Annotated in this window: 43 protein-coding genes and 1 tRNA gene (2 of these 44 cut by a window edge); 23 read left to right on the forward strand and 21 right to left on the reverse strand. The window is 42.4% G+C overall.

Going from position 1 to position 57,671, the window contains the following annotated elements; translation table 11 throughout:
• From glgX to JI65_RS00465, 3 genes are all read right to left on the reverse strand, one after another.
• Positions 1-1,935, reverse strand: partial view of a glycogen debranching protein GlgX gene (glgX, locus tag JI65_RS00455; protein ID WP_191013390.1) — the 5' portion only. It extends 177 nt beyond the left edge of the window; the window shows 1,935 of its 2,112 coding nt (coding positions 1-1,935); the start codon lies at positions 1,933-1,935; its stop codon lies off the left edge, out of view.
• Between the two features lie 543 nt (positions 1,936-2,478).
• The gene (locus tag JI65_RS00460) at positions 2,479-4,608 is read right to left on the reverse strand and encodes a CHASE2 domain-containing protein (protein ID WP_191013391.1); all 2,130 of its coding nucleotides are present in this window, start codon (positions 4,606-4,608) and stop codon (positions 2,479-2,481) included.
• 79 nt (positions 4,609-4,687) lie between these two features.
• Positions 4,688-5,131, reverse strand: a complete 444-nt coding sequence (locus JI65_RS00465) for a hypothetical protein (protein WP_191013392.1) — start codon at positions 5,129-5,131, stop codon at positions 4,688-4,690.
• Positions 5,132-5,289: 158 nt separating this feature from the next.
• Here JI65_RS00465 and JI65_RS00470 point away from each other — a divergent pair, with 158 nt between their 5' ends.
• From JI65_RS00470 to JI65_RS00510, 9 genes are all read left to right on the forward strand, one after another.
• The gene (locus JI65_RS00470) at positions 5,290-6,963 is read left to right on the forward strand and encodes a putative bifunctional diguanylate cyclase/phosphodiesterase (RefSeq protein ID WP_191013393.1); all 1,674 of its coding nucleotides are present in this window, start codon (positions 5,290-5,292) and stop codon (positions 6,961-6,963) included.
• Positions 6,963-7,847 (forward strand): GNAT family N-acetyltransferase, encoded by an 885-nt coding sequence (locus JI65_RS00475; protein WP_191013394.1) that lies wholly within the window; start codon positions 6,963-6,965, stop codon positions 7,845-7,847. Before JI65_RS00470 ends, JI65_RS00475 begins: the two co-directional genes overlap by 1 nt.
• Entirely contained in the window at positions 7,804-8,781 is a 978-nt protein-coding gene (locus tag JI65_RS00480; protein ID WP_197971887.1) for a DUF1848 family protein, read from the forward strand. Before JI65_RS00475 ends, JI65_RS00480 begins: the two co-directional genes overlap by 44 nt.
• Positions 8,782-8,967: 186 nt before the next feature.
• Complete coding sequence (locus JI65_RS00485; RefSeq protein WP_191013395.1) at positions 8,968-11,121, forward strand: methyl-accepting chemotaxis protein; 2,154 nt, start codon at positions 8,968-8,970, stop codon at positions 11,119-11,121.
• Positions 11,122-12,390: 1,269 nt separating this feature from the next.
• The gene (locus tag JI65_RS00490) at positions 12,391-14,070 is read left to right on the forward strand and encodes a Na/Pi cotransporter family protein (protein ID WP_191013396.1); all 1,680 of its coding nucleotides are present in this window, start codon (positions 12,391-12,393) and stop codon (positions 14,068-14,070) included.
• A gap of 207 nt (positions 14,071-14,277) precedes the next feature.
• Positions 14,278-14,646, forward strand: a complete 369-nt coding sequence (locus JI65_RS00495; RefSeq protein ID WP_191013397.1) for a metal-dependent transcriptional regulator — start codon at positions 14,278-14,280, stop codon at positions 14,644-14,646.
• 119 nt (positions 14,647-14,765) lie between these two features.
• The gene (locus tag JI65_RS00500; RefSeq protein ID WP_191013398.1) at positions 14,766-16,490 is read left to right on the forward strand and encodes an HD domain-containing phosphohydrolase; all 1,725 of its coding nucleotides are present in this window, start codon (positions 14,766-14,768) and stop codon (positions 16,488-16,490) included.
• Between the two features lie 82 nt (positions 16,491-16,572).
• Complete coding sequence (locus JI65_RS00505) at positions 16,573-17,001, forward strand: ATP-dependent metallopeptidase FtsH/Yme1/Tma family protein (protein WP_191013399.1); 429 nt, start codon at positions 16,573-16,575, stop codon at positions 16,999-17,001.
• The gene (locus JI65_RS00510) at positions 16,934-17,707 is read left to right on the forward strand and encodes an ATP-binding protein (protein WP_191013400.1); all 774 of its coding nucleotides are present in this window, start codon (positions 16,934-16,936) and stop codon (positions 17,705-17,707) included. The genes JI65_RS00505 and JI65_RS00510 overlap by 68 nt, the downstream gene beginning before the upstream one ends.
• A 73-nt stretch (positions 17,708-17,780) precedes the next feature.
• Here JI65_RS00510 and JI65_RS00515 read toward each other — a convergent pair whose 3' ends face one another.
• Both JI65_RS00515 and JI65_RS00520 read right to left on the reverse strand, forming a co-directional pair.
• Positions 17,781-19,388 (reverse strand): NAD(P)/FAD-dependent oxidoreductase, encoded by a 1,608-nt coding sequence (locus JI65_RS00515; protein ID WP_191013401.1) that lies wholly within the window; start codon positions 19,386-19,388, stop codon positions 17,781-17,783.
• Between the two features lie 437 nt (positions 19,389-19,825).
• The gene (locus JI65_RS00520) at positions 19,826-21,865 is read right to left on the reverse strand and encodes a methyl-accepting chemotaxis protein (protein WP_191013402.1); all 2,040 of its coding nucleotides are present in this window, start codon (positions 21,863-21,865) and stop codon (positions 19,826-19,828) included.
• 356 nt (positions 21,866-22,221) lie between these two features.
• Between JI65_RS00520 and JI65_RS00525 the strand changes: the two genes are divergently transcribed.
• Both JI65_RS00525 and JI65_RS00530 read left to right on the forward strand, forming a co-directional pair.
• Positions 22,222-22,953: an IMP cyclohydrolase gene (locus JI65_RS00525; RefSeq protein WP_191013403.1), complete on the forward strand. Its 732-nt coding sequence runs from the start codon at positions 22,222-22,224 to the stop codon at positions 22,951-22,953.
• 98 nt (positions 22,954-23,051) lie between these two features.
• The gene (locus JI65_RS00530) at positions 23,052-24,785 is read left to right on the forward strand and encodes a B12-binding domain-containing radical SAM protein (protein WP_191013404.1); all 1,734 of its coding nucleotides are present in this window, start codon (positions 23,052-23,054) and stop codon (positions 24,783-24,785) included.
• Between the two features lie 43 nt (positions 24,786-24,828).
• Here JI65_RS00530 and JI65_RS00535 read toward each other — a convergent pair whose 3' ends face one another.
• From JI65_RS00535 to JI65_RS00560, 6 genes are all read right to left on the reverse strand, one after another.
• Positions 24,829-25,179 (reverse strand): hypothetical protein, encoded by a 351-nt coding sequence (locus JI65_RS00535; RefSeq protein WP_191013405.1) that lies wholly within the window; start codon positions 25,177-25,179, stop codon positions 24,829-24,831.
• 28 nt (positions 25,180-25,207) lie between these two features.
• Complete coding sequence (locus tag JI65_RS00540) at positions 25,208-26,053, reverse strand: hypothetical protein (RefSeq protein WP_191013406.1); 846 nt, start codon at positions 26,051-26,053, stop codon at positions 25,208-25,210.
• Between the two features lie 161 nt (positions 26,054-26,214).
• Positions 26,215-26,784, reverse strand: coding sequence for a hypothetical protein (locus JI65_RS00545; protein ID WP_191013407.1), 570 nt, complete (start codon positions 26,782-26,784; stop codon positions 26,215-26,217).
• 224 nt (positions 26,785-27,008) lie between these two features.
• Complete coding sequence (locus JI65_RS00550) at positions 27,009-27,653, reverse strand: hypothetical protein (protein ID WP_191013408.1); 645 nt, start codon at positions 27,651-27,653, stop codon at positions 27,009-27,011.
• A 345-nt stretch (positions 27,654-27,998) separates the two neighbouring features.
• Positions 27,999-28,223, reverse strand: a complete 225-nt coding sequence (locus tag JI65_RS00555) for a hypothetical protein (protein ID WP_191013409.1) — start codon at positions 28,221-28,223, stop codon at positions 27,999-28,001.
• Positions 28,224-28,348: 125 nt separating this feature from the next.
• Positions 28,349-29,275 (reverse strand): helix-turn-helix domain-containing protein, encoded by a 927-nt coding sequence (locus JI65_RS00560; protein WP_191013410.1) that lies wholly within the window; start codon positions 29,273-29,275, stop codon positions 28,349-28,351.
• A gap of 631 nt (positions 29,276-29,906) precedes the next feature.
• Between JI65_RS00560 and JI65_RS00565 the strand changes: the two genes are divergently transcribed.
• The 6 genes from JI65_RS00565 to JI65_RS00590 all read left to right on the forward strand — a co-directional run bounded on the left by JI65_RS00565 (position 29,907) and on the right by JI65_RS00590 (position 36,076).
• Complete coding sequence (locus JI65_RS00565; protein WP_191013411.1) at positions 29,907-30,827, forward strand: helix-turn-helix domain-containing protein; 921 nt, start codon at positions 29,907-29,909, stop codon at positions 30,825-30,827.
• 67 nt (positions 30,828-30,894) lie between these two features.
• The gene (locus JI65_RS00570; RefSeq protein WP_191013412.1) at positions 30,895-31,428 is read left to right on the forward strand and encodes an NUDIX hydrolase; all 534 of its coding nucleotides are present in this window, start codon (positions 30,895-30,897) and stop codon (positions 31,426-31,428) included.
• A 25-nt stretch (positions 31,429-31,453) separates the two neighbouring features.
• Entirely contained in the window at positions 31,454-31,990 is a 537-nt protein-coding gene (locus JI65_RS00575) for a hypothetical protein (RefSeq protein ID WP_191013413.1), read from the forward strand.
• Positions 31,991-32,059: 69 nt separating this feature from the next.
• On the forward strand, positions 32,060-32,980 hold the full coding sequence (era, locus tag JI65_RS00580) for a GTPase Era (RefSeq protein ID WP_191013454.1): 921 nt from the start codon (positions 32,060-32,062) through the stop codon (positions 32,978-32,980).
• Positions 32,980-33,888, forward strand: a complete 909-nt coding sequence (locus JI65_RS00585) for a LysR substrate-binding domain-containing protein (RefSeq protein ID WP_191013414.1) — start codon at positions 32,980-32,982, stop codon at positions 33,886-33,888. The genes era and JI65_RS00585 overlap by 1 nt, the downstream gene beginning before the upstream one ends.
• Positions 33,889-35,320: 1,432 nt before the next feature.
• Entirely contained in the window at positions 35,321-36,076 is a 756-nt protein-coding gene (locus JI65_RS00590) for an Rpn family recombination-promoting nuclease/putative transposase (RefSeq protein ID WP_191013415.1), read from the forward strand.
• Between the two features lie 207 nt (positions 36,077-36,283).
• On the opposite strand, the gene JI65_RS00595 is transcribed toward JI65_RS00590, so the two are convergent.
• Complete coding sequence (locus JI65_RS00595) at positions 36,284-39,085, reverse strand: coiled-coil domain-containing protein (protein WP_191013416.1); 2,802 nt, start codon at positions 39,083-39,085, stop codon at positions 36,284-36,286.
• A gap of 781 nt (positions 39,086-39,866) precedes the next feature.
• Between JI65_RS00595 and JI65_RS00600 the strand changes: the two genes are divergently transcribed.
• Complete coding sequence (locus JI65_RS00600; protein ID WP_191013417.1) at positions 39,867-41,483, forward strand: SH3 domain-containing protein; 1,617 nt, start codon at positions 39,867-39,869, stop codon at positions 41,481-41,483.
• A gap of 268 nt (positions 41,484-41,751) precedes the next feature.
• On the forward strand, positions 41,752-43,353 hold the full coding sequence (locus JI65_RS00605) for an ATP-binding cassette domain-containing protein (protein ID WP_191013418.1): 1,602 nt from the start codon (positions 41,752-41,754) through the stop codon (positions 43,351-43,353).
• Between the two features lie 141 nt (positions 43,354-43,494).
• Here JI65_RS00605 and JI65_RS00610 read toward each other — a convergent pair whose 3' ends face one another.
• Both JI65_RS00610 and JI65_RS00615 read right to left on the reverse strand, forming a co-directional pair.
• A complete protein-coding gene (locus tag JI65_RS00610; RefSeq protein ID WP_191013419.1) occupies positions 43,495-44,487 on the reverse strand; it encodes a hypothetical protein in 993 nt (330 codons plus the stop codon).
• 201 nt (positions 44,488-44,688) lie between these two features.
• Positions 44,689-44,760: transfer RNA gene (locus JI65_RS00615), tRNA-Cys, on the reverse strand.
• Between the two features lie 97 nt (positions 44,761-44,857).
• On the opposite strand from JI65_RS00615, the gene JI65_RS00620 reads away from it, so the two are divergent.
• A complete protein-coding gene (locus JI65_RS00620; RefSeq protein WP_191013420.1) occupies positions 44,858-46,564 on the forward strand; it encodes a glycoside hydrolase family 3 protein in 1,707 nt (568 codons plus the stop codon).
• Positions 46,565-46,841: 277 nt separating this feature from the next.
• Here JI65_RS00620 and JI65_RS00625 read toward each other — a convergent pair whose 3' ends face one another.
• The 4 genes from JI65_RS00625 to trxA all read right to left on the reverse strand — a co-directional run bounded on the left by JI65_RS00625 (position 46,842) and on the right by trxA (position 51,745).
• Complete coding sequence (locus JI65_RS00625) at positions 46,842-47,531, reverse strand: tRNA-uridine aminocarboxypropyltransferase (RefSeq protein ID WP_191013421.1); 690 nt, start codon at positions 47,529-47,531, stop codon at positions 46,842-46,844.
• Positions 47,532-47,584: 53 nt separating this feature from the next.
• Positions 47,585-50,617 (reverse strand): pectate lyase, encoded by a 3,033-nt coding sequence (locus JI65_RS00630; protein ID WP_191013422.1) that lies wholly within the window; start codon positions 50,615-50,617, stop codon positions 47,585-47,587.
• A gap of 116 nt (positions 50,618-50,733) precedes the next feature.
• The gene (locus tag JI65_RS00635) at positions 50,734-51,243 is read right to left on the reverse strand and encodes a PPC domain-containing protein (protein WP_191013423.1); all 510 of its coding nucleotides are present in this window, start codon (positions 51,241-51,243) and stop codon (positions 50,734-50,736) included.
• A 187-nt stretch (positions 51,244-51,430) separates the two neighbouring features.
• Positions 51,431-51,745, reverse strand: a complete 315-nt coding sequence (gene trxA, locus JI65_RS00640) for a thioredoxin (RefSeq protein WP_191013424.1) — start codon at positions 51,743-51,745, stop codon at positions 51,431-51,433.
• Between the two features lie 229 nt (positions 51,746-51,974).
• Between trxA and JI65_RS00645 the strand changes: the two genes are divergently transcribed.
• From JI65_RS00645 to JI65_RS00655, 3 genes are read left to right on the forward strand one after another with little or no spacing between them, the layout of a single operon-like run.
• Positions 51,975-52,970: an ABC transporter substrate-binding protein gene (locus JI65_RS00645; protein ID WP_191013455.1), complete on the forward strand. Its 996-nt coding sequence runs from the start codon at positions 51,975-51,977 to the stop codon at positions 52,968-52,970.
• On the forward strand, positions 52,971-54,620 hold the full coding sequence (locus tag JI65_RS00650; protein WP_191013425.1) for an ABC transporter permease: 1,650 nt from the start codon (positions 52,971-52,973) through the stop codon (positions 54,618-54,620). It begins immediately after the preceding gene.
• Positions 54,593-55,576: an ABC transporter ATP-binding protein gene (locus JI65_RS00655; RefSeq protein WP_191013426.1), complete on the forward strand. Its 984-nt coding sequence runs from the start codon at positions 54,593-54,595 to the stop codon at positions 55,574-55,576. Before JI65_RS00650 ends, JI65_RS00655 begins: the two co-directional genes overlap by 28 nt.
• Here the strand turns inward: JI65_RS00655 and JI65_RS00660 are convergent.
• The 3 genes from JI65_RS00660 to JI65_RS00670 form a co-directional block, all read right to left on the reverse strand.
• Entirely contained in the window at positions 55,573-55,974 is a 402-nt protein-coding gene (locus JI65_RS00660; RefSeq protein WP_191013427.1) for a flavodoxin domain-containing protein, read from the reverse strand. The two genes, JI65_RS00655 and JI65_RS00660, sit on opposite strands and share 4 nt — an antisense overlap.
• Positions 55,962-56,537, reverse strand: a complete 576-nt coding sequence (locus tag JI65_RS00665; RefSeq protein ID WP_191013428.1) for a DUF3793 family protein — start codon at positions 56,535-56,537, stop codon at positions 55,962-55,964. Before JI65_RS00665 ends, JI65_RS00660 begins: the two co-directional genes overlap by 13 nt.
• Positions 56,538-56,889: 352 nt before the next feature.
• Positions 56,890-57,671, reverse strand: partial view of a hypothetical protein gene (locus JI65_RS00670; RefSeq protein WP_191013429.1) — the 3' portion only. It continues 118 nt past the right edge of the window; 782 of the gene's 900 nt are visible here — the last part of the coding sequence; its start codon lies beyond the right edge, outside the window — the gene reads right to left on this strand; its stop codon occupies positions 56,890-56,892.

Raw genomic sequence — 57,671 nt, forward strand, 5'->3', positions numbered from 1 at the left:
AACGTCCATATTGAAGGCGATGTAAAAATCATTGTCTTCCGGGGAAATGCCTTTTGACTTGCCGCCGAGACGTAACGCAAGAAAACGATTCATATTCTTCCAATCCGGAATCGTTCCGTCAAAATCGAACCAGGAAATGTCCGGCGGATTATTGTATTGGGACGTTGCCGCTCCGCCAAAAAATCTGTTTCGCTGGAAGACTGGATGCCTTGTTCGCATTGCGATTAATTTTTTTACGAAGTCCAGCGTAGTCGCGTTATTTTTTACGTCGTCCCAGTTGAACCAAGAAATCTCGTTGTCCTGGCAATAGGCGTTGTTGTTTCCGCCCTGAGTCCTTCGAACTTCGTCGCCGGCCACGAACATGGGAGTTCCCTGCGAAATAAAAAGCGTCGTAAAGAAATTTTTTATTTGGCGAGAACGTGTTCTGTCGATTTTTGGGTTCAGGACTGGTCCTTCAAAACCGTAGTTGTAGCTCAGATTGTTGTCGCTTCCGTCCCGGTTGCATTCGCCGTTCTGCTCGTTGTGCTTGTAATTGTACGTTACGAGGTCGTTCAGCGTAAAACCGTCGTGTGCAGTTATAAAGTTGATTGAATTTGAAGGATTTCGTCCGCTGATTGCAAAAAGGTCGCTGGAACCTGCGATTCGCGTTGCCGCTTCCGTCGTGGATTTTTCGTCGCCGCGCAGGAATTTTCGGATTCCGTCGCGGTAGTGGTCGTTCCATTCGCACCAGCGGTTGTTCATTCCGCCGGGAAATCCGCCAACTTGATATGCTCCGTCGCAATCCCACGGTTCGGCAATTATTTTTGTATTTCTTAGAACTGAATCCTCTGAGATTCGCGAGGTGAGAGGACAGTCCGCCATTAAAAAGCCTTTTTCGTCGCGGGTAAGAACTGAGGCAAGGTCAAAGCGGAATCCGTCAACGTGCATTTCGAGAACCCAGTAGCGGAGACAGCTGATGATAAAATCTGCCACCACAGGATGATTGCAGTTGACTGCGTTTCCGCAACCAGAGTAGTTCATGTAGTATTCTTTTTGGTCGTGAACGAGATGATAGAAAATCGAGTTGTCGAGTCCCCTGAAACACATGGTAATTCCGTGTTCGTTGCCTTCGGCGGTGTGGTTAAAAACCACGTCGAGGATAACTTCGATTCCTGCGTTGTGGAAGGCTTTTACCATGTCTTTAAATTCGCGCACCGCTCCGCCAGGGGTTTTGTCGTAGGCGAACGAGGCTTTTGGGGCGAAGAATCCGATTGTGGAATATCCCCAGTAATTTTTTAGCCGCGAGCCTGTCATCGGGTTTACATTTGAATTTTCGTATTCGTCGAATTCAAAAATCGGCAGAAGTTCTACCGCAGTGATTCCCAACGATTGCAGGTATGGAATTTTTTCGGTCGCACCGAGATAAGTTCCCGGATGCTCAACTCCAGAGGTTGGGGAAGCCGTAAAGCCTTTGAGGTGCATTTCGTAAATTATTGATTTTTGAAGTGAAATCTCAAGCGGTTTGTCGTCGCCCCAGTCGTATTCTTCATCATCAACAACTACGCATTTTGGGTATTTCGCAAGATTCTGCGTCTTTTCTGCCGTTAGATATTTAAAAACAGAGCCTTTTGAAAAAGCCTTTGCTTTTGGGTCAAAGAGATACTGTTTTTTGTCGAAGCGATGGCCTTTTTTGGGGTCAAAAGGACCGTCTGCCCGGTATAAATAAAGTGCGCCGGGTTTTAGCCCTTCCACGTAAACGTGCCATAAATCCCCGGTTCGATTGATGTTTGGGTCGAGTTCAATGGTTTTGTATGGTTGGCCTGATTCCTCTGTTTCAAAAAGTTCCAGATAAACTTTTGTGGCGTGGCGACTGAACACAGAAAAATAAACACCGCGCGCAGTGATTTGAGTTCCATTATCTAACGGTTTTCCAGGTAAAATTCGAATCGAATCCATAAAGAATATTTTAACATGGGAAATAGGGAAACGCTACAAGTTTTCTTTGAGAATAAAAGTTGACTTGTGCGTTTCCCGCGAGTTTTGCTAGAGCAAAACTCGCGCTCTGGTGGGCGGGCTTGCAGGTGTTCGCAAAACGCGGCGGCAAGGAAAGCCGCGTTTTGTGAGGTGAGGTTTTATTGCTCGCGCGATGCTCGCAATTATGGGAAGCGATGCAAGTTGACTCGCGCTTTTGTGGGCGGGCTTTCAGGTGTTTTTAATTGCCGTCATGCCGAATTTAGTTCGGTATCTACATTAGCAGGCTATACGAGCCCCCGAAATAAGTTCGGGGTGACATTTGATGCAAGCAACAAAAACTAGCTTGCTGGTAAGGCGTATTATAGTGAAGCGCTAGTTTTTCTTTTGAAAAACTAGCGAGGTTCGACAACCAAAAAAAACAGTCTTGTTGGTAAGCCCTGTTATAGTGAAGCACAAGTTTTCTTTAGAAAACTTGTGAGGAGCGGCAAAACTAAACTTTTAGACTTAAGCAAAACTCCTCCGCTCCTATTTCTCCGTCGCTTTCCAAACTCCGTCCCAGGCTTCTGGCGGATTTTGTATTAGCGATTCGCACTTTGCAATATATTTTGCAGCGGCAGGGTCTTTGTCTTTTGTACTGGCAAAAATCTTTGCGGCTTCATCGAACTTTCCGCTTACGAATTGCTCGTAACCTTTTGCAAACACTTCAAAATCATCTTTTCGACCGTTGAATTCTTCGGATTGCATTGGCTCAAAAATTTCTACGCCTTCTTTTTTACCAACAACGGCGATTTTTGAAATCTTTCTGAACGCAAGCTGGCATCCGTTGTTTACAGCGCTTTCCATCGTTGCTTTTGAGCACATCGTGTACGTTCCGAACATTTTATTAGTGCCTTCAAGGCGGGAAGCCAAGTTTACGGTGTCGCCGAGCATCGTGTAGTCAAAACGGCTTCTTGAACCAAAGTTTCCTACAACCGCACGGCCTGTGTTCAAACCGATTCGCTGGAACATTGGCTTTGCGCGGTCTTTGCCGACTTCGCGTGCCTGAATTCCCAAAAGTTCTTCCTGCATGTCGGCGAGTTTTTTCTGGCAGGCGAGAGCTGCTTCAAGTGCGCGCTTTGCGTGGTCTTTCTGCCCCAAAGGTGCGTTCCAGAACGCAATAATCGCATCACCTTCGTATTTGTCGATTGTTCCGCCGGAAGCAAGAATAATGTCGGTCATTGCACTCAAATATGTGTTGAGCAAGTCTCGGAGCGTAGTTGGGCTTAACTGTTCAGAAATAGAAGTGAATCCCTGAACGTCTGAAAAATATGCCGTAATTTCGCGCTCTTCACCGCCAAGCTGGAGCGCGTCCGGATTTTCAATAAGAATGTCGATAACTGCAGGACTCAAATACTGTTTGAATGCAGCTTTTACGTATCTTCCTTTTTTTCCGTCAGTTACATAATTCTTTATGATTGAAACCGAGAATGCAAGGAAGATTGCCGCTACTGGCACAGAAACCGGGAGAATCGCACCCTTGATGAACACTGCAAATGCGAGCGCAATGTAGAGGGCACTAATAAATACGAAAATTGCGATTCGACCGACGAAAGTGCTCACTTTTGTGTGACCTGCAGTTTCTCCCAAGCAGATTCCGATGATGGTCATAAGAACGATGATTGCGATTGTTGACCAAGTTGGAATGTCGTAAATGAAGTTCCGCTGAAGAATCGTGTCCATTTGCGAAAGATGAACTCCGACTCCCGCGTAGCTTGACGAAATTGGCGTTGCGACAATATCAAAAAGTCCTGCCGCATAAACGCCAACAAAAATGTGTCCTGCGTCAAACTGCTCCGGCTCCAGCAAGTCTTCGCCAGCATTGTATTCTGTTCCGTCGGCTTCAGCCTTTTCGATTGCAAATTCGCTTCTCAAAATCGTTTCTGCGTTGTACGGATGATAGTCATCAATACTCGTCATAAACCTAACGTACATTCCGCCATCTTTTGATTTTGGAATTGACTGAATGTCGATTTTCTCCTCTGGATTTTCGACGTTAGGATTGTAAATCGGCGAATTTGGATCTGAATCGTAAATTTCATCAGAAATCAAAAGGCTCGCAATCGAAAGCGAAGGTTCTTTTAACGACGAAGTTGAATAGAATCTTTCTTGGCGGGCTGTCCCGTCCGAATCCAAAAGACTCTGAACGTTTCCGATTATTCTTGCTGAATTTTTTATTGAAGGAATCGGAAGAACCGCGTCGTCTGAATCATGCTTTTCGTAAAAAACAGTGTGAACCGCACGATTGTAATTTTTGCAGGATTCGGCAAATTTTTCGTCATCTTCGTTACCGTAAAGTGAAGGTTCCGTAAAGACCAAATCGAATGCGACTGAAGCTGCGTTTCCGCGGTTAAAAAAGTCTATGATTTTTCCGTAGGCTTCTCGCGGCCACGGCCAACTCCAGCCGAGTTCTTCTTTTGCCCAGTTAAGGCTTTCTTGGTCGATGATTACGAGTGAAATATCGTCCGAGGCTGTGAACAAAGGCGCGGTGGCTTTTATGCGACCGTCGTAGGCTTTGTTTTCGCTCCAAGTGAAAAATCCTGTGAATTGGAAGATACAAGCGAGTGCAAAAACGCAAATGCCTATAATTCCGCTTTGAACAACATGTTTTTTCTTCATAAAAACTCCGTTCATTTTTAAAGATGAATTTAATTTTATCACGTCTAACTTATGGAATCAATTTTGATTTCCGGGGCGCTTAGCGCGGTAGCGTGCCAACTATGTAAAGCTCGTAATAATCGTTCTTGGTTTTTGTGTCGTAATAATGAACCCAAAAGGAGCCGACTTTTTGCAAGCCTGAAATCGTTGTGTCCGTAAGTGTGACCGAAGCGGATTCAGTTCCGTTTGAGACGGTTGTTGTCTGGCCGGCAAGTTTATCGGCTACGGCGGCGCGCAGAATCGCGTTTTCGGAATTCTTCATGTTTTGCAGGTTCGAAGTTTTTGAAGTTACCGTGATAATCTGGTATTTTTTCATGTCGATTTTTAGAATTGAAGCGACTTTTTTTGGTTTGTCAAATTTCTTTACCCATTTTGGTATTTTTACGCCGACTTCTTTGTCTTGCCACTCAACCGTTTTTTGGCGGGCCACTGCAGCCGTTGTGATTGCAAGAATTAAAGTCAGGATTGCGATTAATTTTTTCATTCAAATTTCCTCCATATTCTTAATTATATCTTATAAATATAAATTCACTAACCTTTTATATTAATTAAACAATCCTATGCTATACTGAAAAAATGAAAGTCTTGTGAGATTTTTAAAAATTGTTTTTATCTGCGAAAATTAGGAGAATCCATTTTTTTATGGAAGAGTTTACCGAAAGTAAAATCAGCGAGTCCGTGTGGCGAAAAATGCTTATTTTGATTTTTGTGATTGCAAGTTGTATGCAGCCGTTGGTGCCTCTTTTGGGCGGAGTCCCTGAAAAAGAATTGATAGAGGCTTCAAAAATTCAGGCAACTGCCATAATCGGATTTGCTTTGGGGCTTTTTCAGCTTCTTGTTTCTGTTCAAATTGTGCTTGCGGAGCAAAAAAAAGGATTTTATTATTCCGTTTTCCTTAACGCTCTGAATATTATTGCGATTTGCATCTCGTTTTTTGTGCATGGCCAGATTCTTGCCCTGCCAGGAATTCCGCTTGCAGTCGTTTCTATAATTTTGGCATCCGTTTTAAAAAATCAGTTTACGTTCATTGCAAAAAAAAGCAACGAAATCGACAATCTTTCAAAAAAAGATGCCGTTACCGGTTTGCCTAATCGTGGCGAAATGCTCAACAAAATCCAAAAACTTACTGAATCCAAGACGGCATTTACCGCCGCCATTTTTGACATTGACAATTTTAAGCTCGTAAATGATTCTTACGGCCATTCCGTTGGCGATATGTTCATTTTGGAAAACGTGCGAAAAATCAGGGATTTTATAGGCAAATCATCAAAAAATCTTCTCGGAAGGCTTGGCGGCGATGAATTCATGCTGATTATGCAGGAATGCGAGAATCCTCTTGAAGCTGAGTTGTATGTGCGGGACATTTGCGAGATTATAAAGAATCCGTTCTTTTTTAGGCGGCACGAAATCCGAATGACGGCGAGCGTTGGAATCATTCAGTATCCGAAGGACTCTGACTCGTCTTCGTTGCTTTTTCAACGGTTGGACATGGCTTTGCACCGTGCAAAATCTTTGGGAAAAGACAGAATCGTATTTTTTGACGAAGAAATGCAGCTGGCTCTTGAGCGAAAGGCGAACATTGAGCAACGGCTCCGGGACTCTATTGCCAAGAACGAGGTTTACATTGAGTATCAGCCTCAGTACAAAGTTCCGGAGAAAAATCTGCGGGGCTTTGAAGTGCTTGCCCGCTGGCGTTCTCCGGCTTTGGGCGAGGTTTCGCCGCTGGATTTTATTCCGCTTGCCGAAGAAAGCGGATTTATTGTTTCGCTCGGAAACTGGATTTTAAAAGAGGCTTGTACTCAGTACATGCGGCTTTGTTCGGTTTACGACGTGCCTCCGATTCTTTCTGTGAACGTGTCCGTCATTCAGCTCCGCGACCCGGATTTTATTCAGAATGTGAACGAAATTCTAAAAAGCACCGGAATGCTCTGCCAGTATCTTGAATTTGAGATTACCGAAAGCGTGTGCATTCAGTCGCCTGAATTTACGAAGGGCATTCTTAACGAGCTTAAGAATATGGGAATCAGAATCGCGCTCGATGATTTTGGCACGGGATATTCGAGCCTGAATTATCTTCGAATGTTGCCGTTTGACGTTGTTAAGATTGACAAGTCGTTTATTGACACAATCAAGAATACCCCGGATGAGCGAAATATCGTAACTTCAATAATCGACATGGCCCATCAGCTGGATTTGGAAGTGATTGCCGAAGGAATTGAGAGAACTTCTCAGTTTGAATATCTCGTAAAAAACAAGTGCGATTATATTCAGGGCAATCTTCTTGGCCGTCCGTTGCCTGTTTACGCGCTTATATAATGGAAGATTTTAAGGTGATTTTTGTGGGCAAAAATCCTGACGCTTCGGTTTTGGATTTTGTGCTCGCTTACGAAAAGTATTGTGTTTCGCTTGCCGAACGGATTTTGCACCACGATGCAGACATTTTTTGCATTCTTGACGGCAAGAACCGCCTTACGGGGGTTTTTTCGTATTCGTCGGGAGGGCAAATCCTGCATTGTTTGCCGACCATTTTTTTGGCGGGGCAGGGCGACGATGAAGGTGGTGCGCAGAAACTTTTTTCATCTCTAAAAAATCATTTTGAAAAATTCAATCTCAAAAAACTTTTTAGCGTGATTGGCGAAGCAAAGTCCACGGATTTTGTTTTAAAAGCGATTTTTTCGGCTGTAAAAAAACTTCCCCTGAGTATTACGAATTTTTTGTTGATGGAATATTTGGAAGATTTTCAAAAAAAAGAAATTCAAAAAAATGATGATGAAAATTTGCAGATTTTCCGCTGCTCACCTCAGATGCTGCAAACTTTGCTACCCATGCAAGAAGCTTACGAGCGGGAAGAAGTGCTTGCCGCCGGTCAGGAATATAATGAATTTTTGAGTTCTTTTATGCTAAAACGTGCGCTTCGTTTGCAAAATGTTTACGTGCTTGCGTCCGGGAAAGTTATCGTTTCCAAGGCGACTTTTAATGCGGTTTCGAACAGCTTTGCCCAGCTCGGCGGAATGTACACGGCTCCCCGGTTCCGGCGGAACGGTTACGCTTCAAGGCTCGTTAATTTTCTTGTGGCGCAAAAAAAACTTGAAGGCAAAAAAGTTGTGCTTTTCGTAAAGAATTCAAATTCGATTGCGAGAAGTCTTTACGAAAATTGTGGTTTTACCCCTTTTTCTGGATTCAAAATCTGCTATTATTGATTTTATGTTGTTGTTTGCATCCGGCAGGACCGACATTCCGGCTTTTTACTCAAAATGGTTCGTTAACCGCGTGCGTGCGGGCTTTGTGGACGTGCGAAATCCGTATTACGGCGAGCAGGTTACGCGCTACAAGCTTGACCCGTCGGTTGTGGATTGTCTTGTGTTCTGCACGAAAAATCCGGCTCCGATTCTTCCGTACATTGACGAGCTTAAAAAGTTCGGGCTGTATTTTTTTGTGACGGTTACGCCTTACTCAAAGGAGATTGAGCCGAACGTTCCCGAAAAATCCAGCGTGATAGATTCTGTGCTTGAGCTTTCAGAAAAGGTCGGAAAGAATTCTGTTTGTTGGCGTTACGACCCGATTTTTGTGGACGGCGAGAATTATACGGTTTCGAATCACATAAAATATTTTAGGCAGATGGCGGCCCGGCTCAATTCTGCGACAGACCGTTGCATAATCAGTTTTGTGGATTTGTATTCAAAAACAAAAAAGAATTTTCCTGACTTAAAAGAAGTTTCCGAGAATGACCAGATTTTTATTGCCCAATCTTTTTCCCGGATTGCCGGCGAATACGGAATGACAATCGAATCTTGCGCCGAAAAGCTTGACCTTTCGCCTTTTGGGGTGGAGAAGGGCTGCTGCGTCGGAAAAGAGCAGATTGAGAAAGCGACGGGAATAAGGCTTTTAAAAACTGGAAAGCAGAATCTTCGCCAGCACTGCCTGTGCCTTCCAACGCGGGATATTGGCTACTACAACAGCTGTCCGCATTTGTGCAAATATTGCTATGCGAATTACGACGCCAAAATCGTAGAAAAAAATTATTCACTTCACGACGATGAATCTCCGTTTTTGATTGGAAATTCCCGCCCCGACGACGTAATAAATTTTGCTTCGCAGGAATCGTGGGAAGATAAACAGCTGCTTTTGTTTTAGTGCCCGGACAGATTCGAATGAACGCGGATTCAAATTTTTCGATTGAAGTAGCAACTGAAAAACATCTGAAAACAGACTGAATATTTTAAAAAACTCCCTTTAAAATATCTTTACTTAAAAAGAAAAATTAAACTATACTCTTAAAAATTTCTTAAACTGTTTTTGCTAAGAGGAGTATTTTTTTTAATGAAGACAAGAAAACGAATGTCTATTTCGAGCAAATTTGCACTGAATGTTTCAGTTATTATTATCGTGCTTATTGCTATCTCTCAAATTGTAGTTGGTGTGTCGTTTGAAAAAAAAGCAATGAATGATTTTTACACATCGGCTAAGAATGTACTTGAAGATTTTTCGAATTCTATTTCAATCTTTTTTACGGCTAAAGAAGCTGAATTAGGTGTTTTTGCAGAAACTGCGGAAGTAAAAGCTGCCGATGATTCCATTCATTCTTACATTTCTGAAAGCGGAACCGTGCAGATTATGGGCTACGAGAAAAGTGATGTTGAGGAAGATATTAGAAAACTTGCAAAAGTTTTTGCGTCACACGACACTGATATTTCTGAAATCTATCTTGGCACAAAATGGGGCGGTTACGCGACGAACCTTGATGGTACGATGAACGGTGGCTATGACCCTCGTGTTCGTCCGTGGTACTTGGAAGCGAATAAAGGCAGTGGCAATTCCGTTATTACAAGTGCATTTGAGAGCACGACAGGTTCCGTTGTTGTCGGAATTGCAAAAAGTGCCTATGACGATAATCTTGATTTTATTGGCAATGTGGCGATGGAAATTACGCTGGATGACATTACGCAAATCCTTAAAAAACTTGATTTTGGCGAACTCTCATTCGTAATGATGGTTCAGTCTGATGGAATTATCCTGGCGGACACTGCGCATAATAACATCTTTAAAAATGTGGGCGAATTAGGAATTACTGAACTTGCGAATTTTATAAATTCAGATGCTTCTGACGGTGTGATTATGCTTGCGGGGCGAACGTATTTTACAAAGTCTATTACGAACCCAAAAACAGGCTACGAAATTGTTGTTTGCAGTCCTAAGGCTACGGTCAACGCATCGTTCCATGACACTATGATGCGTTCTTTTATAATTTGCGTTATTTTGGGAATCTTCTTTGCGCTTTCTACGGCATTTGTTTCCCGTTCAAAACTCCGGCCGTTAAAAATTATCGGTTATGAAATTAGCGAGAACGCAAAGGAAATTGCAGATGGTTGCGGAAATTTGACAAAACGACTTTCTGTTAATTCAAAAAGCGAAATTGGCGATGTTGCGGCCAGCTTTAACTTGTATTCAGAAAAACTCCAGCAGATTATTGGCAGCATGAAGCATTCAAAATTGTCTTTGGGCGAGGCCGGAACTAGACTCGGCAATACGACCGCAGATGCTATGGCTGCAATCGGTCAGATAAATACTGGCATAAAAAATCTTGATGGCAATTTGACAAGTCAGAGCGTTTGTGTTACTCAGACTTCTGCCAGCGTTGATAATATTTTAAACAGTATTCAGGCCCTTGAAAAAATGGTTGGCGAACAGACTGAGTGTGTTGAAGGAGCTAGCAGTGCGGTTGAGGAAATGGTTGGAAATATTAATGAAGTAAACCGTTCTGTTGATAAGATGGCTTCGTCATTTGCGCAGCTTGCCGTTGATGCGGAAGAGGGAGCAAAAACCCAAGAGGCACTTCAGGGAAAAATTAGCGAAATTGAAAACCAAAGCAAACTTTTGAGCGAGGCTAATACTGTAATTGCTTCGATTGCGGAACAGACCAATCTTCTTGCCATGAATGCGGCAATTGAGGCTGCCCACGCAGGCGAGGCCGGAAAAGGATTTGCCGTTGTTGCGGATGAAATCAGAAAACTTTCCGAAACTTCAAGTTCACAGTCTGCAACGATTGGAGTTCAGCTTTCGGAAATCCAGCACGCGATTGATTCCGTTGTTGAGGCGACTCAAAAAGGTGTAGAAGGATATGCATCACTTGCAAACGAAGTCCGAAGGACAGATACTCTCGTTCATCAGATAAAGGCCGCTATGCAAGAGCAGAGCGAAGGTTCTTCTTTGATTACGGATGCATTGTCAAGGATGAATGAAAGTTCTCGTCAGGTTCAGTCTGCGTCAAAAGCAATGAGCGAAAACAGCCAGACCATAATCGAGGATGTAAGAACTCTAAAATCCGAAACGAATACAATAAAGCAGAGCATGGACGAAATGGGCGTGAGCGCGACAAAGATAAACGACGCTGGTTCAGACCTGTCTGACATAGCGGGCATAATGCAGCAGTCAATCATGGAAATCGGCTCACAAGTTGACCAATTCACGGTATAGAGCTCTGCCCAAAAACTTTGGTCATCCTGATGCTGAATCAAGTTCAGCATGACGTAAAACATTTTTCCGCGATTGCGAGCGATGCGCGAGCAATAAAACTGCCCCTCCAAGTTGTCGCCGTGCTTGTCGCTGCAACTTGGAAACCCGTGTAAACTGCCTCCACCAAAGCACCAGTTTTGCACTGCAAAACTGGTGGGAAACGCACAAGGTTAACTTTTATTTTAAAAGTTTGCTTGCAGCGTTTCCGAAAACGCACAAAGCTAACCTGCATTCCCCAAATTGCGAGCTTGGGGCGAGCAATAAGACTGCACCTAACAATCGCAGCATTGCTTGTCGCTGCGATTGTTAAGCCCGTGCAAAGTGCCTCCACCAAAGCACCAGTTTTGCATTGCAAAAGTGGTGGGAAACGCACAAGGTCAACTTAATTCTAAAAGTGCGCTTGTAGCGTTTCCGTAAATTGACGAAGGGTGAAGGGTGTTGTATATTAGAGAAACGAGGACGTTGCGAATGAGCGACCGTCTCCGTTTAGGTTAAACAAATAGCCCGTCCGAAGTTGGTGGCTTATGGAACGGGCTTATTTTTGCTCAGATTCTTATTTTAGTAGAAAAGAGAGCAGTGCTATAACAATATCGATAATCGCGATGGCAAGCATCACTTTTTCGTAATTCGTCATAGACGCCTCCTTCATTCGTGAAAAATCGGAGGCAGACCGTCATAATTCACAACGTTCTCGATGGTATTTATACTATAGAATTTGTTTGATTGTCACAATATAGATTTTTTTTGGTACCTTGATTTAATCGAATTCCCAATCTCTTGCAAGTCCAACCCGCTCAAAGCCCACCTTTACTCTCAAAGATTGCGAGCGATGCGCGAGCAATAAAACTGCCCCTCCAAGTTGTCGCCGTGCTTGTCGCTGCAACTTGGAAACCCGTGTAAACTGCCTCCACCAAAGCACCTGTTTTGCACTGACAAAAGTGGTGGGAAACGCACAATGTTAACTTTTATTTTAAAAGTTTGCTTGCAGCGTTTCCGAAAACGCACAAAGCCCACCTTTACTCTCAAAGATTGCGAGCGATGCGCGAGCAATAAAACTGCCCCTCCAAGTTGTCGTCGTGCTTGTCGCGGCAACTTGGAAACCCGTGTAAACTGCCTCCACCAAAGCACGAGTTTTCCTTTGGAAAACTCGTGGGAAACGCACAAAGTCAACCTTTATTTAAAAAGTGCGCTTGTAGCGTTTCCATTTTTTACTTTATAATTTCTTCATCTATGGTGCTAAAAATATTAAGTTTTGCGGGTAGTTTGTGTTTCGTCCTTTATGGAATGAAACTTATGAGTGATGGAATCCAGAAGAGTGCTGGACAGAGATTAAAATCCGCGCTTTCTTTTATGACCGGAAACCGTGTTACCGGACTTTTGACGGGGTGCATTCTTACGATGATTATTCAGTCGTCTGGCGCGACCACCGTTATGCTTGTTGGATTTGTAAATGCCGGGCTTGTTACGATTGAGCAGACTGTTGGTGTTATTTTTGGTGCGAATATTGGAACGACCGTTACCGCTTGGATTGTCGCACTTGTCGGATTCGATTTTGACCTAAAATTGTTTGCCATTCCGATTTTTGGACTTGGATATGTTCTGACTCTCCTAAAACGCCTCAAAAAAGAAGGGCTTGGAATCGCAATCATGGGATTCGGGCTTCTCTTTATCGGTTTGGGTTGGCTTTCTTCAACTTTTAAAGATCCTGTTACGGGTGAAACGCTTCCGGATCTTATTGATGCCGTAAAAGCTATTGAAAACTTCGGCGGATTCAGTATTGCCCTTGCAGTCGTTGTGGGCGTAATTTTTACAGGCATGATTCATTCTTCATCTGCGATGACGGCAATCGTAATCACAATTGCGGCTGCGGAACCGAGCTTCTGGAAAATCGGTGCGGCACTCGTAATCGGCTCTACGATGGGCTCCACGATTGATTCAATTATGGCCGCTATGGGCGGAAAACCGGACGCAAAACGTACCGCGCTCATTCATGTTATGTTCAACTGTTCTGCATCCGTGCTTGCGCTGATTTTTTTCAATCCTTTTCTGCGTCTTATAGAATTTATAATTCCCGGCGACATCAACGCAAAAAATATCAGCTATCACATCGCGCTTTTGAACACGACATTCAAAGTCCTTGCAACGATAATTTTTATTCCTTTTGTAAAGCAGATTGCTTCAATTACGCGAAAAATCATCAAAGACAAAAATGATTTTGACAAAGCCTATCATTTTGACTTTAACGAAAAAACCGCTCTCGATATGCCGGAAACTTGCGTGATTCAGGCTCAGAAAGAAATTGCTGATTTTGCGGACATTCTTGTTCAGATGTTTGACCAGCTGCAAATCGGGCTTGGAAAGATGGACAAAAAATTCATTGAAGAAGACTACAAGTCCCTCGAATACTTGGAAAATTACACCGACCAGATGCATTTCCAGCTCACGCACTATCTTATCCGCTGCTCAAGCCTTAACATAAGCGAAGAATCAAAAATGAACGTTTCGCTCATGCTGCAAATTTCGGAGGAACTTGAAAGCATGGCGGACGGATGTCTTTCGATTGCCACGCAGATAAAAAAGGCCGTTATAAAAGAAATGGTTTTCCGCCAAGAAGATTTGGAGCGGCTTTTGCCATATTTTGAACTTTCTCGCCAACTTTTGCAGTTCATTTACAAAAATATTTCTAAAATCCAGAGACTTTCAAAAGATGAATTTGAATTTGCGGCTGAACTTGAAGCACAGATTGATGCCGAACGCAAATCTCTCAAAAAATTGGCCCGTAAGCGACTCGAAAGCGGAGCGGACGTAAAGGCAGAACTTTTGTATCTTGATATGGTTCGTCAGATTGAAAAACTCGGTGACCGCTGCTTTGATATGGCTGATGAATTAGGAAAAGTTTCAAATCTTTAAAAAAGTGTGATATAATCTTAAAAGGTAGTTTAAAAGTTTTACTTTTGGCTTTTTGACTTATTCGGGAAACTAGAAAAATTCTGTCATTGCCGTGCTCGCACGGCAATCTTTCAATAAAACAGTGTTTAAGATTATCGGGGCGCCTGATAATGACAAGCTTTGTAGAAACTCGAAATTGAACCTTATAATCTATTTTGGGGGCATGACATGTACGAATCGGGTGAAGATTACCTTGAAGCGATTTTAAGACTGCAGCTTGAGAACGGCTTTGTAAGGTCTGTTGATGTGGCTCATAAGCTTGCTGTTTCTCGTCCAAGTGTAAGCCGAGCTATGAGTCTTCTCGAAAAAGACGGCTACATTGAATTTTCAATGGGCAACATGATAAAACTTACCGAAAAAGGTCAGGAAAAAGCGGAAGACATTTATGGTCGTCATCGCTTGCTCACAGCCTTTTTGCAAAAAATTACGGGAGTGCCCGAAGATCAGGCGGAAGAAAATGCTTGTCGCGTAGAGCACGACATTGATTCAGATGTTGTCGCTGGAATCAAAAAATGGATGGAAAATAATCCAGAATAAATCAAGGCGTCGCATGAAGATGCCTGTGATTTTTAAGCCTAGAAAATAGCGGACTTAAAATATCGCATTTTCATAGTTGGCTCAAAAAACTCAACTTTTTGAGTCTCAATTAATAAAGTATGAAGAAAAATTCTGCCGTGGAAATTGAATCTGAAAAATATAAAGTTTATGAATATGCGGGAAGACGAAGTTTAGGCTTTTTTCTTCTCGCCCAATTTTTTATAATCTCGTTTTTGGTTGCGGCCATTTCTTACACTTTTTATTCTTTTTATAAAATTGCAAAAGACGATATTTCGTTGATTGGTGAAACTTCGTTGATGCAAGTGGCCGAAAAACTTGACGGATTCCTTTCATGTCAGGAAGAAATTCTTGAAATCACTGCGCGAAACATAAATTATATGCTCGAAAACGGGGATTCTTATACGCGTGTTAAGAATTATTTTTTGAGCGAAACAAAAAAGTTTGCGGAAAAGCCAGAATCAGGAATCATAAGCGTTTACGGTCTTGTTGGCGGAAGATATTTTTCGGGGCGCAACTGGATTCCTCAGAAAAATTTTGACCCGACAAAGCGAGCATGGTTTAAGGCTGCCGTTAAGGCGCAGGGAAAGGTTGCGCTTGTAAGTCCGTATGTTGACGCTGTTTCTGGAAAAGTTATTTTTTCTGTTTCCCAACTTCTTCCAGACAGAAAAAGCGTCGTTGCAATCGACATAAAAATGGACGAACTCCAAAGATTCGCTTACGAGATTCATTCGTCAAATGATTCGGAAGGCTTTATAATGTCGTCGGAAGGGCTTATCGTGGCTCATTCGAGTCCTTCTGAAAACGGAAAAAATTATCTGTTTGACAAAATGACTGCCGAAAATCTTTGGCGGCGGAATATTGCAAAAGCTATCAGCTCTCAAGATCATTTTTCTGCTAATCTAAAATATGATTTTGGAAAAATCGCAGTCTTTTCAGAGACCGTAGATTCCCGCTGGAAAATTTGTATGATTTCCAGGGAGAGCAAACTTTTTTCAAGTTTCAAAAAGAATCTTTACTTGAATTTCTTTATTTCATTCTGTATTTTTGTTTTGATTTTGTATTTTTGTGCGCTTGCTTATTCAAACAAATACAAATCCGTAAATATTTCAGAAACGCTTCGCCGCTACAAAACCGCTCTTGAGGCCAAAATAAAAAAACAGGCTGCTGATTTAAAAACTCAGGCGCAAAATCAGCTTGTGATGCAAGATACTGTAATTGAAGGCATGGCATCGCTAATCGAGTACCGTGACGTTAACACCGGAAAGCACGTTCAGAATACGAAATTTTACTCAAAATTGCTTGCCGAGCACATTTTGGAACTAGGTTTGCACAAAGGCGAAATCGACAAAAATTACATTTGGATGATGGGAAATGCCGCTGCCCTGCACGATGTGGGCAAAATCGGTATTACGGACAGAATTTTGAACAAGTCCGGAAAACTTGACGATTACGAGTACGAGGTGATGAAAACTCACACTCTTATGGGCGGTGGTATAATTCGAAATATTTTTGGACGAGGAATTGATCCAAAGATTATGAAGATGAGCAGCGAGGTTGCCCAATATCATCACGAACGCTGGGACGGAAAGGGCTACCCGCTTGGCTTGAAAGGCGAGGATATTCCGCTTTGCGCACGAATTGTGGCAATTGCCGACGTTTTTGACGCGCTTGTTTCGCCGCGGGTCTATAAAAAAGCGATGTCTTACGAAGAATCCTTTGCAATAATTCAAAAAGATTCCGGCACGCATTTTGACCCGGAACTTGTAAAGCTTTTTATGGATTTAAAACCAAAAATCATTGCGTATCTAGCGAAAAATCAGTGAGATTTTGAGTCTCCACAGAGCCTCTGCATTTATAAACTTGTAAATGTGAAAATCTGTGAATCTCCCTTTTGTAGGAATAAAAATGAAAGTCAGAAAAATTGTTTTTTTTAGCTTAATTTTGTGCGCGGGCGCGTTTATTTTTTTTAATTTCTTTTATGATTCAAATCTGCAAGAAAGCACTTACAGTTACCGTGAATTTTATGAGATGGTCAGAGAAAATAAGATTGAATCTGCTGTTTTGACCGACGACAAAATCGAATTCACGCTTCGCGAAAGCCAGAGCCCCGGCGAAAAATTTTTTGTGGAAAATCCGGCTTCCCCAACTTTGAATGAATATTTGCTTTTGCACGACGTAAAAGTGAGCGTTGAAAAATCAATTGACCAAATCATTTCGCTCATTCTTGATTCAATTTTTTATTTAATTTTCTTCGGCACGATTTTTTTTGTGTTCAAAAAAATTTATTTCTCCGAACACGTTCAAAGTCGTTCGAAAAACTGGCGTAAAATTTGATGATGTGATTGGCATGGAAAACTTAAAAAATTACATGTGCCAGGTTATGACGATTATGAAAAATCCCCGCGAATACGCGAAAAAGGGCGTTCGAATGCCTAAAGGCGTGATTCTTGAGGGCGCGCCAGGAAACGGAAAGACGCTTTTTGCCCGCGCCGTTGCCGGTGAAGCGAACGTGAATTTTATTGCCGCCAAAGCGACTGATTTTGAGAGCATGTTCATGGCGATTGGCCCGATGAAAGTTAAGCTTTTGTTTAAAAAAGCCCGTCGCCGCGCGCCTTGCATTGTATTTATTGACGAATTTGACGGAATCGGAACTAAGCGGAACTACAGCGGTTCTGCAATTGAAACCGAGAACACGCGAATAGTAACGGCGTTGCTGAACGAACTTGACGGCTTTGAGACCAATTCGGGAATCCTTGTGCTCGCGGCTACAAATTCCCTTGCCGCGTTGGACGAAGCTCTTGTGCGTCCTGGCCGTTTTGATGCGCACGTTAGCGTTCCGTACCCGAATCTTGAAAGCCGCATAAAATTGTGCGAAATGTATTTGCGCGGAAAAAATTATGATGTTTCTGTGACTGCCGAAAAACTTGCCCGCCATTTTGACGGGGCAAGCTGTGCAAAAATCGAGTCTGCCCTGAACGAGGCAGTGCTTGCCGCCGAATTGCATGGCAGAACTCAATTTTCGCTTGATGATGTAAAATAGCCCCGTTGGCGCTAAGTTTGCGGTGGCTGAGCTTAGTCGAAACCACCTTCAGCCATGATTGACATTCGGCAATCTATTTTAATTTGTGCGAAATTGCATTTGCGACACGCTCTCCGTCGATTGCGGAAGACCCGATTCCGCCGGAGTAACCGCTGCCTTCGCCGGCTGGGTAAAGGTTTGCGATTCCTTCGCATTCCAAAGTTTCCTTGCTGCGTAAAATTCGCACCGGAGTGCTCGTTCGGGTTTCGGTTGCGATTAAAAGTGCGTCGTCTGCTACAAAACCGTGCATGTTCTTGTCAAAATCTCTGAAGCCCTTTTGAAGCCGTTCTGAAATTTCTTTTGGAAGCCATTCGTCAAGTCTGCTCGTAACGAGTCCTGGTTTGTAGCTTGAAGGCGGAAGTTCTTTTGATTCGCGGTGAGCCAAAAAATCGGTGAGCTTTTGTGCAGGTGCTTTTTGACCGTCGCTATGCTTGAAAGTTTCTTCTTCGAGCCAGGTTCGCCAATAAAGACCGGCCAGTGCTTTGCATCCGTCTTTTTCGGCTTGCAGTACAAATTCTTCTGGCGTGTCTTCTGGGCGGCGCTCAACGACGATTGCCGCGTTGCTCCACTGACTGTTTCGGCCGGAGCTGGACATTCCGTTGATTACGATTTGATTTTTTGCGGTCGCGCACGGAACTACATGTCCGCCTGGGCACATGCAGAAACTGTAAACGCCGCGCCCGTCTTCCTGGGCTGTGAGTCTGTATTCCGCAGCTTGCGGCATCAATTTTCCGTGGAACTGAATAAAATCAATCAACTCGCGAGGATGTTCAACCCGTACACCCACGGCAAATGTTTTAGCTTCAAGAGAATCCGGGTTGATTTTTGAAATCATCTTGTAAACGTCTGTTGCAGAATGACCCGTTGCAAGAATTACAGCGTCGCCAAAAAGTTCGCTTTCTTCGCCGCTCGTTACGTTCTTTAGCTTTACGCCGGTAACGGTGAGCTTTCCATCTTTTTTTTCTGTGAGCAGATTCGTGCACTGTGTGTCAAAGAAAAATTCACCGCCAAGCGAAATGATTTTTTTTCGCATTCCACTGATGATTTCCGGGAGTTTGTCCGTTCCGATGTGAGGATGGGCATCTGTAAGAATTCTTTCTGTTGCGCCGAACTCAACGAAAATTCTGTAGATTTTTCCGATGTCGCCGCGTTTGTTGCTTCGTGTGTATAGTTTTCCGTCGCTGAAAGTTCCGGCTCCACCTTCGCCAAAGCAGTAATTTGAATTTTCGTTCAAAATTCCTTCGTTTCGGATTGCGTCAATGTCGTTTTTTCGTTCTTCAGCCGGAGTTCCCCGTTCAATAACGATTGGCTTGATTCCGTCTTCGAGCAATCTGAATGCGGCGTAAAGTCCTGCAGGCCCTGAACCGATGATGATGACTTTGTGCTTTCCGTCCGCTGTTTTCCAGACCGGGAGAGTTTCTCCGTCTCCGTTAGGCTCTTCGCCGATGTATATTTTGTATCTGAGAATTAACTTTATTTGTCCGTGCCGCGCGTCAATAGATTTTTTTTCAAAAACCGAAATAATATCCTTTGGATTTGCCGCGATATTTTTCTTTTCGAGGGCTTTTAAAATCTGTTCGTTAATAACCTTTTGATTTTTTTCGTCGTTTGGCTTTATTGTTATAGAAAGTTCTGTTGTCATATTAAATGTGATTATAGTTCCCTGTAAAAAATACGACAATAGGGAAACGCACAAGTCAACCTAAATCCTCAAAGCCAACTTGCAGCGTTTCCGTAAACGCACAAGTCAACCTAAATCCTCAAAGTCAACTTGCAGCGTTTCCGTAAACTCACGAGCCAACCTGAATTTTAAGAGTTCGCATGGTCTGGCAGAAGAGTGTAGTCCAGTTTTTGTCACCTCGAGCGTAGTCGAGAGGTCTGCATCAACAGACAACAGATTTCTCCACTTCCTTCGGTCGGTCGAAATGACAAGGGAAATATCCACCTTGCATTCTTTGTCGCGGTGATTTTGAAACCCTTGTAAAGTGACCCACCAAAGCGCGAGTTTTGCTTCGTCAAAACTCGCGGGAAACGCACAAGTCAACCCGAAGTCTCAAAGCCAACTTGCAGCGTTTCCCTTTATACTTTAAATAAATCAATCTGTGAACCGATTTGTTCGATTGACTTCTGCATCGTCTCCGAAATGGTTGTAAGCGTTTTTCCGTTCGATTCAATTTGCTGTGCGCCAAAACTCATGCGGCCAATATTAGATTTCATCGCATCGGTGGCTTCTTGCAAATTATTTACCTCGTTCAAAATGGACTGATTGTCGGCAGACATGTTTGAAGACGACGTTCGAACCTGACTCGTACTTTCGTGCATCATCGAAAGCGCCTGTGTAATTTGCCGGCTGCCTTGTTCGCTTTCTTCCATTGCGCTGCGGATTTGCTGAACGATGGAATCTGTCTGCTGAATTTTTTCGCTCACAAAACCGAATGCATTTTTTGCCTCAGAACTTGCCGAAACGACGTTTTCGATTGATTTTTGAATTTTTTGCAGCTCCGAGCCGATTGTTTTGGACTGAGCCGTTGAACTTTCTGAAAGCGCTCGAATTTCGTCCGCAACCACGCTGAATCCCATTCCGGCGGCTCCGGCGTGGGCAGCTTCGATTGACGCATTCATCGCGAGCAGGTTTGTTTCGCTGGCAATTTTACTGATTGTCTTGTTCGCGTTCAAAAGCATAAGACTCTGCTCTTCAATCAGGTTTATCTGCGTGTTGACCGCATTTTGCTTTTCGATTCCGCTCCGCGTGAATTCTTCGAGCTGAGAAAAAGCCGTTACCATCATTTCTGTGCTCTTCGAAACCGAATTGATGTTTTCGAGCATCTGTTCGATTGCCGCACTTGCCTGATTGATTCCGCTTGCCTGATTTTCTATGAGCTTGTTCAGATTCTCAATGTTTTTTGCAATTTGTTTTACCGAAGACACTGTTTGCTCAACGCTCTGGCTTTGGTTTTCGATATGCGAAGTTACCATATTTATGTCAGATGAAATTTGGGCGATGGATTTTCCTGTTTCTTCTGTAGTTTTCTGCATTGATTTATCAACTGTCGTCAGTGCAGATTTTGATTCTTTTATCTGGCTGATGATTGTGTGAAGATTGTCTATGAAGGTGTTGAATCCAGAAACTACGCCGCCAATTTCATCTTTTGATTTTATCGAGATTTTTTTTGTTAAATCCGCGTCTCCGCTGGCAATTTCCGAGATTGAGTGTTTTAAGTACAAAAGCGGGTTCAGCTGTTTTGTCATATAAATTGAAGTGAACAAAATCAAAAGCGTAACGATTACAAGACTGCATGCCGCAATGTTCAAGCTGCTCTTCCGTGCCGAAAGAAGAACTTCTTTTTCTGGAATTACGAGTCCGACAGACCAATGAGTGCCGTCGATTGGGGCATAATAAACGTAGTCATACTGATTGTTGCTTTTGTTGAAGATTCTCCTGTAGTCGCTTGAACCGCTGAGCATGTCTTCTGTCATTTCTGTGTAGCCGATTAAGCCAGCTTCTTCGTCGCCAAGTTTGTATTTGTTCTTCATTATTTGGCTTTCGTCCGGGTAGGCGATTGTGGTTCCGTTGCTGTCGATTGCGTAGGCAAAGCCCATTTCGCCAAGGTTTGTGTTTTCGATTTCGTGCTGAATTATATCAACAGGAACCGCGCCAACGAAAATTCCGAACATGATTCCGTTGTTGTCGATTGCAGGCTCGGCAATAGTGAACAAGTATTTTCCAAGCGTTGGAGAGCGGATTGGGTCAGAGATGTAATTTGGTTCACCGCTTTGCATTATTGCACCGTAATAGCTTGTGTCCGTGATGTTTGTGGCCTGGCCGTCGGAGGTGTAGAGAATTCCGTCTATTCCGCAGATTCCGACGTATTCAAAATCAACGCTCATCAAATGCTGATTTTCCATTATGAAGTTACGTATTTTATGAACATCACCGTCCCAAAATACTTCATTTTTTGTAAAAATCCGTAAATCTTTGTAGTAACTGCTGAGCCAATAGCTTAGTGCCGCCGAACCGCGTTCAACGATTGTTTTGCTGAGTTCAGAAAATGAACGTTTGTTGTAATTTCCGATTGAAAAGCTAAGGATTCCGACTAGTAATGTGAAAAAAAAGACCAAAAGAACAAAAATTGAGGTTTCAAGTTTAAAAGGAAGAGAGTGAATTATCTGTCCCCTTTCTTTAAGAACTGCTTTTTTTAGATTTTTTTTTGCTATTTTTTCTCTCTTTTTTGCATTTTTAACTGTCTTTTTTTTCGTTTTTGTCCATAAATCCCACCTGCCCACATATATTTTGTTATATTATCATCGGAAATCTCCAAAAAGTCAAAATAAAACACGTTATATGTCGGTTTTCTTAAAAAAATCTGTACACAAATGTAAAGGTGATTTTTTTTAGCCTACTTATATAACAGAACGCAAAAATTTGTTAAAATCAGACATCGCAAATGTGCGAAAAAAAGTTTTAGAGGAATCTTATGACTGTTAATTCTTTGGAAAAAATTCTTGGTGCAAATGAGTACCCTGGACGCGGAATTGTCGCTGGAAAATCTGAGGACGGAAAATACGCCGTTTCTGCTTATTGGACTATGGGGCGAAGCGCAGGCAGCCGAAACAGAATCTTTGTCGTTGAGCAGGAAAACGGAAGCGAAGTTGTTCGAACGAAGGCCTATGACCCGACTTTGATTGCAGGGGACCCAAGTTTGATTATTTATGCGGCTGTGCGACAGCTTGGTTCTTCAACAATCGTAACGAACGGTGACCAAACCGACACGATTTATGACGGATTAAAAAACGGCCTTACTTTTGAGCAGTCTTTGCGAAGCCGAAAATACGAGCACGACGCACCGAATTTTACTCCAAGAATTTCCTCCCTTCTCACCGTTGAGAACGGAAAATATGATTATGCGATTTCGATTCTAAAAAGCGATTCTGGAAACGGAGACAACTGTCTTCGCTTCACTTACACATACGACAACCCTCAGAATGGCGAAGGACATTTTATTCACACATACAAAGAAAACGGAAATCCTCTGCCGTCGTTTGAGGGAGAGCCTGTAAAAGTTGCCATAAAAGGCGGAATTGAAGAATTTTCGTCAAAAATTTGGAATTCGCTCAACGCCGAAAACAAAGTTTCGCTTTTTGTAAGATTTATAGATTTGCAGACTGGCAAATACGAAGAGAAAATTTTTAATAAGAACGAAGAGTAAAAAACTAAATAAAAAATCTGCACTAGCGGACGACAGTGCAGATTTTTACATTTTTAAGTTTATTTTGCGGAGCTGATAGGAGATTTTTATGAAAACCGATGATAATAAAAAAAATAACTGTAATCTGCACGACCGTTCTCGTAGAAACCTCCCCGCAGGCAATGCCGTTGGGGGCAGCTTGCATTGCGTCCGCAATAAAAAACGACGTGCAGACAAAAAATCTTTTTGAAGTTTTGTTGCAGGATTTTTCCCGCGAAGATGACTATTACATAGAAGCTTTTAAACAAGGCGGTGAAGATTCCTGTGCAAAAATTATTGCAGAAAAACTGGCAAAAAAAAATCCGTTTGCGGTTGCGTTCAGCGTGTATGTTTGGAATCATAAAATTCTTGACAAAGCGGCAGGCGAGCTAAAAAAACTTTGCCCCGACTGCGTTACGATTGCGGGCGGACCGGAAGTTACCGCCGCTCCCCAGAATTTTTCTAATTTTGACTACACGGTTGCCGGTCAGGGGGAAAGTGCTGTGCCCGCACTTTTGGCAGAACTTTGCTCGGAAAACGCCTCGGAAGTGCAAAAAGACGATTTTATTTTTCCGATTCCTGGCGTTTACAAAAAAGGCAATTTTGCGGCAGAAAATTCTTCGTTTTCCGTTTTTAGGGCAGTGCCTTGCAGTCCTGATTCAATTTCCTCGCCATATCTTGACGGAACTTTGGATCCGGCAAAATACGGTGGCGCGCTTTGGGAGCTTGCACGGGGTTGTCCGTTCAAATGCTCATACTGCTACGAAAGCAAGGGCGAAAAAAAAATTGCCTATTTTCCAATGGAGCGGCTTGAAAAAGAAATCGAACTTTTTGCCGAAAAAAAAATCCCGCAGGTTTTCGTTCTGGACCCGACCTACAACGCAAGCAAAGAACGTGCCATAAAAATGCTGAACATTATCCGTAAAAAAGCTCCGGGAATGTTCTTTTATTTTGAGGCGCGCGCGGAATTCATTGACCGGGAACTTGCCCATGCTTTTTCAAAAGTTCCTTGCTGCATTCAGTTTGGGCTTCAAAGTTCCAATCCGGCCGTGCTGAAAAATGTGCACCGAACGCTGGACAAAAAACTTTTTTCAAAAAATATCGGCTTTCTGAACGAAGAAGGCGTAACGTTCGGATTCGATTTGATTTACGGGCTTCCGGGTGATAATTTTAACGGCTTCTGCGATTCAATTGATTTTGCGCTCTCGCTTTACCCGAACAATTTGGAGCTTTTCTGTCTTAGCGTTCTTCCCGGAACGAACTTGCATGACGATGCAAAAAACTTTGGAATGGTCTGGGACAAAAATCCGCCATATCATGTTATAAAAACGCCGTTTTTTGGCGAGGAAGATTTGGCGAAGGCAAAAAAACTTGCCGAGGCTACGAATCTTTTTTACACTCAGGGGCGGGCGGTTCCGTGGTTCAATGCGGTTTTGTATCCTCTGAACGAAAAGCCGTCTGATTTTCTTTGGGATTTTGCTAATTATATAGAAGAAAAAAATCAAATTCCGCTTGGCTCGCTTTCTAGCCAAAAAATCACGGAACTGCAAAAAGAATTCGTTCGCCAAAAATACGAGCGAAAACGGCTTCACAAAATGGTTGCGATTGCCGAGGATTTGATTGTGATGAACGGCGCGCTGGGACTTTGCACGTTCGACGGAACTGAATCTGTGGTAACGACGAACTATCACCCCGATGACGTGATGAGCGAGTACGGCACCGATCTGGAATTCTTCTCAAAAAACGCAGGCAAACAAAAATGCCGCGTAAAGATTTTCGAGAGCAAATACGGTGCCGATTGGAAAACGATTTAATTCTTCAGGGATTGCTTCATTCTTGAAGAATTGAAATTTTGTCTTATTCTCGCTTAATTATAACCGAACCAAAAAGGTCGTCTTCCCCGGTGATTGTAAGAAAGGCTCCTTTAGGAACATTCTTGTTTAGTTTTGCCGTCAGGCGGAAATAAAAAGGATTGTAAGTATACGATTTAACATAATATCCCTTTTGTTCTTTGCCATTTTCGTTAACGTTTACGCTGAGTCTGTAGTTTTCAACGTTTCCTGAAAGATAAACTTGTATTTCGTTATCAGAAACAAATTCTGCGCGTTCAACTTGTGCAGTGTCTCCGCTGGAGCACGCTGAACAAAGGACTGCCAAAAACAAAATTGCAAATAAAATTGAAATTTTCTGCAAAACTGATTTTTTCATTTCTTTACCTCTAAGTTTTTCGATTTTTTTATTTTAAACGTTCTGATGTTTGGTTATGTTCGTCGAGTGCCCACAAATAGCCTATGAACGACTTTATGCATTCTTTTACATCTTCTGACTTTTCTTCTGCAGGCTTAAAAAGTTTGTAGTCATTTACAGAACATTCTGCAAAAAGAATCTTGTTTTCTTTGTCTGTAATCTGAAAAACTTGATTTTTGTCAAAAATTGCCTCACGTTTCTCTACTTTAGCGTTAAAATATCGCCATAAATTTTCTTCTGGCTCATCCTTAAATTTCCCAGTTCCTCTCGGTTTGTATTCATAGTCTCGTGTTACATTAACAAGAAATTCCGTGCCGTTTTTAGAACAGAATGATGCAACTTCAAACGGAATTTTTTCGGAATCTCCGTTAATTCTGTGATTCATGGAAAGTTTTCCTCCGCCTTCTGGAACTGAGTCAAATATGAACGCTTTAATTTTTTCTTTTTTGTTAGATGGAAGAGGTGCATCATAATGACCTGAAATTAGTTGAAATCCTTTATGAGAAGTTCCCAAAACATAGAATTCATAAATAATCGGAACAGACCCGTTGTTTTCTTCGACAGTTCCTTCCCAACGGTATTCATACCCTTCCAAAGATTGGATGCGATCTGAAATCGCATTTTCTCCGCTGAGTATTATTGTGCCTGAGTCATCAGATTTTGTACGCATTCCGCTTATAAAAAAATCATTTTTCTTCAGGTTTGCAGGTTTGTCAACAGAACTTCCGTAAATAAAAGAGCCAAAAGCTCCTCGTTTTTGAGCAAAATAAATATTTCCAGATTCAATTAGTTCGTCGTCAGCGAGTGAAGATTTGTTAAGAATGTTTCCTGTCATGTCAAAATGTATCGTACTGCAACTTGCAAAAAATATTACTGAAGCAAATGTGACCAATGACAATAAACTTTTTCTACGCATATAAAATTCTCCAACACTAAAATAATTTCTAAGTTTTCAAGTTTTTCTTTACAGGGGATAAGCTTGGCAGGTTTTCATTTTTAAACCTTTACGTTCATGCAGTCGAGGGCTGCTTTGTAAAACGAGGCTGTAATGCCTGAAAGCAATTTTATAGTTTCGTCCTCGGCTGAATCGCTGAACTCACCTTTTAGCTTATATTTGTCGAGGATTTTTTTGTCTGTGTAGATTTCGCAGACTCGGTTTGACGACTCACATTCGATTATGAATTTTACGTTCGTTGGATTGTGCATGATGTTTGCACCGCCGAGCCCATCTTTTGTTGCAACGTAAACGAAATACACTTTACCGCCAGTGATGAAATAGCCGAATTCCTCCATTGGAAGCATAGAACGATTGTCGAGAGATTCTTTTAGGTCAAAGCTAACTTCTTTGCACGTAAGATTCTGCATTCCGACTAAAATTCCTTGCTCTGCATTAATACCTTCGTTGCAAATAATTTCAAAAGTCAATGGAATAAGCTCTGAGTTAAGCTGAATTGTACCGTTCCACTCGTAAATATTACTCTCTCTGTTAAAAAATAAATCAAAAAGTGCGAGTTTCCATGAATGAATTCCTTTAAGGCGATTCAGTTTTAATTCCCCAGAAACCAATAGTTTTTCATCTGTATTTGTTTGTTCTGTAGTAGCATCTTGCGAAATTTTATACGCAGGAAAAACTGTTGCACAGGAACAGAGAAAGAGTGATAGTGCTATGGAAAGAAAAAGTATCGTTACAATTCTATTTTGCATAAACTGTATTTAAAAGCTTAAAAATTAATAAGCCGTCGTTACAAAATTAATTGTATGACGGCTTATTCTGAATTTATTTTATGGAATTAGAATTTGTAGCACAGACCGATTGTTGGTGTAACAGAAAAATTACCGAGAATATCGCGGGTCAAGCCTGAGTACGAAGTAACGTTATCCTTCTCGTTTGAATATGTAACCGACTCAGTTCCCATTTTAAAGCGTGCTCCAACATTGGCAAAAAGATAAAACTGGCTTCCGAGTCGTTTCATAAATGTAACGTCTGCCCCAATGCCATAAGTAAGTTGCTTAAAAGACATGTCGCTGAATGCAGGAATGTTTGAATCGTCGTTAAACAAGTTCCTTCCGATGCTGCACATTCCAAAGACTGAGAAAATTGTGTCTTCCGTGTGCAAGAACGAATAACCGGCACCTGCGTTCAACACTGTGTACAGTCCAGTTTCTCTGCCCATGTTCGGAAAATCTTCAGTTGTTACAATTCCGGCGCCAAAGTCCGCTTTTAAGCTGAAACCATTTTCTTTGTTTACTGTAAGCAAAGAAAGGTCAAATCCGCCGCCAATGTTTTTGCGGGAACCGTCATCGTCAACTTTGTAGTTAGAGAAAACTCCGCTCAATCCAGCCCCGATGAAAGAATCGTAATTCTTTTCGCTGCCTTCTGCGAAAACCGCGGTACCCAAAACTAATGCACTTAAAATCGTAATAATTTTTTTCATGTTTATAAATTCCTTTTTTTTGTGTACCTGCTAGCAAGGTGACAGAAAAAAATAACAACCACCCCACTAGGCAAGTTACAAAATTTATAATAAAAAATTAGGCAATAATCTTAATATCATCAGATGCAGCTGTGGCAACACCAGAAGTTACTCCACCTACTACAAATGCCATAATTGCTACCATTGATTTTTTCATATTTTTATTACCTTAAAAAAAATTAATTTATTTCAGACTTCTTTCTATGCGCACTTGAAAGAGTCTGTTTCACATACTTAGATGAAGGACTTTTTTAAATTTAGTTTTTTACTTCGTTTCGAGACATTCGATGTTAGATTCTGAATGATTTAAAAACTAGATAGAGTAGATTCACGCGTAGGACCACGAGAAGTTCCAACACCAGCAGCAAAAAGACTACGAGAAGATTCAGGAACTTCAACGTTCTCTAAGATTTCAGATTGCCCTGTAGATTCATTTGACACATCATCAATTTCATTTGAACAGCCAAACAGTGCTAAACAGGCAAAAATAAGAGTTATCAATATGGTTTTCATAGATTTTTGTTTATTCATTTTTATCCTCTGTGTTTCATTGAAGTGTAGGAGAGGATAAATTAAATTAATAAAAAACAACAGAGCGTTATAGTTAACTTTTTAGTAAAAATATAATTTTTTATTATTTTAGATATTTTTTGAAATCAGAAAATCAAATCTTTTAAGAAATCGTCTCCAAAACTTTCTTTTAACAAGTTTTCTGTAAAAGAAAGCTCCTCATTATTTGAAAGTTCATGGAATATTCCTCTGGAAATAGATAAATATTGTTTTCCAGAATCCAAAGTTTCATTTTTCGCAAGATGAAGACCTTTATTAAACAAGTGATATGGCAACAAATTCAGCTTACCATAATTTAATAAATATTTAAGAGCAATTTCTGAATACTCCAAAATATGCTCGTCACAATTCAGAACACGTTCCCAATTTGACAGATTAAATAAAACCAGTGGATACGTTGAAGCTTTCACGACTTCAGAAACAATTCCACTCTCAAAATAATCTTTTAACTTGTTTTGAATTAGAACAGCTCCTTCTTTTTCACCAAGATAAAAATGACATCTGGAAATATTATTCAATAAAAATATTTCAGTCCGAGAAAGTAATTTTTTTTCAGGAAACTCATACAACTTAAAATCACTTATTGTTATTTGGAGTGCATGAACTAATTCAGGTAAAATTTTATCAAATAAATCATAATTCCTATTTTCATAGAAGGTTCTGTAAAATTCATAAAACTGCATTTCAAGTTTAGTCATATCTTTTTTGCATGAAGCATATTCATCCAAAAGCCCAGCTATATCATAAAGTTCTCTTGCGACCATTCCATTTATTTTGCGCTCAAGATTGTACCTATAAAAATCCGCCTTTGTCATGGGAACATTTTCTACAGGAAATGGTTCTCCGAGTCTACTGAAAAGAAGCTCAATAAGCTTGCGATGTGGCACTCGCTCTTCATTTTCTATGTATGACACCATAGCTTTCGTACAAAGCCCACGACACATATCAAGCTGAGAAATTTTCTTTTCTTTTCTAACCTGCTTTAAAATCGTTCCTATTTTATAAACTGCCATTGCACATATTTTACCACAAATTCAATTTTTCAATAGTATAATAAAAATGACTCTGAAGTGGAAAACAGTCTCTAAAACGAAAATGAAAAACTAAAAGATAGCGAAAAAACTGTCAGATCGGGAGCCACTCCGTCATGTCGAGTGTACTGTTCTGTCCTATCAAGCGTACTGCTCAGTCATGTTGACTGTACAGCTCCGTCATGTCGAGCGAAGTCGAGACATCTACTGCCCCCAGGGCATAGCGAAGTTGTGTCCACTATCGATTACAGACCTCTCGACTACGCTCGAGGTGACACAACCTGTCATTTTGAATTTGTTTAATGTGGCAACAAAAACTGGTCATTCCGACTACGTTCAGGCTGTCATTATGGTGACTGTACAGCTCCGTCATGTCGAGCGAAGTCGAGACATCTACTGCCCCCAGGCATAGCGAAGTTGTGTCCACTATCGATTGCAGACTTCTCGACTACGCTCGAGGTGACACAACCTGCCATCTTGAATTTGTTTAATGTGGCAACAAAAACTGGTCATTCCGACTACGTTCAGGCTGTTATTATGGTGTCATGCAGAACTTGATTCAGAATCTCTGCATTCCTGCAAAAGAGATGTTCAGGAGAGAAAGGAGGAAAAATTGGATACTTGTCAGATTGGAGAACTAATACGAGAATACAGAGAGGAACAAGGCTTAACGCGTGAAGCTCTCGCAGGAGATTTTTGCGCTGTTTCCACTCTGTCACGAATCGAATCAGGCGAAGAACTTCCCGGCAAACTGCTTGCAAATGAGTTATGCAGCGAACTTGGTCTTGTAGCTCCTAACTTCCAAGATGGAATTCTCACAGAAGCAGATGTGATAAGATGCCAAATAGAACGTAAAATTGAAGAAAAACTATTCTGCAAAGACTACGAATACATTCCATTACTAAAAAAATACTCAGAATGTGGAGACATGGATGTCCTAGAACAGCAATACTATGATTATCACATGGCACTAGCAAAGCGAGCGCAAGGAGAAAGCAACGAAAATCTACAGGATTTATTTGAAAAATCCATTTCACTCACTTTAAAATCATGCACAAAAGATTTTTTACCGCTTCGGCCAAGACTAACAAACATGGAGCTTTTACTTTTAAGACAGATTGCGTTCTGCCAGTACACAGTAGGAAAGAAAAAAGAAAATGCTCTGGAACTTATAAAATTCATTACCGAGTATTACGAAACAAAACCCGTTATAGATAAACTAATTTCAAGCGAATTTCCGTTCGCTATGCAGGATTTTACGGAGTGGATGTTTGCAGCCGGTTACACGGAAGAAACTCTTAACGCCTGCATAAGAGGTCTAAAAGTCTGCGATTTATACAGCGAATTAATTCCATTCCTAAAAATTTTAGAAATCAAAGCAAAATGCCACAGAATATTAAAAAATCAAGCCGACTATGAAAAAACAAAACTTACTATACACCGCACTAAAAGAAATCTCAAATCCAGATATAGACTAAGCAGTGGTTTCGGGGGAAAAATTATTTTTGAAGGCACGCTGTACATCCGCCAATAAACATCCCGCACATTTTCCGCGCCCCATACACAAGACAAACACGGGGAAAAAAGTATATCATTAGCACATGAAGAATGATTTTAAATTTTGCCCAGAATGCGGAAAGACTGGCATACAAAATGTGAACATGCGAAAATGGAAGTGCGCCGACTGCGGCTTTACGCTTTACAACAACGTGGCTTCTGCCGTGGGTCTCGTAATCGCCAATTCCGAAGGAAAAATTCTTTTTGAACGCCGAGCAAAAGAACCGCGAAAAGGCTTTTTAGCCCTCCCAGGCGGCTTTACAGACCCGAACGAATCGCTTGAAGAAGCCTGTCTCCGGGAATGCTTCGAAGAAACAGGAGTAAAACCTGTATCGCTAAAATATCTCGCAAGCTTTCCGAACGACTACGAATACAAAAATATCTTCTATAAAACCTGCGACGTGTTTTTTATCGCGCAGCTCCCTGAAAGCTACGAGCTAAAACCTCAGGAAGGCGAAGTTCTCTCATTTGAATTCCATTCCGTGAACACCGAAGAAGAACTCAAAAACCTTCCGCTGGCTTTTGAATCAGCCCGAAAAACACTGGAATTGTATATAAAACAAGCACATACTAAATAAAGCCATTAAACACAAGGATTTTTTAATGAACGAAAAACAGGTAATTTATATTCTTGCAGGAATCGCGGCACTCATTTACGCCGCACTTTTAATATCACTCCCAATCCGACGAAAAAAAACGCTCTCAGCGGCCGGAAATCTGCTCGTTCCGCTGCAAAACGGACTCACATACCGCGTGGTGGGAATTTTTATCGTCTCTGCGCTCATAATCGCATTCGTACCGACAAGAAAATTCGCGTTCTACATTGCAGTAATTTTGTTCGCGGTCGCAATAATCGCCACGAACATGAGCGTTCAGGAAGCCGTTGGACTCGGAAAAGCAGGAATTTACGAGAACATAATAATCTCAGGAACGGCAATCGTAAAAATGCAGGACATTTACGCGCTCCCGACTCTTGAATACGAAGACGACCCGGACACAGTAGCCGTGGATAAGCGAATCATCGAAATAATCCGGCAGAACGGCGCAAAAGTGATTCTGGCATTTCCGACGGTGGAAGAGCGGCACGAAGCCGTAAAAGCAATCCTGAAGCAGAGACCGGAACTCAAGCCTTCAAAGTAGCAGACAGGAGAGATGAAAATGAACGAAGAAATCAAAGAATCACAGAACGAAAACGAGAACATGATGAATATGACGAACGAAGCAAACGACGCGCAGCCGCCTGTGGGACCAAAAACCGCCCTCGTAACGATTATCGGGCGGCCTTCCGCAGGAAAGTCCACTTTTCTGAACACAGCCGCAGGAGAGCCAGTTTCAATTGTTTCGGCAATTCCGCAGACCACCCGAAACGCAATCCGGGGAATCGTGAACACTTCTCTCGGTCAGCTCGTTTTTGTTGACACTCCGGGCTACCACGAATCAAACAAAAAAATGAACCTAAAAATGCGCAACATTGTGGCAGACCAGCTTTCAAACGCGGACGCAATTCTTTACATTTTAGACAGCACACGTCCGTGCGGCGAGGAAGAAAAACTCATCATCGATTTGGTTTCGTCGCACGCTGAAAAATTGGTAATCGCAATCAACAAGATTGACGAAATCAACGCAAAACCTGAAAGCGTCCGAAAGTTCCTCAATGAGACACTGCCAGAATTTCCGGTCAAAAAGATTCTTGAGATTTCAGCAAAAGAAGACAAAGGAATCAACGAAGTCCTGAAGGAGCTCTACGAAATCGCACCGGAAGCCCCGCATCTTTACGCCGAAGAATTCTACACGGACCAGGAAGTTGACTTTAGAATCGCGGAAGTTATCCGCGAGCAGGCAATAAACCGACTCGAACAGGAAGTTCCGCACTGCATTTACGTTCAGATTGCCGACATGGAAATGCGCACGCCAACAAAAATGTGGTGCCGTGCGTTCCTCGTTGTCGAAAAAGAAAGCCAGAAAGGAATCGTAATCGGCAAAGGTGCTTCGATGATAAAAACGATTCGGGTTGAAAGCATAAAGGCTCTCAGAAAAATCTTTGACTACAAAATCGACCTTGATTTGCAGGTAAAAGTTGACAAAAACTGGCGACAGAAAGACATTACGCTGGACAGACTCTTAAAATAATGACTTTTTTTGAACTGAACGCATTTTTGAATCTTTCAAAAACTCTTCACTTTGCAAAAACCTCGCAGAACGTGAATTTAAGCCCATCCGCCCTAAGCCGGCTTATTTCGCGTCTGGAGGACGAAACCGGCACGATTCTCCTAGACAGGAACAACCGCGGAGTTGCCCTCACCAAACAGGGAATCGATTTTGCGGCTTTTGCGAAAACTTGCCTGGAAAAACAGGAAGATTTGTTCGAATCATTCAAGAATCAGAACGATGAAATTTCGGGCACGCTCCGGGTTTATGCTTCCGTTACGGCGTGTTACACGATTATGCCGCCGTTCCTAAAAACACTCGCCGAAAAATATCCGCAAATCCAGCTTTCCATTGAGACAGGCGACCCGGCTGGCGCGATTCCCGCGATTCGGGAAGGGCGAGCCGACGTTGCGGTAGCCGCAATCCCAAAAAAAGACAGCGAAGACGGACTCATCGGCCTGGACGCAATCCCGGTGCGACGCTCGCCCCTCGTTTTTGCAGCCAGCGTCGGCGGTCCTTACGAAAATCTTGAAGGAAGCCCGCAGGACATAATTTCCACAGTTCCGCTGATTCTGCCAAAAACAGGCCTTGCCCGCGCGCGCTTTGACCAGTGGATTTCTTCCCGCAACGTAAAAACAAAAATCGCAGCCGAAACAGAAGGAAACGAAGCGATTATGGCACTGGTGCAGCTCGGACTCGGAATTGGGCTAGTCCCGCAAATCGTCCTTACGAACGGCCCGTACACGAACGGATTCACGAGCCACGCAGCACTGAATTCCCTGGGCTATTACGAAATCGGCTTTATCCAAAAAACGCAGTTCTCAGGAAGCGAATCCTACAAGAGAATGCGCGCCGCCGTGAGCGAAATCTTGCACAAAGACAACGCGTAGCGCAAAATGAAAAATTATGAATAGGGAATGCGGAATTGACTTGCAGATTGCGCACCACCTCGCGTATCGGGCTTTAAGCTATGCAAGGCAGCTTACAAACATTTTTGGTGGACGAGCCAACTTGCAACCACGAGAATACTTTCGGTAGCAGCAGGCAGACAGCAACCGTTATCGCTGGTCGGGGCGCGTGAATTATCACTGATTCTCGCCACAGAAACACAGCCTGTCATCCAGACTGACGCACAGTTTGGAAGCTTGTGCGGTGGTTGAGCCGGCCTAAACATCAATCAACTAATTTTCCACGCAAGCATTCTAGACGCTGAATTAAGTTCAGAGCGTTGAAAGGCTTTCAGAATCATTCTGTAAGGCTTTTTGAATCTTTCTACAAGCCTTTTTAAATCATTCTGATAAGCTTTTAGAAACATTCTACAAGCCTATCAGAATCTTTCGACAAGCCTGTTACAATTTTTCTGAAAGCTTATCAGAAACTTTCAACAAGCCTATTATAAATCTTTTGCAAATTTATTAGGATTTCATCAAAGCGGTAACGGGAGCGGTAACGGGAGCGGTAAGGTTGACTTGTAATCTTTAAAATCGATTTTACCGCTCCCCAACAGTTTTTCTTCGAAAAACTGTTGCTTTGGTGGGGGCACTTGCAGGGGCTTCGACCTCGCCGCGACAAGCACGGCGGCAAGGTCGAGATGCAGTTTTGTTGCTCGCGCACCGCGAGCAACCATGGAAACGCTGCAAGTTCACTTTTAACCTTTAACTTCCCCCGTGCGTTTCCCGCGACTTTTGCAAAAGCAAAACTCGCGCTTTGGTGGGGACACTTGCAGATGTTCACGAAACGCGGCGTCAAGCGGGGCCGCGTTTCGTGGGTGCAGCTTTGTCGCTCGCGCGCCGCGAGCAACTTCGGGGAAGTCGTGTCAACTTGCAACCACGAGAACACTTTCAGTAGCAAGCAGGCAGACAGCAAACGTTATCGCTGGTCGGGGAACGTGAATTAATGCTGACTCTCGCTGATGAATTGTGGCCTCCCCTTTGACATTCCGAACTAGATTCGGAATCTCTGCTCTATATGAAGCGTAAATGCTAAATCAACTTCAGCAGAACCGAGCATCGGGCAACGCCCATTCGCCTCATACTTCATACCTCCTACCTCATATTTCTACTTCTTATTTTTCCGCCTCCTCCACGTAAAAATAACAAAACTTTATCCCGCAAATTGCGTAATTTCCAAACAAAAAACAGAAGTAACATTATAAGGAGACTTACCTTATGACCGATTTACTCACCTCAACACTCACCCCGGAACAAAAATGGGAGCAGGCTACCCTCGCGAACAACTTCCTACGCCGAAATCACAGATTTCGACGAGACTCACTAAAAACGCTTCTCAAGCGTTTTTTTAACGCTCCCTATCTGCAAAATCATGGAAAGCGAGCCCGAAATCTGTAAGCACGTCATCGAAATTTTGCTCGGAATCGAAATCGACCGAATCGAGATTCCCCAGACCGAACGCACGATGCAGGAATCTTTTGAGTCAAAAAGCGTGCGATTCGACGTTTACGCCAAAGACAGCGACCGAATTTTTGACGTTGAAATGCAGACCGCAACCTCGAAAAAACTCGCCAAGCGGTCGAGATACTACCAGAGCATCATCGACGTGGAGCACCTCACCGCAGGCACCGACTACGACGAGCTCAAGGACGTCTACATCATCTTCATCTGCCTCGGCGACGTCTTCGGCGAAAAACTCCCGGTCTACACCTTCGAGAACGTCTGCACCGAAAACGGCAGGACAAAACTCAATGACCGCACGTTCAAAGTGTTTTTCAACGCCGACTTGTGTGATAAAATCGACTCAAAGGAACGGCGGAACTTTCTTGCCTTCCTGAAAGCCAACGAGGCACGAGACGACTTTACCGAGACACTCCGCTCAAAGCTCGCCCTCGCCAAGAAAAACATGAAATGGAGGCGGCAGTATATGACCTGGGAACAAACACTCAAAGAATACGCAAAAGACGCTTTCGACGAAGGCGTAAGAGAAACTGCAAGGAACAATGCGATAAGCCTGTTAAAAAAAACGAGCCTGCTACCAGAGATGATTGCAGATTGTTGTGGTTTATCCGTGGAAGAAGTTCTTGAGCTAAAAGAAAACTTGCAGACGGAAGCGGTCAGAACTTAACGGAAACGCTGCAAGTGCACTTTTCGAATACAAGTCAACTTGCAGTTGTTTCAACCTCGCCGCGACAAGCCCGGCAGCGAGGTTGAGAGGCAGTTTTGTTGCTCGCGAATCGCGAGCAACTTTCAATTTTCCTTTTATCTGTGTCCCATCTGCGTTTATCTCCGTTCATCTGTGTCAGTGGAACGGCCAACGTGTAGGGGAGTGTTATTACTGTGCGGTTACTGTTGCGGCAAAGGCGTCGGTTTTGCGCATGTAGTAGATGATTACGCTGTCGCCGGATTTTTTGCTGCCGATTACGTTGTAATATTCCTGTGCGGTTGGGAGTTCAACAGTCTGCTTTGGCTTTTTTATCTCAAGCATGACTTTTGAGGCATCAGGATTTGAGAAGACAACGAGGTCTCCGTCTTTTAAGCCGGCTTTTGCGGCGGCAGATTTTTTCTCAACCGACACTGAATAAGCTTCAACATTGAGCGTTGATTTTTTTGTTTTAACAGTTCCGCTGTACGGGTCGAGAGAAATACCCATTGCCTTAAAGATTTTGAGAGAGTTTTCTTTTGCCTCTTGTTCCTTGAGGGCTTTAACTTCTGCGTCAACATTCTTTTCCAAAGCAGCAATGTCCAATGCTTCAATTTCAGGCTTTTTGCCTGCAACTACAGAATCTTTTGCATTTGCAAAGAGCGTTTTTAATTCAGAAAGTTTTGCTTCAATGGCGGCTGCGTCAGAAGCATATTTTGAATCTTTAACAAGCTTTGCTTTTACTGCATTAAGGGCAGATTCTTTCTGGTCACGGAGAGTTTTTGTTTCTGCGGCAAGTTTTTTGTTCTGTGCCTTTACTTCTTCGTGGCGTTTTTCAAGAGAAGCCCAGTCGATTTTTTCGATTTCCTCTTTTTCGTCAGAAATGGCAAGTACGTTTTTAGAATCGATTTTTGTTTTGAATGATTCAAGCTGTGCAAAAACGACCTTGTAAGAATCATCAAATTCCAAGACTTCCTTGTATGCGTCAAGTTTTGCCTGAGAGTCAGAAAGAACTTTGTCTGCGTCAGCGGCATTTTTAACTGCATAATCCTTTCGATTTTTTGATTCTTCGTAAGCTGAATCAAGAAGGATTTTTTTGAGTGCAGCAGTCTTTGAAGCGATTTCGGTTACATCTTTTTTTGCGATAGCCGACTGAAGTTCTTTTGAAGACTCTTCGAGCGAAGCTAAAAGCGAAGCGTTCTGTTCAGGGTAAACTTCTTTGATGAGGGCAGATTTTTCTGCATTTGAAGCGAGAAGTTCATTTGCATCTTTAGTCGCTTTTTCCAAACGGGCAGCCTGTTCTTCTGGACTGAATTTCTTTGCGTGAACGATGTAGTAATCATCATGATAATCAGCTTTTAATCCGAAAGACTTAGCTTCATCTCTGGTTGCAAGATAAAATCCTGTACCATCGATTTTATTGCCATCTTTGTCATAACAGAGTGTATAGCCGTTTTCAAGACTGAGCGCGTTGCAGACTTTAGATACCTTATAATAGTCAGAATAATCAGTAACTTTGTTATAAATTCGGATGCCATCATCATCAGAAATTTTGAGGTAAGTCAAAGACATATCTTGTAATTCTATATTTACAATTGAATCAGCAAACTGCTCGTTGATTGTTTTTGCAAGTTTTTTAAGTTCAACAGCTTCTTTTGCAATATAAAGTGCATTTTCAAGCTTATCTTCTAAGCCCTTGCTCGGCTGAATAAGAACTACCTTGCTCAACGGAATCGAAAGCTCCGGGAGGTTTGCTTTAAATCCTGTCATGCTTTTTGAATTGTCATAATAGTAGGCAAGGGCATCGGCAGCACTCTGCAAACCGTACTGTAAGTAAACGCCTTCTACAACGAGGTCTGCTTTTCCTTCGTCAATTGCGTTCATTTGAGCTTCGGTAAGCCCTTTAAAAATGATTTTGTCATTATTTGAACTGCTGTAATATTTCTGAACAACAGGCATAAAACGAACTGACTTTGTAAAATCTTTACCCGTTTTTGGAGCGATTTTTACTTTTAAATCATAAAGAATGAATGTGTCACTTGGGCGAGGCTTAAACATGAACGCATTGTAATATTCATCAATTGCCTTATCAGTCCAAGAATACACGCTTTTCTTAAGTTTTTTATTGTAGTTTGAATCTTCTGCAAAATAAGACGTGGCATAGGTTGCTACATTGCCAGAATTGTAAGCTCCTTTTTTTGCAGGAAGAGGATATGCAGAAGTTTTTGTAGTAGAATATCCCCATGCTCTTCCACAAGTTGGGTCTCCATCAGAACCTCTATACCAACTATCCTTATGCTGAATGTCCTGCTTTTTTGCACCGGCAGTTTTTGTTACAGAAATCCGCGGCCAAAAATTATAGGAAGAATTACCGAAAACGGAATTTATGTAAGATGAATTACTATCAGAATATTCTTTTCCCTGCAAATATGCATTGTAATGTTCATTGCTGTAATAATTGTCAGTTACGGTACTTTTACTAAACGGAGCTGCTGGCAAGTCTTTCCAGTCATCACGGTGCACTTTTGTGTATCCCCAACAGATTGGCACCATTATGTGGTAGAATTTCTGCGAGTAGTTTACGCTTACTGTAGAGCTTACGGTTGCAGTTTTATTGGTATAGTCAAGCTCGCCCATTTCGAGCTTTCCAACCGTAATTGCATAAGGGCAGTACTCTGTAAAATATTTTTCAGCATCTTTTAAAAGGTCTGTCCATCCTGAATGGAGAGAAAACTGAGTAAATTTTCCGTATCCCGGGTTGCCTTCTTTTATTTCGTTTGCAAGATTTTCGTAAGCAGCGTAAGCCTCGCCGGAATTTGCAGGGTCGGCGTTAACTGCATCAAGATAATAGCCCATTGCATAGGCATACTGCTTTTTTGTTTCAGCATCTTTTGCTTTTTTTACAAGGTCTGTGTAAGCGGCATTCTGAGCAAATGCGCCAAAAGCAAAGGCAAGTAAAAATGATGTAGAAACAACTAACTTTGTTACTTTCATTGAATCATCTCCTCGTAATTAACTTTTTGTTCTTATTATAGAGAATAAAATATCAAAATTCTCCAAAAAATTCTATAATGTACGAGTAGATTGATTTAGCGTGGTGGTGGCTTCGACTACGCTCAGCCACCGTTATTTCAAGAATCGCCTATCCCGTGCCGATATAAAAACAACGCAACCATAGGAACTTTTGCGAGTTCCGACAAAGTTGGCGGTTGGTCTTTCTGGCTCCAGTGGCGTTTCCGTACGGGAATTGCCATATCTTACAGGCTGGGAGGACGTGCGGTGAACCGAATCGTTAAGATTTCAGTGATAATCGCAGTGCTTTTAGTGCTCGGTTATCCAGTATGGTAAACCCACCTCTTCGCACTCAAAAAGCGAAAGAGCATAAAAAAACCGCCTAGTCCGATCCACTAAGCGGTTGTACCCGTAAGGGTATAAAAGATTAGTAGTAAAGGCCAACCGTAACCTTGGTTGCCTTTCTTCTTATATCCTAGTTCAGTATTCTCCGATTGTCAACGCAAGTAAACAGAAAACTGACTTTCCAAAGGCACTGTGAGGTGGTTTTGACTACGCTCAGCCACCGTAAGACACTGCAAGTTGCCGCAAGTGAGTTTTAGAACTTACAGCCTTGTTTTTGCCATACAACTAACAACCACCGGAATGTCTTTCAATTTTCCGTTTATCTGTGCCCTATCTGAGTCTCATCCGTGTTCATCTGCATCCCATCCTGTCCAGTAGCCAATATCCACTTTCAAGCGTATAATTCGGAATCAGTACTATGAAAAAATTTTTATCCATCATCATTTTTTTTGTGGCTCTTACCGCGGCTTTGGCAGAAACGAGCATGTTTTACAACGAATTCAACGAACTTCTTCCTGGAATGCACGTTAACGCAAAAAACGGGCTCAATGTTTACGATGAGCCTTGTCTTTCTGGCAAAAAAGTGGCGTCGCTTTTCCATGCCGACTATGTGCGTATCCGAGAGCTAGGCAGAGAAGAAACGCTTGACGGAATTACCGCCCCGTGGGTAAAAATCGTCCTTTATCCAGAAAACTGGAAAAAACCGGGCAAAGAAGAATTTGGCTGGGTTTTCGGAGGAAATCTCACTCCCGCGCTCCCACAATTCACAAATATCCCGGAGGTTATCTCAGAAATTCAAAAACGGGGAAAGCTTTACGCATCATTTTTTCCGTCATCTTTCGGAAAAAACTACGTCGCAAGCGTCTATTTGAGCCAAGAAACCGGATGGCAATGGACGGGATACGTAAATTACTTTTATACGCTCGAACGCCTTTACTGCGAAAGCAATCAGAATAAAATCGCCGTAGCGTTGCAGGACTGCATGATTTTTAACAAGCCCACCGAAAAGAATCCTTACGGCACACTCACGGCAATAAAAGAAGGCACAAGAATCAAGATTGAAGGAATCACAGCCTACGGAGTGCAATCCAGCACGCTATATCCGATTTACAGCGCAAGCGAAATTCTGAACGACGGAAGCACCCGCTATTTGGGCGAAGTGCGGGGAATCGACATTACGGATGAGAGGTGTTTTTCTCGCGTAAGTGACGGAAAAGGCGGAAAGATGACTTTTTCATACCTTCGAGCCGTAAAAAATCAGAACGGAAACTCGATTGAAAAAAGATTGAATGTCTTAGAAAAAAGTTTCTTTGACCTTAACGTGTCCGTTCCATCCGGCTACAAAATGCTTTACGCCACATTCACGGATTCCGAAGGCGAAAAGTACAATTTTCAAGAACTTGACCCAGACGCAACGTGGATTCTCCGTTACCCACTAAACATGGAAAAACCTGTTCTGATTCTCGAAAAAAAATCCGGCAAATACGGCACGGAGCGCACGAGCCTTTACACCCTCGAATATTGGTATTCCACGTGGAACCATGAAACAAGAATGAATTACATCTGCGGATATGAATATACGAATGTCGGAAGCGAAGAATCAGGACTTGGCTATCACTTTTTCCAAGAAACGAAACTCGCAACTTACGAATTCCAAAAAATCAACGGAAAAGTCGTAAAAAACGAAACCCTGGATTTTTATCAGGAAGAGTATGAGCCCTACAAATTTCATGGATATGGCGGCCACGACGGTGAGCCATACATCGCTCATCACTTGGTCTTAAAAGCCGGCATGTATGTAAACCCAAGCTACCGCCTAAAACTGCGCACTTCCCCAAGCTTGAAGGGAGAAAAAATCGGCACGCTCGCCCCAGGAACGCTCCTAAAAATCATTGAGCTTGGCGAAGAAACCGAAATTGATGACGAAAAATCAAAATGGGTAAAAGTGCAGCTCGTAAACGACGATTTCTTCATCGAAGGCGCACGAGTGCCCGCCGCCACGACCGGCTGGCTCTTTGGCGCATATTTGAACTAATAAGTGAAAGTCGAAAACTCTGTCATGCCGAATTTATTTCGGAATCTCTGCACTTTACCGTGTAGATGCTGAACTAAATTCAGCATGACGTTGAGTGTCATTCCAAACTGCCACCCCGTCATTCCGAACTTGTTTCGGAATCCATAATCGCAGATGCTGAATCAAGTTCAGCATGACCGCACGTTTTAGTCGGTTCCAGCCTCATTCTCATTCATCATTCCACCTCACCACTTTCAACTTTCCACTTTCAGGCGTATACTCTTTCATCATGTCTGAATCATTAATTTCTATAAAAAATTGTCGAATCGAAAATCGAAAAGGCGTTGTGCTTCCAGAGCTTTCATGGGAAATGAAAAAAGACGAAGCTTGGCTCGTAATCGGACCGAACGGTGGCGGAAAAGCCGATTTTATTCAGGCGCTTTCCGGCGAGAAAAAAATCGTGCAGAACGACGGCGACTCACTTTACGAATCAGAATTCTTCGAGGCAAAGACCAAAGAAAATTCCGTGGAGACAGTTTCCCTCGAAGTTGCCGCAAAACTCATCGAGACCGAGCGTGAACTTGATGAATCAGAATACATGGACAAAATCGACGCAGGCCGCACGGGAAGGCGTTTTATCTGCGAAGTGCTGGGCGGTCCCGACGCGAAGCACAGGCACTTGCCGCTCCCAGAAATTGCGAGTCACCTTGAAGCCCTGCCGGAAGTAAAACTCTGCGGAATCGAAAAAATCCTTGACCGCGGGCTAAAACTCATGTCCACGGGCGAAATCCGAAGAACGCTTTTGTGCCGCGCGCTTCTCTCAAAGAAAAAACTTTTGATTCTGAGCGACCCGTTCGCCGGGCTTGATGCGCAAAGCCGCAAGATTCTTCTTGAATTCTTCCAGACAATCGCGGGCAAAAAAGACAGCTCACCAAAAATTCTGCTTTCAATGGAACGCTACGTCGAAATTCCAGAAACAATCACGAACGTCATTGAATTCACAAAAAACAAAGTGAGTTTCTGCGGAACAAAAAAAGATTACGAACAGATTCTAAAAGAACGTGAATCTGAAAAGTCAAGAAACCGCGAATCCGAAAAGTCGGCTTTTTTGAATGAGCTGAACGAAATTTCTGCCGAAACAAAAAGCCTTCAGGATCAGATTTTGAATAAAATCCCCGAAGCAAAAAACGAAGACACGCTTATAAAAATGAACAGCGTAAACGTGGGCTGGGAAGAACATAAAGTCCTTAAAAATTTCAGCTGGACGGTTCTTCCGGGCGAGCACTGGCTCATCCGAGGGCCGAACGGAAGCGGAAAAACCACGCTTCTTGAACTGATTACAGGCGACAATCATCAGGTTTTCGCGAACGACGTCTGGCTTTTCGGCAAAAAACGGGGAACCGGCGAAACAATCTGGGACATTAAAAGGCAGCTGGGAATCGTAAGCTACAGACTGCATGTTGAATACAGGATGGTCGGCGGCACAGACCTTGAAGGCGTTATAATTTCAGGATTCAAAGATTCGATTGGACTTTACGAGCAGCGCACCGACGTTGAAGTTAGTGCCGCTAAAAAATGGCTTAAACTTGCAGGATTTGAAGGCCGTGAACACGAATCGTTCGGAAATTTGAGCTACGGCGAGCAGCGGGCAATTCTGATTATTCGGGCAGCCGTAAAAAATCCTAAAGTGCTGATTCTTGACGAACCTTGTCACGGTCTTGACGAACAATACCGCCAGAAGATTCTTGATTTGCTTGAAAAAGTTGCAGAAACCGGAACAACAACTTTGCTGCACGTCACTCACGACCCGACGGAAGTTCTTCCGTGCGAAAAGCATATCCTTGAACTCCGTCCGAACGAAGAGCCGATGTATAAGATTCTGACGGCATAAAGCCTTCAATGACGGGCCTTCGGTTCTGCTCAGGCACATTCCGTTCATAAAAAGGTGTTTGCCAGACAAAGTTGAATTAAATCTGAATGACAAAACTCATCTGCCATTCAGATTTAATTTCCGTCATTCAGACGAATGACCTTATTTATTTTCTTCTTTAAGGGCTTTCACTTCTTCAACAGAAAGTCCTGTAACTTCAGAAATCTGCTCAACGGTCATAATATCAAGCGCCAAGAGTTTCTTTGCGTTCTCAACAGCTTTCTCTTTGTCGGCAGAGGATGCTGAAACATTCTCGTCATTTTGTTTGTCAGTGCCTGAAGATGCAGGTCGGTTGATTTTTATTGGAGTCCCCTTGACTTCAGTCTCAGGTGCGCTAGATTCTACAGATGTATCGCCAATTGTAAAATCTCCCATATAAGCCAGGCAGAACTGTTTTATCGCATTTTCAGACGCAGTGTTCAAAATCTCAACGAATGCTTTTTTGTCATAGGAACCGCCAGAAATAGTAAGGCTCTTATCTCCCAAAGCCGAATAAGTTCTGCTCACAACTTCTCGTCCACGAGAATCCATCAATTTGAATCGCAATTCAACGTATGCGTCAACAAGCCCGCTGCTTTTGTTTCCTTTCGCAAGCTTTTTATAAAAATTTGCATTAACGATGAGCAAAGATTTCGCATTAAATTCATTCATAAAAAGGCGGGCGTTCTTTGCACCAAGCGTCGTAAAATCCTTGTAGTCAGTGGCATCTTTTGTTGATATTAACGCATTGTACATGCTTTTTCGCGTATTCTGGTAAACTTCGCTTCCAACTACAGTCTTTTTGTCAACAACGGCACATCCGGCAAGTTCCGGAAGATAACGACGCAAAGAATCGTCAATAAAATCAAGTCGGTCAACGGCCGTAAGAATTTCAGGATTGTTTCCGTCCATCATTTTGTTTATGGAACTAGAAATCAAGTTCGTTCCAGCATCCTGGTCTTCTTCGCCAGTGTTCCATGTTACAATCTGATTTCCAACAATCGTAACAATTGCCAACGGTGAGTTATCTTTTAGAGCAAGCTTTGTTGAAGCACAGCCAGTAACAAAAATTGCAGAAAAAAACAACGCTGATAAGAGTGCAATAATTTTTTTCATATAAGTCCTCGGATTTTTTTATACACGAATTTTTCAACAACAACTATACCAAATAGTTACTTTTTTTAGAATAAAGTCTCGTTGCAAAAAAAAAGGACTGACGCAAAGGTCAGTCCTCGAAATATATGTAAACGAGTTCCGGCTTTGCCAAGACGAACTCGGAAAAAAAAGCTCAGCCTCAAATTGAAGCTGAGCTTTTTTAGGCGTCTAGCAGAATCGAACTGCTGCATAACGGTTTTGCAGACCGCTCCCTTACCGCTTGGGTAAGACGCCGTAACGAAAAATAATATATACTAATTTTTATTTTTTGTCTAGAGTACTAGTCCATAAATTTGATATAATTTAATAAATTTTCATCGTCAGGACAAAAATGAAATTATCATCAAAAATTTTTACGTTTGTTTTTTCAATCTTTTTTTCTTCAAATATATTCGCACAAACAAAAATACCGGACACAGCGACTTTTTGGAGCGATTATCCCGCGGAGGATTTGGCAAATTTTTTGGTCAACAAAATGACTGACGAAGAACTTCTCGCACAGATTTTTATGTTCGGCTGGGCCGGCAAAGAACCAAGCGGACTTTTGAACCAATGGGTTTCCAACCGCGGACTTGGAAGCGTAAAAGTTTTCGGCTGGAACACCGACGACACAATGCAAGTTGCGCGCTCAATTTCCTCACTGCAGAAAAAAGCTCAGCAAAGGCACTTGCAAATTCCTTTGTTCGTGGCGACGGACCAGGAAGGCGGCTGGATTCGGCACGTAAAGGGAGAAACCACCGTAACACCGGGAAACATGGCAATCGGAGCCTCGCAGCTGCCAATGGACGCATACTACAGCGCGTATTACATTTCAAAAGAAATCAAGGCGCTCGGAATCAATTTGAATTTTGCCCCGACAATCGACCTTTACACTGACCATCAGTCAACGGTAATCGGCTCACGCTCATTCGGTGAGTCCCCGGAATCCGTAAGCCTTCTTTCGGAATATTTCGTTGCCGGCTCTATTGCGGCAGGCGTAATTCCAACCGCAAAGCACTTTCCAGGTCACGGCGACACGAGCCGCGACTCGCACATAAGCGTGCCTGTAATCAACATCGATTTGGAAACACTCGAAAACCGCGAGTTAATTCCGTTCAAAGCGTTGATTGCACAGAACGTACCGGCAATTATGAGCGGACATTTGTGCTTTCCGCAAATCTTGCCGAACGGTGAACCAGCTTCGCTCTCAAAATTCCTTTTGACAGATTTGCTCAGAAAAAAACTCGGCTACAAAGGTCTTATAATAACAGACGATACAATGATGAACGGAGCAACAACGTTTGCAGGCAGCCTTTCCAACACATTCAAGCTGGCAATAGAAGCCGGGAATGACATAATTCTTTCTTCTTCAACCGCAGCTCTTAACGAACCGCTTTGGACGGTGAACCTTAATTTGATGAGCACGGATGCAGAATTCCGAAAAACAGTGCAGACTGCGGCACGACGAGTAATTCTTTACAAACTTTATTATTTTAAGAACAAAAACCCGACTCCAGCGCCGCTCTACCCGGACACTTCAAAATTGAGCGAGCTTATTCCCGACAAAGACGGTCAGAAATTCTTTCTCTCTCAGGCATGCCGCTCAATTACGGCTTACAAAAAAGGAGATTTTCCGTATCAGACGAACACGGCAGACAGGATTTTGCTTGCCGGCCCAAAACAATACCCGGAATTTTTTGATGAAGGCACAAAAAAATACGGAGCAGACTGCGGAACTTACCGCTTTAACGCGAACGAATTTGTTGATTCCGCCGATTGGGTCGGGCAGGAACTCGCTTCGCGTGCAAAAAACTACGATACAATTATAATTTGCGTTTCTGACAAATCAGCAGCAATAATCGCACGGCACTTAAAGAATTCCGGCAAAAAAGTGATTGTGCTTTCAGCACTTTCGCCCGTGCATGTTCTTGATTTTAATTGGGCGGACACAATTCTTTTTGGTTACAGTTATTCGCCCTTTTCGTTTAAGGCCCTTTTTGCGGCCCTTTCAGGCGACTTTACGCCAGAAGGCACTGTGCCGCTCGATTTGAAAAAATAACAGCTACACAAAAGAGTTCGGAATGACAGATTGCAAATTTTGACGCAGATAAACACAGATATTGAAAATAGTTCAGAATGACGGGGGAAGTCGCTTTGGAATGACCATTCTTGTCACCTCGAGCGTAGTCGAGAGGTCTAAACGCAATAGATTTCTCCACTCCTCTATTCTCCGGGAACAGCAGATGTCTCGACTTCACACAACATGACAGCGTGTGACGCTCAGAATGACCGGAGCTTCGCTCCTTCATTTTGCCTTTAAACTCAAAATCGACCTTTTATTCATCAAGGAATTTCGGGATTTCTTTTTTTGTTGTGTATTTGCTGTCAGTTGCGTGGGAATTCGGAAGTTTTCCGTCGATTCTGTCATTTTCCATTTGGAGCTGCAATTTTATCATCGCCTTAAAAGCAGTCATCAAACACTCAGGATTAATGGCTTTGTCAACAATCTCGACTTCCTGCAATTCTTTTATCAAATAGTAACAAGATTCAATCGTTGAGATATATTCAGGCTGAGGCTCACGCTTGAACGTAAAAATCGACTCATATTTTCCGTAAAATGAAATTTTTGGAAGCGACATTATATTCGTGCTCAGACGAATCATCTTTTTTGAACAGAACCACGTTGAATCAATTATGAACACAAGAAGTTTTTTATTGCCGATTTCGGCTTTCAAGCCTTCTTTCTTTGCATTCCAGGCATCATCGCCAGGATACATAAGAACCGGAAAATACTGAGGGTCGGCCAAAAGCTGGCAAACACGCTTGTTCTGCGTAAAGTCAATTCCAACAATGATTTCTGAATTCAAAATTCCCACGTGAGCCATTCGTCCTGTTCCGGTGCGTTGATGCTTGGCTTCCTTAGGGTGCATTAAAAGTACGAATTTTACGCCCGGATCAAAAGGCTGCATGTATTTGCAAAAACACATATTAACGGGTCTTAAACAGTTATAACAAATTTCGCGCATGAATGGGATTATATAAAAAAATGGCTTGCCCCGTAAAGGCAAGCCACTAAATTTTATTTTGCGTCAATATTTACATTGTTGTAATTTACGCCAGCTTCACCAGGAGCAGAAGCTGTTTTCTTGAACAAATCTCCAAGCAAGAATTCACCTTTTTCATTTCGAGGAATTCTGTTGAACGTTCCGTCCGCGTTGTAGCCGTTTGCATATTTGCTCACATCAATGCTTACAAATGCAGATTTTTCGTCAACCGCTTTTCCGCTCTTGTTCAAAGTCTTTGCGCCGGTAAAGAAGTAGTTGTCGTCAGAAATAAGCTCCGGACAGAATTCACGAACTTCTTTTAGGTCATCGCCAGCACCGTTTGCAAATGAAATTGCACCTTTTACTTTGAACGTGCGAGGATAGCTTTCAGCCTTGCCTTTTCCATACAAAGTGATTCCGTACTGACCGTTAAACGCAGAAATCACGTTCTCAAGCTGCAAACCAGGGTTTGAGTTACAAGTGATTCCGTTAACTCCGTTGCCCCAAGAAATTGAGTTTTTCAAGAGGTGCGGGACATTGATTCCGTCACCGCCGAGTTTAAATCCGTTTCCGTCGCCTTTTCCGCTTCCGTCAAGCTTGGTTCCGTTTGCGTAAGTAACGCAGTTTTCAAGAAGAACCGCACCAATCGGGCCAGTCTCAACTTTTGCGTACAAATCCCAGCCATCATCAACGTTGTGGTGCGAAACACAGTTTCTGAACACGTTATTGTTGCCAGAAGTCAACTTAGAAGCAAAACCATCGGCGTTGTTCTGAGCAGGGTCTGCATTTCCGAAAGACTCACAACCGTAAATCAAGTTGTCGTGAGGCCACTTCTCAAACGGCTCAGATGAGCGTCCAGAAATCTGGATTCCCGTGTCTCCGTTAAGATAAGTGTCAACCATGCGGATTCTATTGTAATTTCCGGCAACCTGAAGAGCCTTGCAGTTTTCCGGCGATTTTGTAATGTCAATATTTTCAAAATCCCAGTAGCTTCCGTAAAGATTGATTGCAGAAACCGTTGCCGAAGATGAACTAAAATCAATTACGACACGCTTTCCAGGTTCAGCTTTAAGAGACTTTCGTTTCTTTGCAGTTCCGTCATTTCCGCGTTCAATAGTGATTCCCTTTGTTGGATAATATCGGCCTTCCAGCATGATAATCGGCTGACCAGGCTTACAATAAAGCAATGCAGATTCCAAATCCCACGGATCATCACGAGTTCCCTTTCCGAAAATATTACCGTTTGGAGAAACGTAAATTTCTTTATTTTTGCAAGAAAGAACTGTGATTGAATGTGTGTAAGTTACAGCCTTATAATTTTTCTCGTAAATTCCAAGTTCGCGATTGTACTGAGCGATTACAGATTTTGGCTCAGGCCGCCAATTTTCATCGGGCTTGAACGTAACGAGCAAGTCTGTAAATCCAGGCGCCTCAATTTTGAGAGTCTTTTTGTAATCCTGCTCCGCAACAACCTTGTCGCCTTTTACAAGCACTTTTCCGTTAGAATCTTTAATAGAAATCACACCATTTGCATTGGCATGGAATACGAACGGATATTTTTTCTCGTACCAGCTAACAGGACAATCAATCAAAGTTGCAAGAGGAACGAGTTCCGGAGGTTCTTCCACTGCAGGCGGGTCTTTTTTAGGGTCTGTCACCTTAAAATCAATGTCGCTAAAAGTCGCATTTACACCACGGGCAACTGCCAAACCAACGTAAACGTGTTCCTTGTCGAGCTGAACGAGTTTTTGATTCTCGTTGTCGTACATTATGAATTCTTCAACAGAATCTTCAGAAGCAACGGCACGTTTGTAAATCGCATGGTAGCCAGTATTGTCTTTTTTGAGCGTAATGCGGTAAACGTCGCCAGATTTAATTGCGTCAGAAGCCTGGTCGTAGCTGAATGCATTCGAAACGCTCTTTCCGAGTGTTGAAATCCCCGAATCGCCCATTTTTACAACTTCGTCCGTCAGCCCAGAAACAAAACGTGCTCCAAGACCGTTTTTAATTTCTTTTTTTACGCCGTTAACGTGAGTCGTGTATTTTCGAGAAATGATTCCGGCACTGTTCGTGTAGGCAACGACCATCGGTTCATTGTCGATTCCGAGCTTGTCCATTGCGATAAGGCCAAAGCCTTCCTGACCGTCTGGAAGAGGATTCTGGTAGTCAACCGTTACGGTAGCCGTAAGTTCCCAGTTCTCTTTTTTAGGGTCAATCGTAGTGTAATAGAAAGAAAGTCCGTCAAAAAATGATTCAAACTTTCCGCCCTTCTCCACTATCGCGCCAGTTTTTTCGTCAACGATACAAGAATAAAGCTTAACTTTTAAATTATCAGAATCCAAAAGTTCCATGCGGTTTCGGGTATCTTTTGTTGATGTTCCGAACTGCGTGAACGTCCAAATTCTCTCGGCAGCTTCGCGGGAAGTTTTTTTGATTTCTTTTGAAACTGACTTCTGCTCACCGCGGATTGCAGTAACCTTAAAAGTCGAAAGAGTGCCTACCGGCAATTTTACATTCGCATTAAGATTTTTTGACTGAGGAAGGTCAATGTTTTTGCCGCTGGCATCTGTGTACGAAAGAACATAGCCCTCAGCCTCTGGAACAGCAGTCCAGCTAACGAACAAGTTTCCGCTTCCAGTATTCCGAACGGAAACAGCGCTCTTGTCGAGCGGAAGCGTATAATTGAATTCAAATGGTTCCGAAGCGTGCTTTTCAGATTCCTTGTTTCGCTCCGCATAAACCACAAAAGTGTATTTTCCAGATTTTTCAACTTCAAAAGTAACTTTTTTCTGAGCCTTGCGGGTTTTTCCGAACGAAGCATTTCCAGAAGCACCGTTGTCGCCCTTCATGCTTACAAAACCTTTGTCCGAACCAGAATTGTCTCTTGGGGTATCGGCCTCAAAATCAACCACAATAACTTTTCCGTCATTCGGGTCAACAGAAACGTTCGTTATAGTTGGATTCGGAACTTCGTTCCACGGCTTACGAGAGTCCTGCGCAGTTGCAAGCGAAATTGTACCGAACGCAAGAAGTCCCAAAGCCATTTTTATGAATGAACTTTTCACCATAAAAATTCTCCTGACTTTATATAAAATTTTTAATATGCCCTTTATACGCAAAAGGACTGTCCAAAATCTTTAGACAGTCCGTTAAATTTGCGATTCTATTTTAGAGTCACCATAAACTATTTTACGATGATTGAATAAACGTAGATTCCAGATTTTTTTGATGTAACGTAGTATGTTCCGTCAGCTGGAGCAGTAAACTCGCCAACAGAAATCTTGTCGCCGTAAATTCCAGCCTCTGAAGTTCCTACTTCTGAACCATCAGCAGCAAGGAGAGCTACAAGACGAGCATCGGTCTTTGATGTTGATTTTGAATAAACCGTGATTTTCTGACCAGCTTTTACATTGAAGCTGATTGAGCGGTAGTCAACTTTTCCGGCACCGCCAATCTTGATTCGTTTTGTAAAAACTTCACCGTTAACTTCGTTCGGACAGTCAGAAGACTGCTTGCTAATTTCCATATTTTTCTCTGGCGTTGCAAGAATTACGAATCCATCCTCGCATTCAAGGTTGGATGTCAAAGTCTGGCTCTCCAAGTCGTTTGCGTTGATATAAGTTTCTGCAAAGGCAAAAGTCCCCATAGCGAATGCAGCAAACATAGCAGTAAGAGTTGCGATAATCTTTTTCATAAAAATCCCCCATTCAGTTCTTTAGACTGACGACCCAAAAAGCCGTCTAACGTTCTTAATTAGAACTTTTTTTTCTTAAAAAGATTACAAAAAAGTTGGCTTTTACCCAAAAAAGCCAACTTTATATTGTGAGAATAATATATCATGTTGCAAAATTAAAAATCATTTATAAATTTTCACAATAACGTTATTGCAATGCAAATTGCGTAAGCGCGTCTTTAGGCTGTCCGCCAACGGTCTGAGCAACAACTTCGCCGTTTTTGAACAGGATAAAACAAGGAATGCTCATAATTCCGTATTTTTGTGCCAGCTCGCCATTATCATCAACATTGCATTTTCCGACCTTGATTTTTCCGGCTTGCTCTTCAGCAATTTCGGCAACAACAGGTCCCATCATTTTGCAAGGTCCACACCATTCAGCCCAGAAATCTACGAGAACTGGTACATCAGATTTTGCAACTTCGCTTTCGAAGTTTTCATTTGTAATTACGATTTCTGCCATATGCAAATCTCCTGAGTTCTTTTTTTCCTGCTAAAAAGCAAGTTTTCTTATGTCAAAAATATACTATTAAAAAAATCAAAAGACAAATTTTATCTGACATTATCAAAATTAAAGAAAAATGGGTATATTATTAATACCAGATTTTTTGTATTTTATCCTCAACAAAAAAAATCACTCAAAAGGAGTTTCAAAATGAAAAAATACAGAAAAGTTAAAAAAAGTTCTATGCATTTCAGCGGCACTTTTATTCTCAGCTTTCTTCGTAACAGGATGCAACAAAAGCAATTCACAGGCAAACAAGCAAGAACTCCACATTTATTCGATAATCCATGAAGAAGAGACAGAAGCTCTCATAAAATTGTTTACAGAAAAAACAGGAATTCCTGCAAGTTTTTTGCGGGCTTCAACAGGTGAACTTGTGAACCGAGTCATAAACGAAAAAGACAATCCGCAGGCAGACATTCTTCTGGGAGGCGCGACCAGCTACCACATGCAGGCTGCAAAAGAAGGCGCGCTCGAAAGCTATTCTTCGGAAGTCGCAAAAGACCTTCCTGATTTTGCGAAGGCAAAAGACGGAACATGGACAGCCTTCTGCTATCTGACTCTCGGAATCGGCGTGAACAAAACAAGATTCGCCCAAAAATTCCCGGAACTCTCTTTTCCTAGAACATGGGACGAATTGCTGAATCCTGCCTTCGACGGCGAAATCGTCCTTACAAATCCTGTCGCTTCAAGCACCGCTTATCTTTTTGTGCAGAACCAGCTCCAGAGACTCGGAGAAGAAGCCGGCTGGGAATATCTTTTGAATCTTTCAAAACTCGTAGGCCAGTTCCCGGATTCAGGAAGCGCGCCGGCAAAACTTTTGGGAACAGCTGAATACGCGATTGCGGTTTCGTACCTTCATTCCCTTGCCAAATATGCCTCAGACGGATTTGACGTGCTTGCAATCGCTCCGCCACAGACAGTTGCCGAGGTTGATTGCATTTCGATTATGAAGAATTCCAAGAATCTTGATGCCGCAAAAGCATTCGTTGATTTTATGCTTTCAAAAGAGGCTCAGGAACTTATGAGTTCAATGGACTTTACGGTTCCGGTAAATCCAGCAGCAAAGGGGGCGGAAGGTTCTATCTCCGTACAGGAACTCGACTTAATCAACTACGACAAAGAAAAGGCAAGCAACGAAAAAGCGGCTGTTCTTGAAAAATGGACGCAAAACGTAAAATAAATGACTGATAAACGACAATTTCTACATTTTAATTTTAAGAAAGACATTTCGATTTATCTTTTGTGGGCGCTCGTAATTCTTTTTTTTGCAATAACAGTGGTCTACCCGCTGTTTTGCCTTGCGCTCACACCAACTGCGCATGATTTTTTCGCGGTGTTGACCTCCAAAGTCTGGCACACAGCCATTCTTAACACCGCGTTAGAATGCATCTGCTCCACCACGCTCTCGGTCGCGACGGGCTACATTTTTGCCTACGCGGTCGTTCGCGGGCAGATTCCGCTCGCAAAATTCTTCGGGGCAATTCCGATTTTACACTTGGTAACGCCACCGTTCGTCGGCGGACTTTCATTCATATTACTTTTGGGTCGGCGCGGATTTATCACGAGCACGATTTTGGGTCTGGACATTTCGCTTTACGGATTCTGGGGACTTTTAATCGCGCAAGTATTTTGCTTTTTTCCAATCGCCTACCTGATTTGTTCGCAAACGCTAAAAGGCATCAATCCTTCGTTCGAACAGGCGGCACGCGGAATGGGAGCAAGCCGGGCAAGAATCTTCCTTACAATAACGCTCCCGCTTTCGCTTCCGGGAATTCTCTCGGCGGCACTTTTTATTGCAGTTTCTGTTCTGAGTGACTTTGGGAACCCGATGATTGTCGCAGGCAGATTCAAGGTTCTTGCGGTAGAAATTTACACCCAGCTTACGGGATGGACAAACGCAGGCACAAGTGCAGTTTTAGGTCTGATTCTCGTAATTCCTTCTATTATATTGTTCATTTTTCAAAATCGGCTTGTAAAAAAAGAAGCTGGAAAAACGGCAACAATCGGCGGAAAAGGTCAAGGATTGCCACAAAAAAAATCCTCAATAATCACAAAGATTTTTCTCACGATTTTTTGCGCACTGGTTTCGCTCGCAGTTCTGGCACAGTTCGCGGCTTTGGTCGCCGGTGCTTTCCAAAAACTTTGGGGAATAAAAACTGACTTTACGACGGAACACATAAAATCAATTTTTAATTATATTCCAGAATTACGAAACTCGATTTTGTTCGCGCTGGCAGCCTCGCTTTTGAGTGTTTTTGTTTCGTCGCTCACGAGTTATTTGGTTCAAAGGACTGCGTTGCCGGCAAAAAGATTTTTGGACGTTGTTTCGCAACTTGCGGCCGCAATTCCAGGCTCGCTTTTTGGTCTTGCTTTTTCGCTGGCGGCAAACAAACTGAATTTCAGGAATTCGCCAACTATGATTGTCATCGCAATCGCGATAGGATTTATGCCATTTTCGTACAGAATTTTAACGTCCAGTTTCGTTCAGATAAAAAACACGCTAGACGACGGAGCAAGTTCGCTCGGAGCAGGAAAACTCAAAATTCTCACTTCGATTTTAATTCCAATTTCAACCGAAGGAATTTTTAGCGCGTTCATCTATAATTTTGTTCGCGGAGTCGGCACAATGAGCGCGGTGATTTTTTTGGTCTCATTCAAAACGCCGTTAACATCTCTAAAAATCCTCAATCTTGCAGAAGAAGGATTTTGGGGCAAAGCTGCTTCACTTTCCCTCGTCCTTACGCTTCTAACATTCGCAGTTCTGGGACTCGGAAAACTGCTTTTAAAAATCAGGAGAACTTCATGGAAAATAAAATCAGGCTCGAACTAAAAAACGTTTCGTTCAGCTACGGAAAAAATACTGCCGTAAAGAATTTTTCGCTTCAGGTTGAAGACGGAAGTTTTACCTCGCTTTTAGGGCCTTCCGGTTGCGGAAAAACCACACTTTTAAGAATAATCTCAGGTTTTTTGGAACCAAAAGAAGGCGAAATTTTTATTGACGGAAAAAATCAAAAAGGAATTGAGCCGAACCGACGACGAATCGGAATGGTTTTTCAAGATTATGCGCTTTTCCCGCATCTGAACGTTCGCCAAAATCTTTTGTACGGTCTCAAAATCAATCACAAATCCAAGCAGGAATCCGAGGAAATCATTTCGAAAATCGCAAAATCACTCGAAATCGAAAATCTTCTCGCGCGTTTTCCTAACGAACTCTCTGGCGGTCAGCAGCAGCGTGTCGCTTTAGGCCGGGCTCTCGTGCTCGAACCTGCAATTCTTTTGATGGACGAACCGCTTTCGTCGCTGGACACAAAACTTAGAACGTATGTGCGCGAGGAATTGCGGGAGATTCAGGAAAAACTCAAAATCACAACGATTTACGTAACCCATGACCAGGAAGAAGCGCTTTCCCTTTCTGATAAAATTGCGGTACTGAACGAAGGAAATCTTTTACAGGTTGGAACGCCGAAAGAAATTTATTTTGCGCCAAAGGATAAATTCACCGCGGACTTTGTTGGAAGAGCGAATTTAATAGAAGAAAATGATGAGATTTTTATGATTCGACCAGAATGGTTCGAACTTGCAGAAAATTCACCGGCAAGCAATCAAACTGACTGTCTTACCGGCAAGATTATTTCAAAGACTTTTTTAGGTGAAAAGACCCGACTAAAATTGCTCACCAACGACGGAAAAACAATTTTGGCAGATTTAAGAACAATCACGTTGCCAGAAAATATTTCTACCGCCGAAGTGACTCTTCGCCTGCTAAGAAAAACAAAACTTTCCTAGCATGAAGCAAGTTTTTTTACAGCCTCAAGGTCGACATCTTCCGGGGTAAGATGAGCTTTTACAATTCCTACGAGACTAGCCCCGGCAGAAGTCACTCGGTCTGACCAATCAGAAATCCACTGGCCATCGCCCCAGTCGTATGAACCAAAAAGACCAACTTTTTTACCAGAAAGCTGACCTTCAATGCTGCTAAAAAATGATTCCATTGAATCTTCAAGTTGCTCAGCACCCATTGCAGGGCTACCCAAAAGAATCAGCCCGGCACCAAGAGTCTCACCCGCATCAGCAGAATCAGCGGAAGCAAAATAAACATCAGAACCGCAAACCTCTTTTGCCGCATTTGCCAAAGCTTCTGTGTTTCCTGTCGTCGTTGCATACACAATCGCTACTTTTGCCATTTTAATCCTCCAAATTTTTTAATTGAAAGCGGAACACTAAGCCCGTCATCAATCCACTTCATGCAAATATCACTGCATTTTTTATATAAATTCATCTGCTCCACGGCAGATTTTTTATCACCATAAACTTTCCAAAAACCAGCAAATTTGCATTCAGAAGAATTTTTCTCAAAGCCCACAACGTCCACGAGCGGATAGCCCAAAAAAAGCCCGACTTCATGGGGAAATTTTTTTTGCCAGGCGAGCCTGTGCAAAAGTTCGCTCAAAATCACATTAAAACCTTTATGAACTTCATACCCCTTTGATTTTAAGTAGGCAAGATTTGAAGAATCAGAACAAACTTTTTCCAGAAGATTTTTGTCGAACACAAAAAACAAAATTCTCTTCTCACTTTTTTTTAGCGGGACAAAATATTTTTTTGATTTTGAAAACTCGCTCTGCCAATCGCGGAGTTTATGAATCCCTGAATCATAACAAGTTGAATTCATCGAAAAAAGCGAAGCAGGCTTAATTCCGCACAAGGAAGGAGCCGAACAATGAATTATCGTTTCATCAAAACTCATAAAACCACCAAAAAAAGAACGGGAGCACGATTAACGAAACAGTCAAAAATTAATCATGCCCCCATCGGATTTTGATTCGGGGAGAGCTGGCCCCGAACCGATTAAAACTCTCTCCCAAAAGAGGTACTCGTTAGCAATGACTAACTACATTTGTTAGCATATAACAACATTTAGTTTTGGTCAATGGAATTTTAAAATAAAAAACCCCGAACAGGCTAAAACCTATCCGGGGTTTTGACACAATGCCAGTAATTTATCATCATTTCGAACTCATTTCGGAATCCACGCACGATGACACAGTGCAGATGCTGAAACACGTTCAGCATGACTAGCAAAAAGACATATATTGGTACTATTTTGCGTCAGTTGTTGAGGCAGCCGTTGTTGTAGCTGGAGTGCTTGAAGCTGCGGCAGAGCCTCTTCCGTATTTTAAAGAATACTCTGAAATTCCGGCAAGTTCATTTACAGTCGTTCCGAATTTTTCAGCAACATTGTAAGTCGTTTCTTTTACGATATTTCCGACTGAATCATATTTGAAGATAACACGAACAGAAAGTTTGTTTCTAGAATTATAAGTCTGCTTCTCTGTTACAGTGTACGAAGCGTCAAATCTATAAACCACGCGCTTCAACTGCATTCCAGTTGCGTCGCTGTATGCAACTTCTGCAAGTTTTCCTGCATCATTGTAAGTAAAAACTTTTTTTTCATCGAGAGAACCATCTCCGCGGTATGTGGCAACTTCAGAATTTCTGTTCTGTTCGTCAAGTTTTGTTATTGTGCGGCTAAGAAGAGCACCGTCTGCATTATAAAACGACTCTTCAATCTGCTTGTCGCTCGGATACTTCCAGATTGTTTTGTTCATCAGAACTTCGGCAGCATTGTATGCCGCTTCTTCGGTTTTTCTGCCTTTTGAGTCATACTCGTAAAGCATTTTCCAGCTGAGTTTTCCGTCTGCATCGGTGCAAGACATGTTTTTTACTCTGCCAGACTCATAAGTGAACATGATTCGGTCAACAAGGGAATCGCGGTTCGTAAGTTCAGAAGCCTCGGTCTCTTTTCCAGAAGCGTCAAAAATATGTGTGAATTTTGCTTTTGGCGAACGATAATAATCACCAAATTTTTCTGTAATTGAAT

It is taken from the genome of Treponema zioleckii (assembly GCF_014737315.1).
In the GTDB taxonomy this organism is placed as follows: Bacteria; Spirochaetota; Spirochaetia; order Treponematales; family Treponemataceae; genus Treponema_D; species Treponema_D zioleckii.

Coding starts and splice junctions, on each gene's coding strand:
- trxA (WP_191013424.1), bottom strand. CDS start 51,745: ATGGCAGAAATCGTAATTACAAATGAAAACTTCGAAAGCGAAGTTGCA.
- JI65_RS00550 (WP_191013408.1), bottom strand. CDS start 27,653: ATGAAAAAAATTATTACGATTTTAAGTGCATTAGTTTTGGGTACCGCG.
- JI65_RS00625 (WP_191013421.1), bottom strand. CDS start 47,531: ATGCGCGAAATTTGTTATAACTGTTTAAGACCCGTTAATATGTGTTTT.
- JI65_RS00475 (WP_191013394.1), top strand. CDS start 6,963: ATGGAAGATTTTAAGGTGATTTTTGTGGGCAAAAATCCTGACGCTTCG.
- JI65_RS00555 (WP_191013409.1), bottom strand. CDS start 28,223: ATGAATAAACAAAAATCTATGAAAACCATATTGATAACTCTTATTTTT.
- JI65_RS00595 (WP_191013416.1), bottom strand. CDS start 39,085: ATGAAAGTAACAAAGTTAGTTGTTTCTACATCATTTTTACTTGCCTTT.
- JI65_RS00470 (WP_191013393.1), top strand. CDS start 5,290: ATGGAAGAGTTTACCGAAAGTAAAATCAGCGAGTCCGTGTGGCGAAAA.
- era (WP_191013454.1), top strand. CDS start 32,060: ATGACGAACGAAGCAAACGACGCGCAGCCGCCTGTGGGACCAAAAACC.
- JI65_RS00630 (WP_191013422.1), bottom strand. CDS start 50,617: ATGGTGAAAAGTTCATTCATAAAAATGGCTTTGGGACTTCTTGCGTTC.
- JI65_RS00485 (WP_191013395.1), top strand. CDS start 8,968: ATGAAGACAAGAAAACGAATGTCTATTTCGAGCAAATTTGCACTGAAT.
- JI65_RS00505 (WP_191013399.1), top strand. CDS start 16,573: ATGAAAGTCAGAAAAATTGTTTTTTTTAGCTTAATTTTGTGCGCGGGC.
- JI65_RS00495 (WP_191013397.1), top strand. CDS start 14,278: ATGTACGAATCGGGTGAAGATTACCTTGAAGCGATTTTAAGACTGCAG.
- JI65_RS00585 (WP_191013414.1), top strand. CDS start 32,980: ATGACTTTTTTTGAACTGAACGCATTTTTGAATCTTTCAAAAACTCTT.
- JI65_RS00540 (WP_191013406.1), bottom strand. CDS start 26,053: ATGACAGGAAACATTCTTAACAAATCTTCACTCGCTGACGACGAACTA.
- JI65_RS00570 (WP_191013412.1), top strand. CDS start 30,895: ATGAAGAATGATTTTAAATTTTGCCCAGAATGCGGAAAGACTGGCATA.
- JI65_RS00525 (WP_191013403.1), top strand. CDS start 22,222: ATGACTGTTAATTCTTTGGAAAAAATTCTTGGTGCAAATGAGTACCCT.
- JI65_RS00655 (WP_191013426.1), top strand. CDS start 54,593: ATGGAAAATAAAATCAGGCTCGAACTAAAAAACGTTTCGTTCAGCTAC.
- JI65_RS00535 (WP_191013405.1), bottom strand. CDS start 25,179: ATGAAAAAATCAGTTTTGCAGAAAATTTCAATTTTATTTGCAATTTTG.
- JI65_RS00600 (WP_191013417.1), top strand. CDS start 39,867: ATGAAAAAATTTTTATCCATCATCATTTTTTTTGTGGCTCTTACCGCG.
- JI65_RS00650 (WP_191013425.1), top strand. CDS start 52,971: ATGACTGATAAACGACAATTTCTACATTTTAATTTTAAGAAAGACATT.
- JI65_RS00575 (WP_191013413.1), top strand. CDS start 31,454: ATGAACGAAAAACAGGTAATTTATATTCTTGCAGGAATCGCGGCACTC.
- JI65_RS00560 (WP_191013410.1), bottom strand. CDS start 29,275: ATGGCAGTTTATAAAATAGGAACGATTTTAAAGCAGGTTAGAAAAGAA.
- JI65_RS00490 (WP_191013396.1), top strand. CDS start 12,391: ATGGTGCTAAAAATATTAAGTTTTGCGGGTAGTTTGTGTTTCGTCCTT.
- JI65_RS00515 (WP_191013401.1), bottom strand. CDS start 19,388: ATGACAACAGAACTTTCTATAACAATAAAGCCAAACGACGAAAAAAAT.
- JI65_RS00500 (WP_191013398.1), top strand. CDS start 14,766: ATGAAGAAAAATTCTGCCGTGGAAATTGAATCTGAAAAATATAAAGTT.
- JI65_RS00610 (WP_191013419.1), bottom strand. CDS start 44,487: ATGAAAAAAATTATTGCACTCTTATCAGCGTTGTTTTTTTCTGCAATT.
- JI65_RS00665 (WP_191013428.1), bottom strand. CDS start 56,537: ATGAGTTTTGATGAAACGATAATTCATTGTTCGGCTCCTTCCTTGTGC.
- JI65_RS00635 (WP_191013423.1), bottom strand. CDS start 51,243: ATGAAAAAGATTATCGCAACTCTTACTGCTATGTTTGCTGCATTCGCT.
- JI65_RS00660 (WP_191013427.1), bottom strand. CDS start 55,974: ATGGCAAAAGTAGCGATTGTGTATGCAACGACGACAGGAAACACAGAA.
- JI65_RS00465 (WP_191013392.1), bottom strand. CDS start 5,131: ATGAAAAAATTAATCGCAATCCTGACTTTAATTCTTGCAATCACAACG.
- JI65_RS00590 (WP_191013415.1), top strand. CDS start 35,321: ATGGAAAGCGAGCCCGAAATCTGTAAGCACGTCATCGAAATTTTGCTC.
- JI65_RS00620 (WP_191013420.1), top strand. CDS start 44,858: ATGAAATTATCATCAAAAATTTTTACGTTTGTTTTTTCAATCTTTTTT.
- JI65_RS00530 (WP_191013404.1), top strand. CDS start 23,052: ATGATAATAAAAAAAATAACTGTAATCTGCACGACCGTTCTCGTAGAA.
- JI65_RS00605 (WP_191013418.1), top strand. CDS start 41,752: ATGTCTGAATCATTAATTTCTATAAAAAATTGTCGAATCGAAAATCGA.
- JI65_RS00460 (WP_191013391.1), bottom strand. CDS start 4,608: ATGAAGAAAAAACATGTTGTTCAAAGCGGAATTATAGGCATTTGCGTT.